At 49.1% G+C, this 57671-nt stretch carries 50 protein-coding genes (1 of these 50 running past the window's edge); 22 read left to right on the top strand and 28 right to left on the bottom strand.

The window, feature by feature from the left end; translation table 11 throughout:
* Positions 1–454 precede the first annotated feature (454 nt).
* Positions 455–1006: an isochorismatase family protein gene (locus H579_RS0102490; RefSeq protein WP_028299355.1), complete on the bottom strand. Its 552-nt coding sequence runs from the start codon at positions 1004–1006 to the stop codon at positions 455–457.
* Positions 1007–1102: 96 nt separating this feature from the next.
* On the opposite strand from H579_RS0102490, the gene H579_RS0102495 reads away from it, so the two are divergent.
* The gene (locus H579_RS0102495) at positions 1103–1957 is read left to right on the top strand and encodes a Tim44 domain-containing protein (protein WP_028299356.1); all 855 of its coding nucleotides are present in this window, start codon (positions 1103–1105) and stop codon (positions 1955–1957) included.
* Between the two features lie 118 nt (positions 1958–2075).
* On the opposite strand, the gene yaaA is transcribed toward H579_RS0102495, so the two are convergent.
* Positions 2076–2864 (bottom strand): peroxide stress protein YaaA, encoded by a 789-nt coding sequence (yaaA, locus tag H579_RS0102500; RefSeq protein ID WP_028299357.1) that lies wholly within the window; start codon positions 2862–2864, stop codon positions 2076–2078.
* A gap of 281 nt (positions 2865–3145) precedes the next feature.
* Between yaaA and amt the strand changes: the two genes are divergently transcribed.
* The gene (gene amt, locus H579_RS23960) at positions 3146–5350 is read left to right on the top strand and encodes an ammonium transporter (protein WP_051227244.1); all 2205 of its coding nucleotides are present in this window, start codon (positions 3146–3148) and stop codon (positions 5348–5350) included.
* 156 nt (positions 5351–5506) lie between these two features.
* Entirely contained in the window at positions 5507–6409 is a 903-nt protein-coding gene (locus H579_RS0102510; protein WP_028299358.1) for a DMT family transporter, read from the top strand.
* A 158-nt stretch (positions 6410–6567) separates the two neighbouring features.
* Here H579_RS0102510 and H579_RS0102515 read toward each other — a convergent pair whose 3' ends face one another.
* Together H579_RS0102515 and H579_RS0102520 are read right to left on the bottom strand one after the other, a co-directional pair.
* On the bottom strand, positions 6568–7011 hold the full coding sequence (locus H579_RS0102515; protein WP_028299359.1) for a DMT family transporter: 444 nt from the start codon (positions 7009–7011) through the stop codon (positions 6568–6570).
* A gap of 91 nt (positions 7012–7102) precedes the next feature.
* The gene (locus H579_RS0102520) at positions 7103–8140 is read right to left on the bottom strand and encodes an NADP(H)-dependent aldo-keto reductase (protein ID WP_028299360.1); all 1038 of its coding nucleotides are present in this window, start codon (positions 8138–8140) and stop codon (positions 7103–7105) included.
* A 462-nt stretch (positions 8141–8602) separates the two neighbouring features.
* On the opposite strand from H579_RS0102520, the gene H579_RS0102525 reads away from it, so the two are divergent.
* From H579_RS0102525 to H579_RS0102540, 3 genes are all read left to right on the top strand, one after another.
* Positions 8603–9001: a tetratricopeptide repeat protein gene (locus H579_RS0102525; RefSeq protein ID WP_157834538.1), complete on the top strand. Its 399-nt coding sequence runs from the start codon at positions 8603–8605 to the stop codon at positions 8999–9001.
* Between the two features lie 132 nt (positions 9002–9133).
* Entirely contained in the window at positions 9134–9613 is a 480-nt protein-coding gene (locus H579_RS0102530; protein WP_036565160.1) for a 3'-5' exonuclease, read from the top strand.
* A 605-nt stretch (positions 9614–10218) separates the two neighbouring features.
* A complete protein-coding gene (locus H579_RS0102540) occupies positions 10219–10569 on the top strand; it encodes a hypothetical protein (protein ID WP_028299363.1) in 351 nt (116 codons plus the stop codon).
* A gap of 82 nt (positions 10570–10651) precedes the next feature.
* On the opposite strand, the gene H579_RS0102545 is transcribed toward H579_RS0102540, so the two are convergent.
* The gene (locus H579_RS0102545; RefSeq protein WP_028299364.1) at positions 10652–11173 is read right to left on the bottom strand and encodes a DUF501 domain-containing protein; all 522 of its coding nucleotides are present in this window, start codon (positions 11171–11173) and stop codon (positions 10652–10654) included.
* A 95-nt stretch (positions 11174–11268) separates the two neighbouring features.
* Between H579_RS0102545 and H579_RS0102550 the strand changes: the two genes are divergently transcribed.
* Positions 11269–11739, top strand: coding sequence for a hypothetical protein (locus H579_RS0102550; RefSeq protein WP_028299365.1), 471 nt, complete (start codon positions 11269–11271; stop codon positions 11737–11739).
* A 100-nt stretch (positions 11740–11839) separates the two neighbouring features.
* Here H579_RS0102550 and ybaK read toward each other — a convergent pair whose 3' ends face one another.
* Genes ybaK through H579_RS0102570 form a run of 4 tightly spaced genes read right to left on the bottom strand, consistent with a single transcriptional unit; the run spans position 11840 to position 14658 of the window.
* A complete protein-coding gene (ybaK, locus tag H579_RS0102555; protein ID WP_028299366.1) occupies positions 11840–12313 on the bottom strand; it encodes a Cys-tRNA(Pro) deacylase in 474 nt (157 codons plus the stop codon).
* Between the two features lie 59 nt (positions 12314–12372).
* A complete protein-coding gene (locus H579_RS0102560) occupies positions 12373–12774 on the bottom strand; it encodes an acyl-CoA thioesterase (protein WP_028299367.1) in 402 nt (133 codons plus the stop codon).
* A 16-nt stretch (positions 12775–12790) separates the two neighbouring features.
* Complete coding sequence (locus H579_RS0102565; RefSeq protein WP_245583197.1) at positions 12791–13627, bottom strand: hypothetical protein; 837 nt, start codon at positions 13625–13627, stop codon at positions 12791–12793.
* 44 nt (positions 13628–13671) lie between these two features.
* Complete coding sequence (locus tag H579_RS0102570) at positions 13672–14658, bottom strand: zinc-dependent alcohol dehydrogenase family protein (protein WP_028299369.1); 987 nt, start codon at positions 14656–14658, stop codon at positions 13672–13674.
* Between the two features lie 466 nt (positions 14659–15124).
* On the opposite strand from H579_RS0102570, the gene H579_RS0102575 reads away from it, so the two are divergent.
* On the top strand, positions 15125–16762 hold the full coding sequence (locus tag H579_RS0102575; RefSeq protein ID WP_028299370.1) for a methyl-accepting chemotaxis protein: 1638 nt from the start codon (positions 15125–15127) through the stop codon (positions 16760–16762).
* A 117-nt stretch (positions 16763–16879) separates the two neighbouring features.
* Here the strand turns inward: H579_RS0102575 and H579_RS0102580 are convergent, their stop codons facing one another.
* On the bottom strand, positions 16880–18061 hold the full coding sequence (locus H579_RS0102580) for an MFS transporter (RefSeq protein WP_028299371.1): 1182 nt from the start codon (positions 18059–18061) through the stop codon (positions 16880–16882).
* 5 nt (positions 18062–18066) lie between these two features.
* Entirely contained in the window at positions 18067–20052 is a 1986-nt protein-coding gene (locus H579_RS0102585; protein WP_028299372.1) for a methyl-accepting chemotaxis protein, read from the bottom strand.
* A gap of 184 nt (positions 20053–20236) precedes the next feature.
* On the opposite strand from H579_RS0102585, the gene trmH reads away from it, so the two are divergent.
* Together trmH and nrtS are read left to right on the top strand one after the other, a co-directional pair.
* A complete protein-coding gene (trmH, locus tag H579_RS0102590) occupies positions 20237–20941 on the top strand; it encodes a tRNA (guanosine(18)-2'-O)-methyltransferase TrmH (protein ID WP_028299373.1) in 705 nt (234 codons plus the stop codon).
* Positions 20942–21096: 155 nt separating this feature from the next.
* Complete coding sequence (gene nrtS / locus H579_RS0102595; protein WP_028299374.1) at positions 21097–22188, top strand: nitrate/nitrite transporter NrtS; 1092 nt, start codon at positions 21097–21099, stop codon at positions 22186–22188.
* Between the two features lie 110 nt (positions 22189–22298).
* Here nrtS and H579_RS0102600 read toward each other — a convergent pair whose 3' ends face one another.
* A complete protein-coding gene (locus H579_RS0102600; RefSeq protein WP_028299375.1) occupies positions 22299–22727 on the bottom strand; it encodes a hypothetical protein in 429 nt (142 codons plus the stop codon).
* Positions 22728–22875: 148 nt separating this feature from the next.
* On the opposite strand from H579_RS0102600, the gene H579_RS0102605 reads away from it, so the two are divergent.
* Positions 22876–24027, top strand: a complete 1152-nt coding sequence (locus tag H579_RS0102605; RefSeq protein WP_028299376.1) for a MalY/PatB family protein — start codon at positions 22876–22878, stop codon at positions 24025–24027.
* A 95-nt stretch (positions 24028–24122) separates the two neighbouring features.
* On the opposite strand, the gene H579_RS0102610 is transcribed toward H579_RS0102605, so the two are convergent.
* The 3 genes from H579_RS0102610 to H579_RS0102620 all read right to left on the bottom strand — a co-directional run bounded on the left by H579_RS0102610 (position 24123) and on the right by H579_RS0102620 (position 27319).
* On the bottom strand, positions 24123–25118 hold the full coding sequence (locus H579_RS0102610; RefSeq protein WP_157834539.1) for a hypothetical protein: 996 nt from the start codon (positions 25116–25118) through the stop codon (positions 24123–24125).
* 7 nt (positions 25119–25125) lie between these two features.
* On the bottom strand, positions 25126–25500 hold the full coding sequence (locus H579_RS0102615) for a hypothetical protein (protein WP_028299378.1): 375 nt from the start codon (positions 25498–25500) through the stop codon (positions 25126–25128).
* 196 nt (positions 25501–25696) lie between these two features.
* Positions 25697–27319 (bottom strand): methyl-accepting chemotaxis protein, encoded by a 1623-nt coding sequence (locus H579_RS0102620; protein ID WP_028299379.1) that lies wholly within the window; start codon positions 27317–27319, stop codon positions 25697–25699.
* Between the two features lie 360 nt (positions 27320–27679).
* Between H579_RS0102620 and H579_RS0102625 the strand changes: the two genes are divergently transcribed.
* Positions 27680–28252 carry a nucleoside deaminase gene (locus H579_RS0102625; RefSeq protein ID WP_211224656.1) on the top strand — a complete coding sequence of 191 codons (573 nt, stop codon included), beginning with the start codon at positions 27680–27682 and terminating at the stop codon, positions 28250–28252.
* A gap of 202 nt (positions 28253–28454) precedes the next feature.
* Here H579_RS0102625 and H579_RS0102630 read toward each other — a convergent pair whose 3' ends face one another.
* Positions 28455–29780 carry a ribonucleotide-diphosphate reductase subunit beta gene (locus H579_RS0102630; RefSeq protein WP_028299381.1) on the bottom strand — a complete coding sequence of 442 codons (1326 nt, stop codon included), beginning with the start codon at positions 29778–29780 and terminating at the stop codon, positions 28455–28457.
* A 283-nt stretch (positions 29781–30063) separates the two neighbouring features.
* Positions 30064–32955 carry a ribonucleoside-diphosphate reductase subunit alpha gene (locus H579_RS0102640; protein WP_051227246.1) on the bottom strand — a complete coding sequence of 964 codons (2892 nt, stop codon included), beginning with the start codon at positions 32953–32955 and terminating at the stop codon, positions 30064–30066.
* A gap of 687 nt (positions 32956–33642) precedes the next feature.
* Here H579_RS0102640 and H579_RS0102645 point away from each other — a divergent pair.
* Positions 33643–34362: a response regulator gene (locus tag H579_RS0102645; RefSeq protein ID WP_028299383.1), complete on the top strand. Its 720-nt coding sequence runs from the start codon at positions 33643–33645 to the stop codon at positions 34360–34362.
* Between the two features lie 193 nt (positions 34363–34555).
* Positions 34556–36175: an ATP-binding protein gene (locus H579_RS0102650; protein ID WP_051227247.1), complete on the top strand. Its 1620-nt coding sequence runs from the start codon at positions 34556–34558 to the stop codon at positions 36173–36175.
* A gap of 276 nt (positions 36176–36451) precedes the next feature.
* Here H579_RS0102650 and H579_RS0102655 read toward each other — a convergent pair whose 3' ends face one another.
* Positions 36452–37375 carry a LysR family transcriptional regulator gene (locus tag H579_RS0102655; RefSeq protein WP_028299385.1) on the bottom strand — a complete coding sequence of 308 codons (924 nt, stop codon included), beginning with the start codon at positions 37373–37375 and terminating at the stop codon, positions 36452–36454.
* A 340-nt stretch (positions 37376–37715) separates the two neighbouring features.
* Here H579_RS0102655 and H579_RS0102660 point away from each other — a divergent pair, with 340 nt between their 5' ends.
* Both H579_RS0102660 and ftnA read left to right on the top strand, forming a co-directional pair.
* A complete protein-coding gene (locus tag H579_RS0102660) occupies positions 37716–38888 on the top strand; it encodes a GGDEF domain-containing protein (RefSeq protein WP_157834540.1) in 1173 nt (390 codons plus the stop codon).
* A 373-nt stretch (positions 38889–39261) separates the two neighbouring features.
* The gene (ftnA, locus tag H579_RS0102665; protein WP_028299387.1) at positions 39262–39801 is read left to right on the top strand and encodes a non-heme ferritin; all 540 of its coding nucleotides are present in this window, start codon (positions 39262–39264) and stop codon (positions 39799–39801) included.
* A gap of 119 nt (positions 39802–39920) precedes the next feature.
* Here the strand turns inward: ftnA and H579_RS0102670 are convergent, their stop codons facing one another.
* From H579_RS0102670 to H579_RS0102680, 3 genes are all read right to left on the bottom strand, one after another.
* On the bottom strand, positions 39921–40913 hold the full coding sequence (locus H579_RS0102670) for a WD40 repeat domain-containing protein (RefSeq protein ID WP_028299388.1): 993 nt from the start codon (positions 40911–40913) through the stop codon (positions 39921–39923).
* Positions 40910–41386, bottom strand: coding sequence for an Rsd/AlgQ family anti-sigma factor (locus H579_RS0102675; RefSeq protein ID WP_028299389.1), 477 nt, complete (start codon positions 41384–41386; stop codon positions 40910–40912). Before H579_RS0102675 ends, H579_RS0102670 begins: the two co-directional genes overlap by 4 nt.
* 83 nt (positions 41387–41469) lie before the next feature.
* Entirely contained in the window at positions 41470–41964 is a 495-nt protein-coding gene (locus H579_RS0102680) for a disulfide bond formation protein B (RefSeq protein ID WP_028299390.1), read from the bottom strand.
* Between the two features lie 263 nt (positions 41965–42227).
* Here H579_RS0102680 and H579_RS23965 point away from each other — a divergent pair, with 263 nt between their 5' ends.
* Complete coding sequence (locus H579_RS23965; protein ID WP_051227248.1) at positions 42228–42629, top strand: flagellar basal body-associated FliL family protein; 402 nt, start codon at positions 42228–42230, stop codon at positions 42627–42629.
* A 259-nt stretch (positions 42630–42888) separates the two neighbouring features.
* Here the strand turns inward: H579_RS23965 and gshA are convergent, their stop codons facing one another.
* From gshA to yrfG, 6 genes are all read right to left on the bottom strand, one after another.
* Complete coding sequence (gene gshA, locus H579_RS0102690; RefSeq protein ID WP_028299391.1) at positions 42889–44481, bottom strand: glutamate--cysteine ligase; 1593 nt, start codon at positions 44479–44481, stop codon at positions 42889–42891.
* Between the two features lie 317 nt (positions 44482–44798).
* Complete coding sequence (locus H579_RS0102695) at positions 44799–47162, bottom strand: Tex family protein (RefSeq protein ID WP_028299392.1); 2364 nt, start codon at positions 47160–47162, stop codon at positions 44799–44801.
* Positions 47163–47719: 557 nt separating this feature from the next.
* Complete coding sequence (locus H579_RS0102700; RefSeq protein ID WP_028299393.1) at positions 47720–49276, bottom strand: phosphoenolpyruvate carboxykinase; 1557 nt, start codon at positions 49274–49276, stop codon at positions 47720–47722.
* A 629-nt stretch (positions 49277–49905) separates the two neighbouring features.
* Entirely contained in the window at positions 49906–50790 is an 885-nt protein-coding gene (gene hslO, locus H579_RS0102705) for an Hsp33 family molecular chaperone HslO (RefSeq protein ID WP_036565163.1), read from the bottom strand.
* 100 nt (positions 50791–50890) lie between these two features.
* Entirely contained in the window at positions 50891–51295 is a 405-nt protein-coding gene (hslR, locus tag H579_RS0102710; RefSeq protein WP_028299395.1) for a ribosome-associated heat shock protein Hsp15, read from the bottom strand.
* An 8-nt stretch (positions 51296–51303) separates the two neighbouring features.
* Positions 51304–51996 (bottom strand): GMP/IMP nucleotidase, encoded by a 693-nt coding sequence (gene yrfG / locus H579_RS0102715; protein WP_051227249.1) that lies wholly within the window; start codon positions 51994–51996, stop codon positions 51304–51306.
* Between the two features lie 779 nt (positions 51997–52775).
* Between yrfG and H579_RS0102720 the strand changes: the two genes are divergently transcribed.
* The 5 genes from H579_RS0102720 (at position 52776) to H579_RS0102740 (ending at position 57613) form a co-directional block, all read left to right on the top strand.
* The gene (locus H579_RS0102720) at positions 52776–53768 is read left to right on the top strand and encodes a TRAP transporter substrate-binding protein (protein WP_028299397.1); all 993 of its coding nucleotides are present in this window, start codon (positions 52776–52778) and stop codon (positions 53766–53768) included.
* 534 nt (positions 53769–54302) lie between these two features.
* A complete protein-coding gene (locus tag H579_RS23970; RefSeq protein ID WP_084623854.1) occupies positions 54303–54962 on the top strand; it encodes a TRAP transporter small permease in 660 nt (219 codons plus the stop codon).
* Positions 54959–56356 (top strand): TRAP transporter large permease, encoded by a 1398-nt coding sequence (locus H579_RS0102730; protein WP_028299398.1) that lies wholly within the window; start codon positions 54959–54961, stop codon positions 56354–56356. Before H579_RS23970 ends, H579_RS0102730 begins: the two co-directional genes overlap by 4 nt.
* A gap of 263 nt (positions 56357–56619) precedes the next feature.
* A complete protein-coding gene (locus H579_RS0102735) occupies positions 56620–56853 on the top strand; it encodes a type II toxin-antitoxin system Phd/YefM family antitoxin (protein ID WP_028299399.1) in 234 nt (77 codons plus the stop codon).
* Positions 56854–56935: 82 nt separating this feature from the next.
* Complete coding sequence (locus H579_RS0102740) at positions 56936–57613, top strand: YtfJ family protein (RefSeq protein ID WP_084623856.1); 678 nt, start codon at positions 56936–56938, stop codon at positions 57611–57613.
* Positions 57614–57659: 46 nt separating this feature from the next.
* Here the strand turns inward: H579_RS0102740 and H579_RS0102745 are convergent, their stop codons facing one another.
* Positions 57660–57671 carry the end of a dienelactone hydrolase family protein gene (locus H579_RS0102745; protein ID WP_245583198.1) on the bottom strand. The gene runs 762 nt beyond the window's last position, so 12 of the gene's 774 nt are visible here — the last part of the coding sequence; its start codon lies beyond the right edge, outside the window; its stop codon occupies positions 57660–57662.

The raw sequence follows: 57671 nt of genomic DNA on the forward strand, positions 1-57671 counted from the left end.
GAAGTGAAACTGCTCAGCGCCGATGGTAGTGTGGGGTCTCCCCATGTGAGAGTAGGACATCGTCAAGCGCCTATTTAGTCTTTTTAGAAAAGACAGCAAACCCCGATCAGCAATGATCGGGGTTTTTTCGTGTGGGCGAAAGAAAAGTCTGTAAGAAAAGCAAAACAACAACGTAGCTTGCAGAACCCCCCTGATTCCATCTGCCATCTATCGCCGCAGCGCACAGAAGTGAAACGGCTCAGCGCCGATGGTAGTGTGGGGTCTTCCCATGTGAGAGTAGGGCATCGTCAAGCGCTTGTTTAGTCTTTTTAGAAAAGACAGCAAACCCTGATCAGCAATGATCGGGGTTTTTTCGTGTGAGCGAAAGAAAAGTGGTGGAAGAGGATAGGAAAGCAGAAATGGCTGAATCGATTCTATTAGAGGGCGTTATGGAGAATTATTCAGCCAGTGATAATTAATTGTCTCTTAGATAGTTTTTGCTGATATGGCGGAACTGGTCCGTATTGGCTTTCTTAAGCCACTCGTACGCAACCATCTCCTTACTAACTAATTGAATACCATTCTGCTGTAGGCGCACCAGTGCAGTTTCGTAATCGGATTGCTTACGGGAGCGGATGGCATCGGTGACCACAAAGACATCAAAACCTTGCTCTGCCAGACCTATAGCAGACTGTAGTAAGCAGATATGGCTTTCTGCTCCCACCAGAATGAGCTGCTCCTGATCCGCTTTATTAATTTCCATTAAACAGTGAGGCTCTTCGGCTGTGGAGAAGTGCTCTTTATGCAATACTGTAGCCTTATCTAAGAGGGGCAAAAGTTGCTCAGAGGTGTGGCCGAGCCCCTTAGGGTATTGTTCTGTGACAAAAATTGGGACTTCGAGTTGATTGGCAATTTCGATCAGCCATTGGCTATTAGCAACCATTGTTTCAGCATCATGAAGGGCCGGGAGCAACTTTTCCTGGATATCGATGACTAATAAAGCAGAGTTGTCGGGACTGATCAGCATAAAAACTCCTTTTGTTTTTGATATATCAGTTGAAAGCGTTTACTACGCCCCCATAATTCTGAGCATAACAAAACAACGAAACGTACAGGTAACTTTATGCAGCGAGTCTTTGTCTGGTTTTTTGCTTTCTTTCTGGTAGTCGGTACTGGAATTGAGCAAGCCGAAGCAAAACGTTTAGGTAGTGGTAAGTCTTCTGGGACTTTCTCCAGAAGTGCAACCAGTCCCACTGCCACTAATACATCGACACTGAGCCAACCGGGGAAAACTCAAGCGGCTGGCACTGCCAGTACCGGCAGTAAAATGAAAGGCCTGTTAGGTCCACTGGCAGGTCTGGCTGCAGGTGGTCTGTTGGCTGCAATGCTGTTTGGTGAAGGGTTTGAAGGTTTCCAGATTATGGACTTCTTACTGATTGCCTTGGTGGTATTTATTATCTTTAAGCTGATTGCCCGTAAGAAACAGCAGGCGATGCCTGCAGCTGCACCGGGTGGTTATCAGAAGCAGGCTCATGGTCAGGAGCAGCAAGGTGGTTTTGATACTAACTTGATGGGCGGTAGTCTGGGCGGTGGTACTCCGGCAGCACAAGCACCTGATTGGTTTGATGCGGATAGCTTTGTAGAGCGGGGTAAAGGTCACTTTGTTCATCTGCAAAAATGTTGGGATAACAACGATCTTGAAGAACTCCAGGAATTTGTTACGCCAGAGATGTACAACATTCTATCTGAAGAGCGCCGTGCTCTGGATGAAGAGCCAAACACTGAAGTGGTTAAACTGGATGCACGTCTGGGTGGTATCAGTCAGCAGGGCTCTCTGGTGGAAGCGAGCATAGTTTTCTCTGGCCAGACCAAAGAGAATAGCTCTCTGCCAACGGAATTCAGCGAAACCTGGCACATGGTACGTGATATGCGTGAGCAGAACGCAAACTGGTACCTGCAGGGTATTCAGCAGAACTGATCGTTTGGAACGTTTGTTCTATAGCTGAATGAATACTGCTAAGTAGTACTAGGCAAAGGGCCATCATTTTGATGGCCCTTTGCTGTTTATCTCTTGTTACTTCTGAGAAGTTAGAATCTTACTCATCGTGATCTCGTAGGAAACACCACTGATCCCCTTTACTTTGTTCTTCACTGAAGTAATGGCCCTCCAGATCAAAACCTTTGAGCTGTTCCGGATCAGTCAGCTGATGCTGGATAATATAAGCAGTCATCAAACCGCGGGCCTTCTTGGCGTAGAAGCTGATCATCTTGTATTGGCCATTTTTCCAGTCTTTAAAGACTGGTGTGATGATACGGGCATTCAGCTCTTTAGCCTTAACTGCTTTAAAGTATTCATTGGAGGCCAGATTTACTAGAACGGCTTCTCCATGCTCTTTCTCTTCCTGGGCAAACTCTTGATTTAGTGCTTCAGTTAGCTGGTTGCCCCAGAACTGATAAAGATCTTTACCTTTGCTATTGGCAAACTTGGTACCCATCTCCAGGCGGTACGGCTGGATTAGATCCAGCGGGCGCAGCAGACCATACAAACCTGACAGGATTCTTAGGTGGTCCTGGGCAAAGTCAAAGTCCTGCTCTGAGAAGCTTTCAGCATCCAGACCGGTATAAACATCACCTTTAAACGCCAATAGTGCCTGCTTGGCATTATCCGGTTGGAAAGGCAGTGACCAGGAACCAAAACGAGCAACATTTAACGCAGCCAGTTTATCACTCAACTTCATCAAGGTTGCGACCTCAGCCTGAGAGAGTTCTTTAAGTTCATTGATCAGTTGCTGGCTGTGATCCAGATAGTCCGGCTGACTGAAAACCTCTGTTTTGGCCGGGGTTTCAAAGTCCAGTGTTTTTGCAGGTGATATAACGATTTTCATGGCGGCTTCCAGACGGAAAATGGCTTAAAAACTAATCATAACAGCATCTTATAACTGATTAAAATGGTAGGTTTTGCGCTGCATCATAATAGTGCCTCAAAATAGTGCGAGCCCTATTTTGGTGCGTGGCTTTTGATTTTATCTCTGTGTTTTCAGCAATAGTTTAGTTTTTCTATCCTTAAATGACTCAATGTACAGAGGAAATGCCTGTTTTTAGTAGGCACAGCTCTTGCTCTAAGAAGAGTATAACGATTATTAATAAAAGCAATGGGGTGTGTTCTATGGATGCGGCAAACGTACAGAGTAATCTGGACCTGGTCTGGATTATGGTCTGTGCCGCATTGGTGATGTTTATGCAGGCTGGATTTACTGCATTGGAGTCAGGACTGACACAAGCCAAAAACAGCATCAATGTGGCGATTAAAAATATTACCGACTTTATAATCTCGGTATTGATCTTCTGGGCGGTGGGTTACGCGCTGATGTTTGGCGAGAGTTCAGGCGGTTTCTTTGGTACCAGTGGCTTTGGCCTGTCGGGTATGACTGAAGCCAGTGATTTTGCCTCCTTTGCCTTTCAGGCAACCTTCGCCGGTACAGCTGCGACGATTGTTTCCGGGGCCGTGGCGGAGCGAACCAAGTTTCTCGCTTATGTGGTGATCGCCGTTTTTACCATCTGTGTGATCTACCCAGTATCTGGTCACTGGATCTGGAACAGTGACGGCCGGCTGGCCCAGAAAGGTATGATCGACTTTGCAGGTTCTACCGTGGTGCACTCCTTAGGCGCCTGGGTTGGCTTGGCCGGTGCGATTGTAGTCGGTCCTCGTCTGGGGGTTTTTGGCAAAGAAGGCAAGGTCAATAAAATTCAGGGTCACAGTCTGGTTCTGGCCGTGGTTGGTGTGCTGATCCTATGGTTTGGCTGGTTTGGTTTTAATGGTGGAAGTACTCTGAGCGGTGATGCCAGTATCGCCAAGATTATTGCCAATACCATGCTAGCTGCCGGTGCCAGTGGCTTAAGTTGTTTCTTCATCTCTATGGCGTTGCACGAGCGTCGTGAAGTTAATGTTGAGAAACTGCTTAATGGTGTTGTCGGTGGTTTGGTCGCAATCACGGCAGGGTGTGCTGTTGTTGAACCCGTAGGCGCGGTGGTGATTGGCTTGATTGCAGGTACAGTGCTCTACGCTGCGGAGTGGATTATTCTGAATGTCCTGCGTGTTGATGATCCAGTGAATGTGGTCGCGGCCCATGGTATTTGCGGTGCGCTGGGTACCATTTTATTGGTGTTCTTTGCTTCGGAATCAGCACTGGTAAACGGTAGTGTGATGGATCAGTTGTTGGTTCAGCTGACAGGTGTGGCTGCGGTCTTTGTCTGGGGCTTTGGTCTGGGTTATCTGGCCTTCTCTCTGATGAAAGCCTTTGGCGCGCTGCGTGTACCGCCTGAGGATGAGGAGCGTGGGCTTAATGTGAGTGAACACGGTGCCAGCTCCTCTCTGCTGGATATGCAGGAAGCGATGCAGATGATTATGGAAGATGGAGACCTGACCCGCCGGGTAAAAGTGGAGCGCGGCAGTGAATATGAGCGTATCGCTGCTATCTTTAATCTCTTTCTCAGCAGCTATGAAAAAGCCATCGGTGATATTAAGTTAGCATCCGGTGAGCTGAGCCGTTATGCCCAGGCGATGTCCGTGGCCAGCCATGAGCTGGAAAGTGGTGTCATCAATCAGAAGGCCCAAAGCTTACAAATTACGGCAGCAATTACTCAGTTATCTGCGGCAGTTAAACAACTGGCCGCCAGTGTACGGGAAACCTCGGAGCAAACTCAGGAAGCCACACTGCAATCATCCAATGGCCATGAGCTGGTGAAAAACAGTATACGTGATATTCATGCTCTGGCAGAGCGTATCTCTGCGGTCTATGACGTGACAGAACAGGTGGAAAGCGAAACTGCAGCGATTACCGGTATTCTGGAAACTATCGAAGGGGTTTCCGAGCAGACCAATCTATTAGCGTTGAATGCGGCGATTGAAGCCGCTCGTGCCGGTGAAGCTGGTCGGGGGTTTGCAGTGGTTGCTGATGAAGTGCGTGCGTTATCGCAACAGACGCAAGGCTATACCCGAACTATTCAGGAAACCATCACCCAATTGCAGAATAGAGTGCAAGATGCCGTGACCTTGGTACGCAGTGGTCATCAGTTAGCCGATAGTAGTGTCACGACGGTGAGTAGCTCAGGTGATGCCTTTGCTGCGATTAATACCATGGTGCATGCCATCAATCATAGTAGTGTAGAGATTGCGACCGTAGCGGAACAGCAGTCACAGATCGCTAATGAGGTGGACCAGAATATTCGTCAGATCGATCAGGTCGTACAGCAAACCGCTGATGAGGTCCATGCACTGAATGGTTTGGGCCAGAGTATCGAATCTTTGGCCAACGAACTCAATGCGTCGGTATCGGGTTACTCCGTAGGTGCCTCAGGACTAACGCATTAACGCGAATCTAAGGCAGCAAAATATACGTGGGGGCTTTGGCATTGCCCGTAATGGGCTCTTACTGAAGGTGAAACGTTATGTGTTATTAATTTTGTTACGTGAGTGACAGTGTTGAAATGCGTTACTATCCCTCGATGATTTTTTCGAGGGATAGTTATGTTGCAACGGGTACTCAATATCTCACCCTATGCTTTATTGGTGTTTACCACCTTGTTTTGGGCTGGTAATTTTGTTATGGGACGGGCAGTGCATCTGGATGTTCCGCCGATCGGGCTTAGTTTTTGGCGCTGGATGACCGCTCTGCTATTTATTTCTCCGTTTGCGCTTCCTCAGCTTAAGCAGAGTTGGCCTGTGATACGCCAACACTGGTTTATTCTGCTGGTACTCTCTGTATTCAGTGTGGCTTGTTTTAACACCATGGTTTATCTGGGGCTGCAAAGTGCGCCTGCCAGTAGCAGTATTTTGCTACAGTCTGCCTGTCCGGTGATTATTCTCTTTTTGTCCTGGCTTTTCTTCCGGGAAAAAGTCTCATTGGTTCAGGCCCTGGGCATGCTGATTTCCCTGAGTGGTGTGGTGGTGGTTGTGACAGAAGGCCAGCCTGCTAATGTACTGGGACTGGATTTTCTTAATGAAGGTACCGCCTGGATCTTGTTAGCGGTACTGTGTTGGGCGATCTATTCCGCCTTGCTGAGATTAAAACCGAAAGAGCTGGGAGGGTTCGCGTTCTTCTCATTAACGGTGCTGGTGGGCGTTATTGTGCTGCTGCCGTTTTATATTAATGAGACACTGAGTGGACGACCTATGCCGATTACCACCACCTCAGTGATGAGCGTGCTTTATGTTAGTATTTTTGCTTCTATTCTCGCTTATCTATTTTGGAATAAAGCGGTCGCTGAGCTGGGTGCGAACCGCAGTGGTCAGTTCATTCATCTGATACCAGTGTTTGGTATTACATTGGCGGTGGTCTTTCTGGGGGAGACATTAAAGCTGTTCCATCTGGCGGGTTTTGTCATGATCCTGGGGGGCATCTGGTTGGCGACTGTTCTGGGTCGACGTTAGGGCGATACTAAACATAGTGAGAGCAGAGGTTGGCTGAGCTACCATAGAGTCTAAAATAAAAAAGCGAACGCCAGTTGATCTGGTGTTCGCTTTTTTTGTTGGTTTTCCACTGAGATTAAGAGGTTTTGGATAAACCGAATCGTCTTGATAAAACGCATTTAGTTAAAGCGAATTAACAGGACTCCGGCAAATAGCATAACGATGCCCAATACCCGCCAAAGATTAATGCTGTGTTGTGGAAACGTTGCCCAGCCAAAGTGATCCAAAATCACTGACATGGTCAGCTGGCCTGCAACAAAAAGGGCCATCATAGTTGCGGCACCCAAACGAGGTGCTAAGAAAGCGGATGTTGCCACAAAAATAGCACCCATTATACCACCGGCCCAGGCCCACCACGGGGCCTGCTTCAGGCCTGCCATTACCGGCCACTCCTGACGGGTCAATAATGCCACAACAAAGAGAGAGATTGTCCCGACCACAAAGGAGATAAAGGAGGCCCAAATGGTCCCCTCACTGCTTTGGGCCAGCGTACTGTTTACGCCTGATTGCATTGGCATCAGGGCGCCGGCCAGAAGGGCTATTAAAATCCAAAGGGTTAACACCGATTAATATCATCCTATTGATTGTATGAGTTTAAGTCTTTAGGCTTCGATACGATTGCGTTTCACCATATACAGAGCTTTTTGCACTGATCTAAGGGCACGGATTAGGCATCTGTTGATGGATGGCTTCAATACCGGCTATGACCTCATCAGATAGCGTCAGCTCGATACTGGCAATATTGCTGGCTAACTGCTCCATTGTTGTAGCACCAATAATATTACTGGCCATAAAGCTGCGTTCGTTAACAAAAGCCAGTGCCATCTGTGCCGGGTCCAGCTGATGTTCTCTGGCCAGGTCCACATAAGCTTGAGTCGCGATATCTGCCTTTTCACTGGTGTAACGCTGGAAGCGCTTATACAGTGTCAGGCGGGCATGCTCAGGCCAGGCACCGCCCAGATATTTACCGCTTAAGACACCAAAACCCAGGGGGGAATAAGCCAATAGAGGAATGTTCTCTCGGTGAGCGATCTCAGCCAAACCGATCTCAAAGGTACGGTTTAGCAGGCTGTAAGGATTTTGAATACTCACCATACGTGGCAGATTGTGAGCTTCGGCCAACTGTAGGTATTTCATCACGCCCCAAGGGGTTTCATTGGATACGCCCACATGACGGATCTTCCCTGCTTTCACCTGCTCATTCAGTGCTTCCAGGGTTTCCAGCAGCGGCGTGGCCACTTCCTCTTTATTATGACTATAGCTGAGTTGGCCGAAGTAGTTGGTGTGACGATCCGGCCAGTGTAGCTGATACAGGTCGATATAGTCAGTTTGCAGCCGCTTAAGGCTGGCATCGACGGCTTGCTGTATATGCTCACGGTTTAAGCGTGGGCCGCCACGCAGATAACCCAGCCAATCACCGGGACCTGCGACCTTTGTCGCCAGAATCACCTTATCCCGGTTGTTACGACTCTTAAACCAGCTACCGATATGACACTCTGTTGTGCCCTGGGTATCACCCTGTGGTGGCACAGGGTACATTTCAGCAGTATCAATAAAGTTGATGCCCTGATCCAGTGCATAGTCCAGCTGCTGGTGCGCTTGCTGTTCTGTATTTTGTTCGCCCCAGGTCATGGTTCCCAGGCACAGCTTGCTGATATTGAGATCGGTATTGGCCAGTGTTTGATAGCGCATAATCGCCCTCATTTGATTCAGTTAGTAAAGTCGATGAGCCATAAGACTGACATCTTCAGTCAAAGCCAAGGGGGCAGCTAAAAAAGTTGTTGCCGTTCTTTTGGCCTGACAGCCATCAACAAAGTCTATTGGAACTTACTGTTTATTTACCTATCGAAGATGTCACATATTTGAGTGCCGACTGATATAAGGTGTAACACATTATTGCCATATGTAGGGGTTATCTTTCGATTTGTAGCAAGAATCCATTTATTGAGTCTTGTCAGTCATTAGTAGGGTGATAGAATGCCCGGCTCGAAACAAGGCGTCGCCTTACATTTTAAATAATCCTATGACTAATGGTTTTTCATGATGTCTGAACAGCCCCGACTTGTGACTCGGTTTAAGTTTTATCTAGCTGAGAAACTGTTTCACTCCTCCGTGCTAAAAGGTTCTAAGCTGCGACATCAGTGGGTGATGTCTATGTTTAAGCAGGCTGCCAATGAAGGTCATCTGAAAGCCCTGTCCATTTACGGTCATCTGCTCTACTTTCGTGGTGCATCACCGGTAGATAAGGGGCAGGGAGCAAACTACTTGCTGGATGCGGCTAAGCAGGGGGATGCCAAGGCTCAGTATCAGATTGGATGTATCTATGAGCAAGGCTATGGTCATCTGCAGAAAAACTTTGAGAATGCAGTACGCTGGTTTGTACGGGCGGCGGAACAAGGGCATCCTCTGGCCTGTCGTAAGATGATTACTGCTTGTGAAAATGGTGATCTGGGTTTAGCGAAAAACCCTGAGCAGGTACAATATTGGCAGCAGAAAATTCATCGCACTTTAAAAGAAGCATCTGGAATCAATCTTACTCAATCTGTGACCTGATTCCCGGCATATAAATTGCTTTTCATTATACTTAAACACGTTGCACATCGGACGTAGAGCGGTTGTCCATGTGGTTTTGGCACCGCAATCCGGGACGAAATAATTTTGACAACAAAAAATAAGCAGATTGAAATGCCATTTATTATAGATGTTGAAGCCTCTGGGTTTGGCCGTGGTAGCTACCCTATTGAGGTGGGGTTTGCTCGCCCCGATGGTAGCGTACACTCTTGCCTGATCAAGCCTGAGCCTGATTGGGAGCACTGGGACGATAGTGCCGAAGAAGTGCATGGCATTCCCAGAAAAACGCTGTTCGAGCAGGGTTGTACTGTGCGTGAAGTAGCGCAGATGTTGAACGAAGAATTGGAAGGTAAGGTGGTGTATACCGATAGCTGGGGCTTTGATAGCACTTGGCTATCGTTACTGTTTTACCATGCTGGGCTGCGGCAATTGTTTCGGTTGGAAACACTGAGTAAGTTACTTTCTGAAAAACAAATCGCTATCTGGGCGAAAGTTAAACAGCAGGTCACACTGGACTTGAATATTGACCGCCATAGAGCGGGGCCTGACGCCAGGATGCTGCAGCGCACATTTGAACTGACAGCCTCTGCGTAAGTTTGGTCAGACATTTTATCTGCTGAATTAGAAACGGGCTTAGGCCCGTTTTTTTGTTGCTGTAAAAAGTCGTGGTTAACTCACAAAGGGTCTAAGTGATGAGGTTTGTGGCCATTGAGCTCTTTTCCCACTCAACTGGATATGATGCGACTATATTGGTCGTTGTCTGTCTGCGGAGAAAGCGGTTTTTAAAGCAGATGAGAAGAAAGCTGGAGTAGGCCAAAAGTAAAACTCAGGCATAAAAAAGGCCTGTAGATACAGGCCCGGGCAGTAGATCTTATAGATTACTGACCATCTTTCATGATGTTTTCGCGGATGAAACGAATACCGAAAGCACAGATAGCAATACAACCTACAACCACGGCCAGACCAGCAACTACAGCAGCATCAACGTACATAAGCTTGAAAACCTCATCAAGAATTTTAATCGGTTGGGAAATTTAAAGCTTTTGGCGACAGAAAGCATCCCTACCAAGGAGTTAAATTTAGATCGTTTTGGCATAAGGGGAAAACGGAATTTCTATTTTGTCTTTTGCCAACACTTGCGCATAATAGCCCTGTTATATTATTTGTCGCTGCGGATAGAATGGTTAAGAGACTGTAACATGCAGAAAAAACAGCCAAAAAAGCCGGTGAGTGTTCACTGGAAAGTGCGTATTACCCGGGCGCATCATAAACCTTATATTGCCAGAACCTTAAGTATTTCCCATAAACAGCTGCATCTGGAAAGTGAGTTCAATCTTAAGGCTGAAGAGAAAGTTAAAGTAGAGATTTCTGCTCTGTTTAATGGTGAAAAGAAAGTTCTTGTGGTGTTGGGTAAGGTTACCAGTTCCATCCTGCTATCATCAGGAAGTTCTTATGGCCTGAATATCTATATTGACCGGATCTCAGCTGAGCACCAGCTATTTATTGATAACTATATAAGTGCCCGTGAAAAGATGGCGATAAATCATTGATTTATCTCTATCTTTAGAGATAAACAGGCAGTGATAAACTGCCTGTTTGGGCTTGCATAATCAGTGTAGGGTTGAGGTTTACCTAGGGAATCAGGTCGGCAATACCAAACTCTTCATCCATCCATTGACCTACCACATTAAAGCCCGCTAGGTGGTGAGCATATTGAGTGTGCAGACAGCGCACTGTATCCCAGTTGGCAATACCACCGATGCCCTTTTGTTTCAGAATCTCTATAAAACCGGCTTGCTCGGCAAAGATTCTTTCCTCATCGCTCAGATAGTGCAAACGCTGGTCGACATAATCCTGGTGACTGGCGTGATAGGCTTTCAGAAACTCTTTATCTTCCTTCAGACGCTCCTCTAGCTGTTTAATCACACCTGAAGCTTCGATATGGCTAATCTCTTTTTTTAATAGCTCAGAGGTCATCCAGTACAGGGTAGGGAAAGGCTTTTTATCCACAATGGAGTACATGCGTACGACCAGAGGTATGCCCTGACTATCAGTCGCTGATACCGCCTGCATCGCTTTTGGAGCCCGGCCTATCTGGGCTTCAATACGTGCAATCAGTTCCGGCGTCAGGGGAAGATCGGTTTTTTGGTACATCGATAATTTATCCGCTCAGTCTCTGCTGCGTTTAAAGACAGCTTTCCAGTATAATAGCTGACAATTTTGACCCAGATAGAATAGGAAAGCGAATAATGAAGACATTGTTGCGTGTTTGTGCCCTGGCGGCCGCATGTATCACTTCTGGCACTGCTTCTGCTGCTGCAACGGACTATGCCATCGGAACTGATCTGATTCGCTGGGTTGATCCAACCCAGGAAAACGGCATGGCTAATATCTCTTTTCAGAAAGCGATGGGCCGTGAAGATGCCTTTTATATGGACTTTGCCATGAAGGATGACCGCTATCTGATCGGTATGGATTATAAGGTTTATAACCAGCGTTATTACTACGGTACCTTTATGCAAATGGGGTTGCTGGTAATGATTGAAAACGGCGGTGATAGCAAGTTTGGTCTTGAGGGGGCTATCGGCTATGAATACTCGCCGTTTCAGGATTGGGTGTTATCCGGTGCCGTTCAGATGACTTACGGTCCAAGCCATCCTGTGCGCGACAGTGATGCGCCTTGGTTTACGCCTCGTCTGCAGCTGATGTATACCTTCTAAAGAATATTGCATCCAGTGAGTTGCTGGTATTTGAACACCACAAAAACCTGCCTTGGTGCAGGTTTTTGTATTTTTACTGGCAGAGAGGGGGAAATAAATTCTAATCTACACGACCAATCGGCGCCCATTTACCCTGTGTCAGCTTTAACAGATCTTCAGGCTTAAGGCTTATTTCTAAACCCCGTTTCCCTGCGCTGACATGCATGTTTTCCAGGTTTTGAGCACTGCTATCGATAAAGGTGGGTAAGCGCTTTTTCTGGCCTAGAGGGCTAATGCCCCCCACGACGTAACCGGTGGTTTTTTCTGCTTTGAGCGGATCCGCCATCTCCATTTTTTTACAACCGCTGGCTTTAGCCAGGGCTTTCAGATCCAGTGTACCGGCAACCGGCACGACTGCGACGACTAACTTACCATCATTACTTTGTGCCAGTAGGGTTTTAAAGACTTCCGTTTGAGGTACGCCCAGAGCATTAGCCGCTTCTTCACCGTAAGAGGCACTATTAGGATCGTGTTGATACTCCTTTATTTCAAAGAAGATACCGGCTTTTTTAGCCTGACGAATACCGGGTGTCATGATTATTCCTTATGCTTCGCTTGCGGATACTTGTTCTAATCGTGCTTTCAGAATGTGGTTTAGGGTGAGCTTTCTGGCGCATGCTGGGCCAATTGCATACGAATGGCATCTGGCAGCGGCTCCGACTGTTTTTCTGCAAAGTTAAAATGCACCATCACGGCTTGTCCTTTGGCGGCAAGCTTATCCTGCTGCCAGGCTTCCTGATAGACAGTAAAAGAGGCACTGCCGATACGACTGACATAGGTGTGGATGGTAACGTCATGGCCATAAAACAGTTCTCCGACATATTCCACTTCGATCTTCGCCAGAATCAGGCGCCACTTCTTTGGGTCCAGATCCGGGGTGAAGATTTTGAACAGCTCGTTACGGGCTTCCAGAAACCAGATCGGCAGCTTGGTGTTGTTGATATGGCCCAGCGCATCGGTATCACTAAAGCCTGGGCTAATCGTGTGTTTATACATACCGCATTATTCCTTTTTAAGCCGGTGAGCGGGCAATCAGCCAATGACGCAGTTTATCCACATAAGGTGGTGCAATCAGCAGGTAGACTGTTGCCAGCGCAAAGGCTAACAGCGTGCCCCATAACAGGCCCAATGAAACATAAAAGCAAGCTACGCTGGTGGCGTAAACCATTAACGAGCCTAAGCCTGTGGGGTAGTGTTTGATAATAGTATGGGCTTTTGCTGCACCATAACTGCGATGCATCAGTACCAGAAAGGGAAACATGGAGATTGGAAAAGCGGCCAATACTCCCGCTGTGGCCGCGGGCACCACATGGGCTGCCCCTGTAATCACTAACACTATGCCTGCGGCGACCAGGGCCCGAAACATCAAGACAGAGAATGACATCTTCACTCGTTGCCCAACCTGAGTTTCCGGGATGTGGCGATAACCCCAGATACAAGCCAGAATCGCCAGTGCAGGCAAACAGGCCGCGGTAATCAGAGTCAGACTAAACTGCTGGATCACCAAGCCGGAGAGTAAAAACAAGCCGATTCCCGCCAGGCTGGCCTTAATCACTGCGCGCCAACCCGCTTGGCTTTCCTGAGCGCTATCTTTGCCCATATCTGAATTGGGTTTATGCTGAACCGCACTATGTCGGGCTAGCTCACGGCTACCGAACAGATAACCCGTAGTTAACATCAATGTACTGGCAAAACCCGCCAGAGTATACACCGCGCCTTCGGCTGCAAATTCAGGGCTGATCTCATAGCCGATAAAAAACAGTGCAATAGCTGTACCGAGAGGGTAACCAGACAGTAAGCCCGCAATGCGCGGGCTGACCTGTTCAGCGATTAAAGATAGTGCGATCACGGTAGCTACCGAGACTAGTACCTTTATTAGGATCAGAGTAATCATTAGCGCAGCAGTACCACTTTACCCAGAGCCTGCCCGGATTCTACTTTGCTGTGAGCCTGTGCTACTTCTTGGAAGGAGTACAGGGTTTCGTCCAGCAGCGGGCGCACATAACCATCGGAGGTCAGGCTGGTCATCGCTTCCAGAGCTTCGCCATGGGTGTCAAAGTCCTGTCCATAGAGCAGTGGTGTAGCGATAAAGACGACATGCAGAGTGAGATTTTTACCGTGCAGTGGTGATAGATCATGGGTGGAACGTGCTGCAATTGTCACGACCGTACCACTGACCCGGGCTGCCTGAAATGACAGGTCCATATTGTCGGTACCGACCGTATCAAAGACCACATCAAAGCCTTGGCCATCGGTGCAACGCTGAACGTACTTTTCAACACTTTCTTGCTTGTAGTTGATGGTTTCATCGGCTCCCAGTTGGCGGGCAATCTCTGCCTTTTCCTCACTGGAAACGGTAGTGTACACCTTGGCTCCTGCCCATTTGGCAATCTGTATCGCAATATGACCGACACCACCGGTACCCGCATGGATCAGTACTTTATCTTTTGGCTGAATCTGAGCGCGATCAATCAACGCACGCCAGGCGGTAATAAACACCACAGGTAGGGCGGCCGCTTCACCAAAGGCCAGATTATCCGGCTTTTTTGTCAACAAGCGAGCATCAGCCAGCATATAGTCAGCTAATGCACCCTGATAGTTCTTTAAACCACCGGCAAAACCAAACACTTCATCACCCACGGACAGGCTTTCAACACCTTCACCTACCTCGGTAACAATACCGGACACATCACCATGCAGAATGGCCGGAAACGGTGGATTGGCTTGAACCAGGCCCGCTCGGATCTTAGTGTCCAGAGGGTTTACGCTGGTAGCAGCCACTTTGATGATGACATGGCCGGGCCGGATCTCAGGGGCGGGTAGCTCTTGTTCCACAAACTGTTCAGCAGGGCCGTATTCTTGGATAACCATGGCTTTCATAGTGTTGTCCTCAGAGTGATAAAATCCCGGGATGATAAAGGGGAATGGTGAAAAGATACCAGAACTGAGGCATTGTTACCCGTTAAGTCCGAGCTTTCAATGCAGTGCCTGTATTTGGTTTTAGATGAGATATCGGTCAGAGCTTTTGGTGTCTTTTGAGCCTGTTATTAATGACTTTTTATGATCTGGCTCGCTTGTTTTTACACATTGCACCTCTTAGTCTAAAAGACAGCATGAGTCGCAGGAGGTTTTATAAGCGCTATTTTTGTTACATTTTTACAACGTAATTGTCGACAAACCATATTGAACTACTTTAGTAGGCGCTATTTAATACGCCTCTAATCCCCCCACTAGAAGGCCGGATATTAATCCGACATGTCAGGATGACATTACAAAGAGCCGCTAAAGAAAAACTATAGTCAGCGGTGATCTATTCATTGCGAGAGATTTAACCCCGAGGTGTCCAATGGAGATGTTATTCCGCCGTTTCCCTATTCAGCATCGAATATGGTTTATCCAGCTTTTAGCTTTGCTGGGTATGGCCTTGATGTTATTTATCGTGCTCAAGCAAGAGCGTGCCAGTTTTACCGAGCTTAAGAAAACAGAGCTGCAACATTTGACCGAGTCCGTTATCAGCCAGCTGGAATCCATGCAGAAACAGGTAGATGCCGGTGCACTGACGTTGGTACAGGCGCAATCCCAGGCCAAAGAGCTGGTACGTGCGATGCGTTTTAATGGTACTGACTATTACTGGATTCAGGACTTCAAAGGCCAAATGTTGATGCACCCGATCAAGGCTTCGCTGGAAGGCAAAGATATGACCGGAATTAAGGATGTAAAGGATAAGCTGTTTTTTGCCAGTATGACTCGTCAGGTGCGGGATAAAGGAGAAGGCAGCGAACGTTACTACTGGAGTCGTCCGGGTAGTGAAAAGCCTGTACCCAAGTTGTCTTATCTAAAAGCGTTTCAGCCCTGGGGTTGGGCGGTCGGTACGGGCGTTTATATCGACGATATTGAAAACCTGTTCTGGAAGCAGGCCATTTCTGTCCTGATTTCGGCCAGTGTACTGATGGGGATTCTATTTACTATTGGTTATCTGTTGGCGAGGAGTATTACCCGTCCGTTGGTTACAACGGTAAACACCCTGAAAGATATCAGTGAAGGTGAAGGAGATTTGACAGTACGTCTGCGTGTGCGTGGTAATGATGAGATCACAGGTCTAACCCGTTACTTCAACGCATTTGCGGAAAAAGTACATGATGTAGTCAGTCAGGTGAACACGGCTTCAGCAACACTCTCGGCATCCGCTGAAGAGCTGTCACGGATTACGGATGAAGGCAGTCGCAGCATTGCTCAGCAAACGAAAGAAACCGATCAGGTTGCGACAGCCATTAACGAGATGTCTGCGACGGTCCATGAGGTGGCACAGAATGCTGGTGAGGCGGCTTCCGGGGCTTCAAAGGCTGATACAGAAGCCAAGCAGGGTAAGGTGCAGGTGAGTAATGCCATTGAAGCGATTAATACTCTGGCTGATCAGGTGCAGAATTCTGCTCAGGTAATTAAATCCCTGCGTGATGACAGCGAAAATATCGGCACGGTATTAGATGTGATTCGTGGTGTGGCCGAGCAAACCAATCTGCTGGCATTGAATGCAGCGATTGAAGCCGCTCGCGCCGGTGAGCAGGGCCGTGGTTTTGCGGTCGTAGCGGATGAAGTACGAACTCTGGCGCAACGGACTCAGGAAAGTACCGATGAGATCCAGGCGATGATCGAGCAGTTACAAAGTGCAGCTCAAAAAGCAGTGAGTGCCATGGATCTGAGTTTGCAATCCACTGAGAAAACCGTAGTCACAGCCACGGAAGCCGGTGGATCACTGGATAGCATCCTGCAAGCGGTGGAGTCCATTCGGGATATGAACGATATGATCGCCAGCGCGGCAGAGGAGCAGTCTTTAGTCGCTGAAGAGATCAATCGCAATATCGTCAATATCGTCGATCAGTCTCAGGTGTCTGCGGAGTCCATCCAGCAGGTGAATCTGGCCAGTGATGAGGTCGCCAGCCAGGCGGACGGTCTACATAACTTGGTACGTCAGTTTAAGATTTAAGTGCTTCTTTAGAGCGGTCTCTTTAATCTGAGAAAAGCCATTATTGAAGAGCGTTCTGCGCAGTGAGGCTTGTGTCGGTTATCGACGCAAGCCTCACGCTGAATCTAACTTCCGGCCTTAGTCCTTATTACGCAGGGCGATCACGCCACTGATCAATACCAGCGTTGTTACCATACCCGCCACCCCCGGCCACTGAGCGTGATCCCAGAAATAACCGCCTACGGCACCTAATACACTGGAGCCGACATAATAGAACAGTAGGTATAATGCTGAGGCTTGGGCTTTGTAGTGCTCTGCATTTTGCCCACAGGCACTACTGACGATGGAATGTGCGGCAAAAAAACCAAAGGTATATAGCCCCAATGCCATGATAATGGTGATCGGGTGCTCAAATAGACTGAGTACACTGCCGCATAGCATCAGTGTGATCGCCAGTAACAGTACCGGTCGAGTCCCATAACGATCCGCTTTGGCTCCCAACCAGGTTGAGCTGAAAATCCCCAACAGATACAAACTGAACAACATGCCCAGGTGACTTTCACTTAACTGATAGGGCGCTTGCTGCAGGCGAAAACCGATATGGTTATACAGGGTGACCAGCCCGCCCATCAGTAAGAAACCGTGCATAAAACGGCCCAGTTGAGGCGGCTGTTTCAGGTGGTAAGTGAAACCCTGAATCATCTCCCGGCGGGAAAAGTGGCGGGGTGAAAAATGTTGGGAAACAGGTAGCGACCAGGCAAAAAACAGGGCGCATAACAGGCTGATGCCTGACAGAGTCTGCAGGGCAGTGGGCCAGTCATAGTGCTCTGTCAGATAGCCACTGATAATCCGGCCCATCATACCGCCAATGGCGGTGCCGCTGACATAAAGCCCCATTGCCAACCCCCGGCAGCGGCTGTCGAACTCCTCATTAACATAGGTCATTGCGATAGAGGCCAGTCCTGCCAGGGTTAAACCCTGTAAACCCCGTAACAGCAGTAGCAGGATAAAGTGTTGGCTAAAACTTACAGCAAAGCCCAAGAGCGTGGTCAGCGCCAGTGAAGTCAGCATAATGGACTTACGCCCCAGTCGATCCGATAGCGCCGGGGTGAACAGCAGGCCTAAGGCCAGTGCTGCTGTTGAGACCGATAAGCTTAAACTGGCGACCGCCGGAGACAGTTGAAACTGCTCGGCAAACAGGGGCAGCAACCCCTGAGTGCTGTACAGATTGGCGAAGGTGACAAAGGCCCCGGCGGTCAGCGCCAGACTGGCGCGCCAGAAAACTCGACTGTCTCTTTGAATATGACTCTGATTGGACATGAGATTTACTCGGTACGGAATTGACGGGCCATCTGTTGCAGTTCCTGGCTGAGCTGGTTAAGCATCAGGCAGGCTTGGGCACTTTCGCCTGTGGCCTGAGCCCCCTCGTTCAGTGTCTGTTGTAATGCGCGGCTTTGTTGCTGCAACGCGGTCACTTCCTGTTGTTGATTGGCGGACTGTTCCGCAATGGCCTGAATCTGCTGCCGGGTTTGCTGTGCGCTGGCCAGAATTTGTTGTAAAACCTGACGGGTTGCTTCCGCCTGTTGCTGGGTTTGGCCCGAATGCTGCTGTAAGCGGGTCATCTGCTGGCAGGTGTGCTGCATCTGTTGACTGACCTGTCCTATAATGCTGACAATCTGTTCTGTCATCTGGTGTGTACGGCCTGAAAGATGACGCACCTCATCAGCCACAACCGCAAAACCACGACCATGCTCTCCGGCCCGCGCCGCTTCAATGGCAGCATTCAGTGCCAGCAGACTGGTTTGATCGGCGATACCCTGAATATCGTCAGTGATATCACTGATCCTTGCCGTTTGCCGATTCAGACTGTCTACCTGTTCTGAACACTGCTCCAGTTGGTCAGACAGATGTTGCAGGGATTGATTAGTCTGCTCAATCTGAGCCTGCCCTGATATGGCATCCTGTTCGGCTTCTACGCTGGCGTGATTGGCCTGACGGGCATTGTGTTCGATTTGGTCAATCTGTTCCACCAGTTGGTGAATCGCCTGATCGATGGTGTGGACGCTTTGCTGCTGCAGCCTAGCATTCGCAACACTCTGTTCGCTATGGCTGGCCAACTGATTGCTGGCGCTGGCCAAATGATCGGTAACACCGGTCAGGCGGCGCATCATCTGCTGTAACTGAGCAATAAAGGCATTAAAAGCCTGTGCAATCTGACTCAGCTCCCTTCCGCCCTGTTCCGGCAGGCGCGCAGTGAGATCACCATCACCGGAAGCGATATCCGTTAAACGCTGATGTAACTGCAGTAGCACTTTGCGGATATTGTGGCTGATAAAAAAGGCCAGCAGCAGACCCAGTACACCGGCGATTGCGCTGGTGCCCATCAGTCCCATCCGGGTTTGCTGAGTTAACGTCTGTACCGTATGGGTTGTGTCGTCCAGCAGCTGCACAATCCCTTGATTGAGCTGCAGTGCAGCCTGAGCGATCTCCTCGCTGGTCTGGTCCAGTTGCTGCTGTGCTTGATTGCGCCGTTCTGTCAGGGTGATCGCTTCATGGGTGATCTGTTCCAGGCTGTGTAGTGACGCTTGCAGTTGTTCGATGCGTCGAGCCAGTTTGTTGTCTGGTGTCGATCCGGTTTCCTGTGCGGCGGATCTCAGCTGTGACAGATAATGCTGAGTTTCGCCCTGATAAAACTCGGCTTCGGCCAGCTGATCGTTGTGGCGATTACTGAGATAGTGGTGCAGATAGATACGGGCCTGCTGGAATGCGGCTTGTAGCTGGTTAGCCGGAATAAGTAAGCTTGCCTGATCGACGGATACGGCTCGGTCTACCAGTTTTTTCAGGGCGCGATCCGTACCTCGGGAAGCCGATTCAAGATTTTCACGCAGGTTCTGCTGATGGTTCATCAAATCCACTAAGCGATCACTGAACAGGGTGGAGTAGCTTAGATTGAGTTGGCGAATCTGTGCTAAAACCGCTTGTTGCTGATCGTTCGACAGATCAGGTTTTAGTTGAGCCAGATTATTCTCAAAGGCTTTTTCACGATCAGCAAACTGCTGCAGTAACAGTGGCTGCGGATTCTGTTGGTAGTTCAGTACCAGAATGCGTTGACCGGCCAGATACTGGCTGACAGCCTGGGCTTGTGCTGTTACCGGTGCGATTCGGGTCGTCACCTGGCTGACATCATTATTAATGCGCTGCAGCGAAAACAGGGCGATCACACTGACCAATACCAATAACAGTAAAATACTGATTGGAGAAATCAGAACCCGGCTGGTAATCGACAGCGGGTTCAGGCTTGGGATTGTCATAGGACTCTCGTCAAGTTTAAGGTTTGACTAAAGTCGTAGAGAAAGAGAAGAAGACCACCTATATTACTCGGATAAAGAATCAGGTCTGTAATATTTTGTAACTGATTGCTGCTGGCATTGCCCGCTGGCCTTTAGTACTCTCTGCCCCGATTTTTGCCTACTAGCCTATTCTGGGAGCTTTGCTTTGTCGCCGGAACGTTTTGCCAAAATTAAAGAAGTACTGAATCGACGTCAGCCTGATCTGACCGTGATCACCGATAACGTCCACAAATCCCGTAATCTGTCGGCGATTGTGCGCACCTGTGATGCGGTGGGTATTTCCCATGTACATTCGGCTGATCCCGATGATGGTTTTGGCACGCATCATGGCACTGCAAAAGGCAGCCATCGCTGGGTCAAGGTGAGTATCTATGAGGGCGTTGAAAAACCGATTAGCCTGCTGCAGTCCCAAGGCTTTAAAGTCTATGCGGCGACACTCAGTGACCGTGCGGTGGATTACCGCACTCTGGACTACACTCAGCCCAGTGCAATCCTGTTAGGGGCAGAGAAATGGGGTGTCAGTGAGACTGCCGTTGATATGGCCGATGAGCATATTATCGTCCCCATGATGGGGATGGTGGAGTCCTATAATGTCTCCGTTGCCGGTGCGATCATTCTGGCAGAGGCACAGCGGCAACGGGATCTGGCCGGTCTATACAATGAATCCCGTATGGACCCGGAGCTGTATGAGAAAACCCTGTTTGAATGGGCGCAACCCCAGATCGCTCAGTTCTGCAAAGACCGCCGTCTGGCTTATCCTGAGTTAACTGAAGACGGTGATATCGTCAATCCATCCGAATGGTACCGGATGGTACGGGAAGAGAAAGCCCGTAAAGGAAAATGGGGTTAATGGGAGGAAGCTATCTTGAGTGAATCTTGTACAGGCCGTTATCGAAGGGATAAGTGAGCATCGGCTATAAATTCTGTACAAAAAGCCCTAACTCTTTGCTCAGGCTTCTGCTATTTTGAGGGCTTCTTACCGACAGCCGAAAAAAGGAAAGCACAATGGCTATGGCAGAAGCCCCGAGCTTGTTTGATGCCAGGATCGTTGCAAAATCGATCAAAATTGCCCTGATTGTGGGCACTCTTCTTAACCTGATTAACCAAGGTAATGCCCTGTGGGGGGCTGCCAGCTTCCAGGTTGTTCCTGCATTACTGACCTATCTGGTACCTTTCTGCGTCTCTTTGTTCAGTGCTTACAGTAGCCTGAAACACGCTTATGAATGTCAGCTTGAGCAACAGCAGAACCGTGCCAGTCAGAGTCAGCCGCTGGAGCAGATTGGTTCAGCGGTCAGTCGTCTGGAAATATCGGCCAAAGAAGTTTGTGGTAATGCTATGCGGGTCAATGAGCGCTCCCGTGCGCGGGTGTCATTTGCAGCGGAAGCTGTAGACCTGTCCAAATCCGTGTCCAGCGATTCCAGTCAGGTCGGTGGTGAAGTGGAAACCGCATCTGAACAGATCAAAGCGCTGAACACACAAATGTCAGAACTGGATCGTCAGAACCGTTCCTTTACCCAGGAGTTTGAGCAGGCCTCAAATTGGGCGCGGGAGCTGCTGACAGATACGCAAAAATTTACCAGTGAGTTTGAAAAGGTCGAGAATATCGCCTCGACTATCACCGGCATCGCCGAGCAAACCAACCTGCTGGCTCTGAATGCGTCTATCGAAGCAGCCCGTGCCGGTGAAGCGGGTCGTGGTTTTGCCGTAGTGGCGGATGAGGTTAAGAGTCTGGCTAATAAATCCGGTGAATATGCGGGTGAAATCAATAGCCTGATGGCAGTATTGAGCAAAACCAGCCAAATACTGTCTGATAAGGTACTGCGTTTCTCGGAATCTATGGATGAACTGTTGGAACAGCGCAGTGACGACAGTATCAAGCAGATCGAAAGCTCAATTTACTCCCTGCAGAATACCATGGTCTCGGTTTCTCAACTGGCTAACAGCCAGATCAGCCAGATGCAAACGGTAGTGGATAAAGTAGAGCAGATGGCTTCTGATGCTCAGGCCGCTGTCGATGGCTCTGCCACCAATATGAATCTGAGCCAGCAGATTGCCGGTGAGCTGGAGCAATTAAGAGGTTTAACGCTGTCTCGTTGAAGTAGATCGCTTAGCCTGTGCTTGAGTCCTGTTTTTGTTGATTAAAGCGGCCTGCCAACTCTATGTTTCCTGAGTGGCAGGCCGTTCTGGTTTTTGGCTGCTTTATCAGTTTAATGGCTCTGGACCAGGGGGATCTCACCGTTATCTGTCTTGTTGTTTAATAGCTGTTCCATGGCTTGCTCTGCCTGAGCGTGATCAAAGCGTTGGGGTAACAGGTCCAGCTGTTCGGCCGCGCTTTTCTGTTTGTGGATCTGCTGCCAGTTCGTCAGCCATTGCTGCCAGCTTTGTTCATTTTCCGGGCCAGTGTAGTGTGGCATCTGGCTAAGCAGATGGGTGGCGGCGAGTTCAAAGCCGTTGGTCCAGTCGCTGTTCAGTACGGTTTCCAGGTCACTGACGCTGAGTACATCGTGGGCATCGCGGGCCAGCCAGCCTTTCAGGCCTGCGGTATCGGCCAGGATACGAATTAATAGTGGCTCATCTCCCTGGGCCAGTGCAAACCATTGCTTGATTGCGTAAAGATGGGATGGGATTTGCGTCATGTTTAGCCACCGTTTGCCTGGTTAACTTGTTTGGCTGTTGCTCGAGCAACGTATTTTGAACTGTTGCTCGGTCAGCGCTTGTGTCATTCAATCAGGCTGGCAGTATAGCAATTGTTGAGCAAAAACCTAGGGTATAAAAGGAGTGTTTATGTCTCAGTCAGTGGATTTTGATCGGGTATTAAATCGTCAGCAGAGTGACAGTATGAAGTGGCGGCGTTATCAGGGACAGGATGTGATTCCCATGTGGGTGGCGGATATGGACTTTGCCGCGCCTGATGCGGTGGTAGAGGCGCTGCAGCAACGGGTAGCTGAAGGTGTTTATGGTTATGGCGTAGTGCCAGAGGGGCTGCCTGAGGCACTGTGTGCCTGGTATCACCGTCGTTATAACTGGCAGATCGATCCTCAATGGCTGGTCTGGCTACCTGGCTTGGTGAGTGGTCTTCATGCGGTGGCGAAGGTGTTTGGTGAGCCGGGTGGCGGAGTGATGACGCATTCGCCGGTGTATCCGCCGTTTCTGAAGGTGGCAGAGCGCAGTGAGCAACAGCTGATCGCAGTGCCTATGCTGGAAGAGAGTGGTGACGGCCAGTGGCAGCTGGATCTTGCAGCAATGGCACAGCAGATTACGCCGGAAACACGTCTTTTTATGTTCTGTAACCCTCATAATCCTACCGGTCGGGTGTTCCGTCGTGAGGAGTTGGAGCAGGTGGCAGCGTTCTGTCTGAAGCATGATCTGTTGATCTGTTCCGATGAGATTCATTGTGATCTGGTGCTGGAGCCGGGGTTATCTCATATTCCTATGGCCAGTGTCAGTGAGGCAATTGCTCAGCGTAGTATTACGCTGTTAGCCCCAAGTAAGACTTTTAATATTGCAGGTCTGGCCTGTTCGGTGGCGGTGATTCCCGATGCTAAATTACGACGCCAGTTTAATCAGCAGATGATGGGCTTGATGCCCCATGTGAATATTCTGGGTTATGTGGCAGCACAGGCCGCTTATGGAAGTGGAGAGCCCTGGTTAGAGGGGTTACTGGATTACCTCAGGGAGAATCGCCGGTTGTTAAGTGAATGGCTGGTACAACATCCCAAGCTGAAGATGTCGCTGCCGGAGGCAACCTTTTTGGGCTGGATCGATTTCAGGGCGTATGACCAGAGTTATCCGGCACGCTGGTTGCTGAAAGAAGCGGGTGTGGCGTTATCAGAAGGGGCTGATTTTGGTTTGCCCGGTTTTGCCCGCATTAATTTTGGCTGTCCGAAAGCGCAATTAGAACAGGCATTAGCACGTCTTGATCAAGTACTGTTATAAAACAGGCTGACATGAGTTGTGCTTGATCCGTTGCGCACGCTCCACAATTAAACATCTTGTCTGTATTTAATTGTGGCTTATTGAGCGGTAGTTGATTATTCGTAACGAGGACCAAATTTGGCTTCAAACTGTACAGTGATACTGAAGTCTCTTTGGTAATCGTTATCGCTTTTATGGCGACTTGCGGGGGTGACGGAGAAAAATAACCAATTATCATGAACCCTGCGTCTTAATGAGGCAGACAGTTCCAGTGTATCCAGCGTTGAGTCGGCTTCACTGTCAGAGAACACGCGAAAGTTATAGCTGGCGCGCAGATCCGGGGAAAGATGTTTAATTAACTTCCAGCCATGACTGTAGTAATCGGTGTCATTATCGAAGTAGCGGGTGATACGTGTACTGCTTTGCAGAGTCGTATTACTATCCAGCTGTGTCTGGGCATGAACATTGATGCCTAAACCCAAGCCATTTTCCGGGCCCCAAATAATGGTAGGCTCCGGTTGCAGTTGCCAGCTTTTATAATGGTAACTGCGGCTAAAACGCAGATAGCTGATAAACTCTATATCCATGCCATCAGCGGTAAAGCCTGTATCCAGAATATTCTGCCACTGTGTTCCTGGAATATCTTTAATCAGGCGTAGGAACAGGCCCGCATCACCACTTTCAATGCTGCGGCGAGTAGGGTCGTTATCCGGGGTGTTGCTGACGGAGGTGCCTTCAACATCACCAATGTTGTCTTCCCGTTGTGCTCGTATATACAGCTCTAATCGTTCCGCTGTAGAAGGAAGATCTGCCCGGAAGGAAACACTGTTAAACAGGCTGCTGGCATCAATGTCATCAAAAAAGATACCGGTACGAAAAATCAGGCTACTGCGGTTGGAGCGAGCGGTATCCGGAGTGCCAAACAGGGAATCTAAACCTGTGCCTATAGCTGTTGCGGTATTACCTAGCAGGTCCCTGCTTTGTGCAACACCAGAAGATAAAGCCGAGACCTCTGATGAGGGCGTATTGCCTGTTGTGGCCAATACCTGTGTGGTTATTGTTAAGCAGGCGAGCAGACACGCCGTGAGTAACCAGGGGCTTGTGGAGGGCATGTTGCTGTTAGCGATTCCCTTTTTTCTGTTGTGTGGTCCGAATTGCGCCATTAGCCGATTGTGCTCTTACCTTGTTGACCAGATGGAAGCCTTTTTTCTTTAAATTACCCTCTAACCAGTCCATCGCATTCATACCTGCCCATAGGGGCAAAAGCACCGCCACGGCGAGAAAGGCCAATGAGAGAATCTGCAAATTCATCTGTATGCCGGCCACTATCCCAGCAATACAAGAACCCCAGCCGATAAAAAGCAGTGTACTCGGCCCCCAGAGATTATTGCCTAAAGCCCATAGCAGAGAAAAAGCAGCTGCAGTCCAGTTAAAACCTGAGGGTAGAGCGGCAAACCCTTTGGTAGGATGTTTGTAAACGCGGTAAACCTGCATAACCGTTCTCTATACTCGAAAAGTCCTTATCATACCTGAGTTTAGGTTTGGCTTTAATGGCGTAACAGTGAGAATTATGGTTAAAAAGTGTGATAAATCAATGTTTATCTGATGTGGGTATAAAGAAGCATGGAGCCTGGCTGTCGTTTGCTCAGGCTCCTGTGAGTAGAATGGATGGTTGCAGAGCGTTGATTTATCAGCTTAAACGGAATGTGCTCAGGCGCTCACGCAGGTTATCAGCCATGCCTGCTACCTGTTGGCTGCTATGGGTGATGGTTTCAGCACGGGCCAAGACATCATGGGATATATCGCGAATGCCCATCAGGTTGTTGTTGATTTCATTGGCAACACTGCCTTGCTGCTCTGCAGCCGATGCGATCTGAGTGCTCATATCACTGACACGACCAATATGGGCGACAATGCTGCCCAGGTCTGAGCCTGCCTGGCTGATCAGGGATACGCTTTGATGCGCTTGTTCTTCGCTTTTGCCCATACTGCTGTTAGCGGCTTCGGAGCGCAGTTGCAGCTGTTCAATAATGTTCTCAATCTCTCCGGTTGAGCCCTGGGTACGGCTGGCCAGGTTACGAACCTCATCGGCAACCACAGCAAAGCCTCGACCGGCTTCACCGGCACGGGCGGCTTCAATCGCTGCGTTCAGAGCCAGCAGATTGGTTTGTTCGGAGATCTCACGAATCACGCTGACCACATTGCCAATCTGGTTGGTTTGTTCACTCAGTTGCCCCATCACATTACTGGCTTCGGCGACATTGCTGGCCAGGTTTTTAATGGCTGTGACAGTTTGGTTAACTTCATGCTGGCTTTGGCTGACCTCACCATTGGCACTTTGAGTGATCTCAGCGGTTTCGATAGCATTGCGGGCGACCTCCTGAATGGTACAGGACATCTCTTCCATGGCAGAGGCCAGCTTATCCACTTCATGGAACTGACGATCCATTCCGGCGCGGGTCTCTTCGGTGTTGTGGCTCATTTCTGTAGTGTGGGTGCGCAGTTGATCCGCAGCCAGTCCTACATCGGTCAAGATGGTTTTTAGCGATGTGGTCATGGCATCGATTTCCCGGGCCAGCTGACCGATCTCATCTTTACGTTGGAAGCCCACGGTATGGGTCAGATCGCCCGCTGCAATAGAGCGTACCGTGCTGAGCATCTGGTTCAGAGGTTGAGTGATATTGCGTACCATCACCCAGCTGCCCCAGATACCGGCCAGTAGAGGCAGTAGCTGGTAAAGAACGGACTCCGTTAGTGCAGCCCAGAAAATTTCAGCTACATCACTCAGGTATACGCCGCTGCCCACAACCCAGCCCCAGGGTTTAAAGCCTTTAACAAAGGAGACCTTATCTTTAGGTGCTTTGAACTGGGGCCCCTTATAGGTGTATTCAACAAAGCCTTCGCCTTGGTTTTTAACCGTGGTCACCATGGCCTGCCAATGGTATTGACCCGATGCATCCTGAGTGTTGGTCATATCCTTACCGATAAGCTTTTGCTTGATCGGGTGCATGACCAGCTTGTGGTTCATATCATTAATCCAGAAATAACCGTTTTTACCGTAGCGTAGGCTGGCAATGGCCGCTTTTGCCTGCTCCTGGGCTTTGGCTTCACCGATTTCCGGAATCTGCTTATAGTAATGATCCAGCAGGCTGGAAGCGGATTGCACCTGTTCCTGAACCTGGGCTTTGCGTGAGCTGAGTAGTTCATCGTACAGGCGGTAAAGGGAGTTGAGTTCGATCAGCATCAGTGTTGTCAGCAGCAGTCCGATCAGCAGCGCCAGTTTTCGTGCAACCGGCCAATGGCGTATGTCCATTTATTCCAGTCCTAAGTTAACAGTCATTTGGTTAGTGTGAGGTGTTACTATTTATTTTAATTATGTAAATAGATTGTAACTTAGCTGGTGTATAGGAACAATTAGACTAGGGTTATTGCTCAGATGATATTTTTATATGCAGTGCCCAAATAATTAATAAAAATCTTAATACAGTCCAATAGCTGGTTGTTTCACCTGTTTTTTTATCGGTTTGTCTGTAGTGCTTTGGTATTGTATCTGTGTTTTTAGTGCTTGGTAGTTGACTGGATTGGTAGGTTTTATCGTCTTACTGTGAGCCGTTAATATTGTTTGTGCTTACACTGAAAGATGGACTGAAAAGCGTTTATAGGGAGAAATGAAGTGGAAGTCGCAAGATTACAGCAGCTGGATGAATACCTGAGTCAGGGACCTGCAAGCCATTGCCGTGATGATATTTGGGCGCGACTATGCTGTCAGCAAGCGCTACTCGCGTTGGAGTCGGGAAGCTATGGCGTGGGTGCTGTAATTGTTGACCGTAGTAATGAACTGGTTTGCGTCGCCCATAACAGTGTATTTAGTCCCGGTTATCAATCAGGTAAGCATGCGGAGATGGAGGTTTTGAATATCCTGGAGCAGGATTTTTCCCATCTTAAACGCCATGACCTAACCCTCTATGTCAGTCTGGAACCCTGCCTGATGTGTACCGGTCGTATTCTATTGTCCGGTATCGGACAGGTGCGTTATCTGGCGAAGGATAAGGCTGGAGGGTTTGCTACCCATATGCACCTGCTACCGCCTGCGTGGAAAAACCTGGCTTCTCAATTAATAGTGGAACATGCCAAGGTGGATCGGTTCTGGTCAGATCTTGCGTTGACAATGGTTGAGGAGCAATCGGATCAGATGCGGAAAAAGGTGGTTTCGGCTTGGCAAGCATCAGTGGATGAACGACTTTAAGATTGGCTGACTTCTTATATGGAGTAGGTGATTGATAGGGCAAGAGTTAATAGAGCAGGCTGGAGACAGAAGAGAACTCTGCCCCGGCTGCTGATCACAGCCGAAACAGAGGGTGGGAACCAGAATTCCACATTTTTCAGATAATGGGTATAACCTTCTATCCAGAGGGTTATCCTTATCTGCAGGTGCTTTTACCAGGAGATTAATCCCAGCTGAGTGCACCGCCAACCTGATACTCGGTCACACGAGTTTCAAAGAAGTTCTTCTCTTTACGCAGATCGATAATTTCCGACATCCATGGGAATGGGTTGGTCGCGCCCGGGAACTGTTCTTTCAGGCCCAGCTGTTGCAGACGACGGTTACAGATAAAGTGCAGGTACTCTTCCATAATTCCGGCATTCATACCCAGAACACCGCGCGGCATGGTATCGCGTGCGTATTCAATCTCCAGCTCTGTGCCTTCCAGAATCATCTGGGTCACTTCATCCTGGAACTCTGATGTCCACAGGTGCGGATTCTCGATCTTGATCTGATTGATCACATCGACACCGAAGTTCAGGTGCATAGATTCGTCACGCAGGATGTACTGGAACTGCTCTGCCACACCGGTCATCTTGTTACGACGACCCATAGACAGAATCTGACTAAAGCCGCAGTAGAAGAAGATGCCTTCAGTCACACAGTAGAAAGCGATCAGATTACGCAGCAGTTCCTGGTCGGTCTCTGGTGTACCGGTTTGGAAGCTCGGATTAGACAGGGAGTGAGTGTGGCTCAGACTCCAGCTGGCTTTCTTCGCGATGGATGGTACTTCACGGTACATGTTGAAGACTTCGCCTTCATCCATACCCAGAGATTCCACGCAGTACTGGTAAGCGTGCGTATGAATCGCTTCTTCAAATGCCTGACGCAGAAGGTACTGGCGACACTCTGGATTGGTGATCAGACGGTAAACCGCCAGTACCAGATTGTTCGCAACCAGAGAGTCTGCAGTGGAGAAGTAACCCAGAGAGCGCATCACGATCATACGCTCATCTTCAGTCAGACCGTCCCGGCTTTTCCACAGGGCGATATCCGCATTCATGTTGACTTCCTGCGGCATCCAGTGGTTTGCAGTACCATCCAGATATTTCTGCCACGCCCAGTCGTACTTAAACGGCACCAGCTGGTTCAGGTCAGCACGACAGTTGATCATACGCTTGTCGTCCACTTCGATACGGGCAGCACCCATTTCCAAGTCTTCCAAGCCAGGCGCGACATCAATATTTTGTACCGCGTGACGGGCACGCTCCTGAGCGTTCATATCCGCCGGTTGGCTGATTTGATCAGGTGCTACAGGTGCTGGAGCTTGAACCGGGGACGGTGCGGCAGCTGGTGTCGGCTTAACAGACGTTGAAGCCTGAGCTGTTGGAGCTGCTTGTGGCGCTGTTTGTGATGGTGCTTGCGGAGCAACTTTTGGCTGCGCTGCATATTGTGGTTTTGGTTCAGCGACTACGGTATCGTCGGAATCAAATTCGTCCCAGCTAAGCATGATGATTACCCTCTAAAAATCTGGTATCTGAATATATATACAGTATAGCGCGACTCTCATTGCATCGGCTTGCCACAGGGCTTTAAATCACCTGATCCGATAAATATGTATGGAATAACAAGATGTTAAAAACACTGTGGCAAACCGTTCAGTGATTGCGGCTGTTCAAAATTATTTGTGGTCTTGCAGGCATCCGTGCCAGGGCTGAGCTGTTTTAGACAGCTCAGCATTGTCCAGAAGTTAAGTTATCCACACCCTGATGGGCGCTTAAAGATCGCCTAACCTACTGACAGGCTTCACAATCCGGGTTGTCGATGGAGCAGGCCAGTGGCACAGCGGCGGCTTCGCCATCCAGCTCAAACTCATCTTTAGCCGCTGTCACAGTGGAGACTGCAGGTGCTTCTGCAACCGGTGCTGGCGCAGGAGCTGCAGGGGCAACACCAGAAGACACGGCGTTGTGAGTACCACGGCTTACGGTGGATTTCTCAACGGTAGATGCACCCATGGCACGCAGGTAGTACGTGGTTTTCAGACCGCACAACCAAGCCATACGGTAGGTGATATCCAGTTTCTTACCATTCACGCCCGAGATGTACAGGTTCAGGGACTGGGCCTGATCGATCCATTTCTGACGGCGGCTGGCGGACTCCACCAACCAACGAGGCTCAACCTCAAATGCGTTGGAGTACAGGGCTTTCAGATCTTCCGGGATTCGCTCAATCGGTTGTACGGAGCCATCATAGTATTTCAGGTCGTTAACCATCACCTCATCCCATAGACCGCGTTCTTTCAGGTCACGTACCATGTATGGGTTTACTACGGTGAATTCGCCGGACAGGTTCGATTTCACGTACAGGTTCTGGTAAGTCGGCTCGATAGACTGAGATACACCACAAATATTGGAGATGGTCGCCGTCGGTGCAATCGCCATTACGTTGGAGTTACGCATACCCTGGGTTTGCACCTGATCACGCAGTTCGTCCCAGTTCAGGGTGCTGCTCAGGTCAACCTTGATGAATTTCTCACCACGGGCTTCGATCAGGTTATTCATGGAATCCAGTGGCAGTACGCCCTGGCTCCACAGAGAACCGTCGAAAGTCTCGTAACGACCACGCTCACGGGCCAGATCGCTGGATGCCTTGATGGCGTAGTAGCTGATCGCTTCCATCGACTGGTCTGCAAATGCAACGGCCTGTTCGGAGGCGTACGGTGTCTTAGCCTTGTACAGTGCATCCTGGAAGCCCATGATGCCCAGACCCACAGGGCGGTGCTTCATGTTTGATTTACGCGCCTGAGGTACGGCGTAATAGTTGATATCGATCACGTTATCCAGCATACGGACTGCAGTAGTTACCGTTGCGCGGATTTTGTCGATATCCAGTTCACCGTTCTCGGTCACGTGCTGCGCCAGGTTAACAGAACCCAGGTTACATACTGCGATCTCGTCAGCGCTGGTGTTCAGCGTAATTTCAGTACACAGGTTAGAGGAGTGCACCACGCCCACATGCTGTTGTGGCGAGCGCAGGTTACAAGGATCTTTAAAAGTGATCCAAGGGTGGCCTGTTTCGAACAGCATGGAGAGCATCTTGCGCCACAGATCTTTTGCCTTAATGCGCTTGAACAGACGAATCTCGCCCAGATCCGCTTTACGCTCGTACTCTTCGTAGCGGGTTTCAAAGGCGCGGCCATACAGGTCGTGCAGGTCCGGTGTGTCTGAAGGAGAGAACAGGGTCCACTCTTTATCTTCGAAGACACGCTTCATCAGCAGGTCCGGTACCCAGTTCGCGGTATTCATATCGTGAGTACGACGACGGTCATCACCGGTGTTCTTACGCAGATCCAGGAACTCTTCCACGTCCAGGTGCCAGCTTTCCAGGTACGCACATACCGCACCCTTGCGCTTACCACCCTGGTTAACCGCAACGGCAGTATCGTTCACTACTTTCAGGAACGGCACAACACCTTGTGATTTGCCGTTGGTGCCCTTGATGTAGGAGCCCAGTGCGCGTACAGGTGTCCAGTCATTGCCCAGGCCACCGGCCCACTTGGACAGCAGAGCATTATCTTTAATTGCGCCGTAGATACCTTCCAGGTCATCCGGTACGTGTGTCAGGTAGCAGGATGACAGCTGCGGACGACGGGTACCCGAGTTAAACAGGGTCGGCGTCGATGACATGTAGTCGAAGCTGGACAGCAGATTGTAGAACTCAATAGCGCGCTCGGTGCGTTGCTCTTCGTTCAGAGACAGGCCCATAGCGACACGCATAAACATCACCTGAGGCAGTTCGTAGCGCACTTCGTCACAATGCAGGAAGTAGCGGTCGTACAGAGTCTGCAGACCCAGGTAGGTGAAGTTATTGTCGTTCTCTGGTTTGATCGCCGCACCCAGGGCCTCCAGATCAAACTCCACCAGTTCCGGCGACAGTTGTTCCAGCTCAATACCTTTAGCGATATAAGCAGTAAAAGCCTTGGGGTACAGATCAGCCATTTCGTGCTGAGTGGCTTCCGGCGCGACTTTCAGAAAGCTCAGAGCTTCACGACGCAGGTTGTCCAGCAGCAGGCGGGCTGTCACATAAGTGTAGTTAGGCTCTTTTTCAACCAGGGTGCGGGCGGCCATCATAAGGGCAGTAGAAACGCCATCGGCAGGTACGCCGTCATATAGGTTCTTCAGTGCATCTTCGATGATTGCGCGCTTATCCACTTCTTCCAGGTTGGAGCAGGCCTCTGATACCAGCGTTTCAATACGACCGAGATCCAGTGGCAGCTTCAGGCCATCCGGGTTAGTCACATTGATAGTCGGGTGTGGTTTATTGATGCCTTTTTCCTTTGCAGCGCGCAGGCGTGCATGTTCTTCACGGTACAGTACGTAAGCTCGGGCAACCTTATGTTCACCGGAACGCATCAGTATCAGTTCAATCTGGTCCTGAATATCTTCAATATGTACTACACCACCGGCAGGCATACGTCTCTGGAAGGTATCAACGATCATTTGAGTAAAGCTGTCTACCTGATCGTGAATGCGACTGGATGCCTGAGCATTGTCACCTTCCACTGCGATAAAGGCTTTACTCATTGCAACGGAGATTTTGCTTGGATCAAACGCGACCAGATCACCAGTGCGCTTCATCACTTGTAGCGCACTCAAAGCCGCGTTCTGAGTTGTATCCTGTGCCATAGCTATTAATGCCTGCCTGATAGATTATTTGGTTGCTAAAACTGTTAAAAAAACAGTCATGCCCGACACCTCCCCAAGCCAGAAAATAAATGACTTGAGGCAGTGATGTCTGAGGCGTAAAACTTGCGTCAGTTTGATGGAGAATGGATGAGAATCCAGAGAAACTGACTATTTCAAAAGCATGTATTGAATTGTAGTTCGATTTATGCCTAAACCCAATATATGGGGTGTAGCTGGATCGAGGGCACAAGATAATGTTGTTTCTTGCTTGTTGCAAGTGGATAACTTGTGAATAAATTGTGTTTATTCAGGGTGTAAAAACCTACTAACCTTGGAAGGGTAAGCGCAGAGGGATTGCGGAAAATTCAAGTCTGAAAGCAGAAAATTTTTTCAGCTTGAAGGAGAGGATAATGAAAGTTTTTGTTGATCTTACGCAGGCTATCCCGTACATAGCACGTATTGTTTTAAATGTAACCTGATGTATGATTAAGGTTATAAAAAGATACGGCAGTGCAAATAAACCAGTATTAAAAATGTTGGTTTCGGTGTCGATCATGAAATAGATGAACACGCTTAGTTGTCCGGCCTTGTTTATGGACTCAGGTTAAGCAGAAACTGTCAAAGACCGGCTCAGAGAAAGCATATATTGGCTGGAGGCTGGTCACCAAGATTACTAGAGAGCATTCCGTGGATACACAAGAAACTTCCCGCATTCTAATAGTAGAAGATGATGAGCGCCTTGCTAACCTGACTCAGGAATACCTGGAAGGTAATGGTTTTGAGGTGGGTGTTGAAGGTGACGGTAATCGCGCGGTAGAGCGTATTCTGAATGAAAAGCCTGATCTGGTAATCTTGGATGTGATGTTGCCTGGTGAAGATGGGTTAGGTGTCTGTCGCCGCGTACGTCCTGAATATTCTGGCCCTATTTTGATGCTCACCGCCCGTACAGATGATATGGACCAGGTTGTTGGTCTGGAGATGGGAGCTGATGATTATGTTTCCAAGCCAGTACGGCCTCGTGTGCTTCTGGCACGTGTCCGTGCTCTGTTGCGTCGTATCAGCGGTGGTGATGAGCCGATAGAAATATCGGATGACAATGAGAGTCGTCTGCAGTTTGGTGACCTGGTGATCGATAACGCCATGCGTGAAGCCTGGTTAAAAGATGAAGGCATTGATCTGACCAGTGCAGAGTTTGATCTGCTGTGGCTGTTGGCTTCTAATGCAGGTCGCGTACTGACCCGTGAAGAGATTTTCACGGCATTACGCGGTAATGAATATGATGGTCAGGATCGCTCTATTGATGTTCGGGTATCCCGCATCCGTCCTAAGGTAGGCGATGACCCTATGCATCCGCGTCGTATCAAAACCGTGCGTAGTAAAGGTTATCTCTTTGTCAAAGAAGTTTAAGTACCTGGTGCTTATAATATTGAGTGTGAACAGATAAGTGTGAATAAGGCAGGCGACAAGTCTGCCTTTTCTTTTTCAGGGTTTTCTTTGCTTTTTGGCTCTCTTGTGTAACCCTCTTCTTATCAACTTATAGCTTCGCATAAGTGCCTGGCTTATCAACCTCCCGTTAAGGTGTATTGGACGAGCCCTGACCGTGAAATTGGCAAATACCTTTCGTGTAAACAGTATTTTTATCCGTGTCTATCTGCATATGCTATTGGCGATGCTGTTGGTGGTGATATTGGCGATCTCTGCAGTCTCTCTAATCAACCATGTACGCCTGGAGCAGTACCGTGAGGAACTCGCCTCTGGAACCTTTTATCTATTGGCCAAAGGCTGGCAACAGCAACCCGTAGAGCAAAGGGCTGAGTGGTTATCCGGGGTTGCCCACCTGCTGGATCTTGAGTTATCTCTGGTGCATGTGGAGGATACTGACTTGGATCTTTGGCAGCGTCGGCGCCTGGCAGAGCACAGAGTGTTGATGGTGGAAGATAATGAACAGAGCCTGTGGGCTTATCGTACCCTGTCCCAAAGTGATGATTTGCTTGTGAAGGCGGAGATTCCCCGCTTATCAGAGCAGCATGCCAGGGCTTCTGTGCAGCTATTAAAGCAGACTTTGGATGATACTCAGCTGACCCTGCCTCAGTTGGTTGCGGATAGTCAGCAGCACTTTTTTTATCCCTTGAGCCAGGTGTCTTTGACTGAGGTGAAGTTGGGGCGCCTGGAGCGTCAACAGTTGGCGGCAGGTGAGACTATTTTATCTTTCTCAGATGCCGGGCGTTCGGTGACAGCCTATGCTCAGCTCTCTGGCAATCAGTTACTGAGGGTGGGGCCGGTGGCTCTATTTAACCCTTATCCTATTGTAATGATGGCAGGTATCGCCCTGGTTGCGCTGATGTTGTCGGCCTGTGGCGTTTATCTATCCGTAAGGGTGTTGGAGCAGCGTCTGCAAAAGGTTGAGCAAGCGGCTAGTCGAATTGCCGCTGGGCATCTCAGCACCCGGGTACGTGTTGAAGGAGATGACTTTGTTGCCCAGTTAGCCAAAGCCTTTAACTCCATGACCAAACAGGTGCAAGAGTTGCTGAGAACCCAGCAAGAGATGATTCATGCTGTGTCTCACGAATTGCGGACTCCAGTCGCACGTATCCGTTTTGGTATGCAGATAATCGAGGATGTGGTGGAGGATGATTTTACCCAGAAGCAACTGAAAGGTATCGATAGCGATATTCAGGAGCTGGATGAACTGGTTGATGAAATTCTGACCTACGCCCGTTTGGGCCAGGAAAGCCTGACGCTGGATTATGAGCATGTTCAGGTTATGCCTTTAGTTCAGGATGTGGTCAACGGTCTTAAGGTACTGAAGCCTGACCTGGCGTTAGAAGCTGTGCATATAAACCCGGATCAGGGCGATGATGCTGAAATTGAGGTGCGTTATTTTCAGCGAGCGGTACAAAATCTGGTCAGTAATGCCTGTCGTTATGCGCAGACCACTGTACGGGTAAGCTGTTATATGGAAGCGGATAGCGTGCGTATTGATGTGGAGGATGATGGGCCTGGGATTCCTGAGGTTGACTGGGAGCGGGTGTTTACCCCTTTTTCTCGACTGGATGATAGCCGTACTCGTGAAACAGGAGGGTATGGTTTGGGCTTGTCGATTGTGCGTCGTATCACTTACTGGCATCAGGGCAGTGCTATGGTCGATCGTAGTGAGATGCTGGGGGGAGCCCGTTTTAGTTTGATTTTCCCGCGCTTACGTACAGGCTTGTCGGCCTGAACTGCTTAAAAATGCTGTAAGCCAGAGAAATTTGATACAGATTAAGGGTTGCATATGATTTTTTTGATGAATATCAACAAAGATCATGGGGGCATTCAGTAGTATCTCTCTTGCAGTAAATTGGAACGCAGGTTGATTTGTAGCTGAGACTTGATGTTCTATCCTTTATCTCTCCTTGTTGAGAAGGGGCCGTGCAGTGGGCCCCTTTTTTTCGCCCCAGATTTCTCTGCTTGCTAGCCTCATATCCGCTTGTTTATTTGCTATGTTCCTTATTTATTATTCATTATGTACTGGTTGGATGCCATTTAAAGTGCGGAAAGAAACATCTTTGGCGGTGCGTAGAAAGTCTTTCATATAAGCGGCATCGGTGCTCTCTTTACGGATAGCTGCGTAGAGCGTGCTCCACAGACCTTGTTCGCCCAACCGCACTGCACGCACATAATCCCGTTCCAGGTACTCCGTTAATGCCCAGTTAGGCAGTGCGCAGACACCTCGGCCACTGGCTACAAGCTGCATCATCATAATGGTTAGTTCTGCAGTACGGGTTTCTTTGGGTTCGACACCAGCAGGTATCAGGAAGTGAGAGAACACATCCAGCATTTCACGATCAACCGGATAGACAATCAGGGTTTCATCGGCCAGATCCTGCTCCTGAATAAAGCCTTTTTGCGCAAATTCATGTTGCTTCGCTACGGCCAGCAGCCCTTCGTAACGAAATAGTGGAATATATTCTATGCTACTGATCGGTTGAGGGTCTGGGGTAATGACTAAGTCCAATTCGCCTCGGGCCAGGGCCGGTAGAGGGGCAAAACTGAACCCCGAAGCAAAATCCATCTCTACCTCCGGCCAGTTATTGCGAAAGCTATCAATGGTTGGCATCAGCCACTGGAAACAGCTGTGGCATTCAATAGCCATGTGCAGACGGCCTACTTCACCTCCGGCCATACGATCCAGATCGCGTTGAGCAGAACGCAACAAGGGGGATATATCATCGGCCAGTTGTAACAAGCGCATGCCAGCGCTGGTGAACTGTAGCGGTTTGCTCTTACGAATAAATAGGGTGCAGCCGAGTCGTTCTTCAAGATCTTTCAACTGATGAGACAGGGCTGACTGGGTCAGGTGGATACGCTCCGCAGCCTCAACCAGGCTACCGGTGTCTCTTAGTGCCATCAGTGTTTTTAGGTGTCTGATCTCTACCATGGGACTCTCAGTGAATTTGTCTCAAGATTTATTATAGATTAATTTAGTTTGATTCATTATATATTGCCAATAGCAAACCCTGTTGTTTTTAAAACAATATGTTCTAACCATTGTTTTTTTATATCAGTTTCACCGGAGAGCTAAGTTATAGGGTTATTGCGCTCAATCCTAGGCTGGTATGTGCAAAAAGATATAAAAAGGCATTACTAATGTTACATAAAAAATGTGCGAAATCTGTTAGTTTGGTAACTACTGTCATTTTTTGGTAGAACTAGCTTGTGTTGCAGGGAGGCGGCATCGAAATGACGCAGGTGTGGATGAGGGAACTATGATTACGCTGATGCAAAAACTAATTGCTGAACTGAGTCCTGATGAGTCCCATCAAATGCTGCGTATGCGCCGCACCTTGATGGCAACAGGTTCGGGCTTAGTTCTGACCGCCATTGTGATTGTGGCAATGGCTCTAGGCATGGTTGAAATGCCTGTCACTGGGTTTATCTTTCTGTATGGTTTAGTCTGGCTGGTCAACCTGACTTTTCCTTTGATGATCAGTTACGACATCAACCTGCTGTTTAAAGATCCCAGTCTTACTATTCCTCAGCTGATCTGGCACACCCTGAGTAACACCATCTCTATCTATTTAGTCCCTGAGCTGCACAGCGTATTTCTGATGCATTATCTGCTAGTGGTACTGTTTGGTGCCTTTCGCATGCAACGTAAGGGTTTTTTGATTGTTGGTGCTGTCATCATGTCCTGTTACTGCCTGGCAATGACTGCGCTGCATCTGACCGGGCGTTATAGCTTTGATCCTGAAAGGGAGCTGCTGGGCATGGTATTTTTCCTTTTTATGTTGATCGGTGTCAGCATTATAGGTACCGAAATCAGTAGCTTACGCTGGGCGTTGAAACGACGTAACTCCGAGTTGAATACCGTAATGCAGCAGGCCCAGGAACAGGCCATAACCGATGATCTGACAGGGCTCTATAATCGCCGTCATTTAATGGATATTTTACGTCGGCAGCAGGCGTTGGCTGCGCGGGGGGATTATCATTTTAGCCTTTGCTTTGTTGATCTGGATCACTTTAAGCAGATCAATGATAACTATGGTCATAAGACCGGAGATGAAGTGTTACAGACCTTTGCCGATCTGGCGCGTAATAGCGTACGGGAAGTGGACTTTGTGGCACGTTTAGGTGGTGAAGAGTTTGTCCTGGTCTTAGTGAGAACAGAACTGGCTGGAGCTCAGCATGTGGCTGAGCGCCTCAGAATTTCGATGTCGAAAGCCCGCCTGGATGTATTGGGGCCTGATAGTCAGGTCACTGCCAGCATTGGTGTGTCTCAGTATAAAGCAAAAGAGAAGATTGAAGAGACGATGCATCGTGCGGATATTGCGGTATATGCGGCGAAAAACCGCGGTCGTAATCAGGTGGTGACGGAAGATGATTTAACCAGCTTAATTATCTCTTCACTCCACGATGATGCGGATCTCTATACCGAATCAGATGCTCGTTAAGCTGCAGCGTCAGATATATCCCAGCCAAAACTTTAAAAATGCACTTGATAATTGTTATCATATACATGCCCGCGTTAATATAGCGTTTGGCCTGACATTCAATGGCGAATATGAAATCATGATAGGTTGATTGCATGAGTAAAAAACTGAAATCCGGTAGTTTATGCAAATTGGGTAAATGCGATATCAAGGACCATTGGAAAGAGTTGGTAGAGATTACCCAAAAAAGTTGCTTTCTTTGCACTAAATGCGCACGTTCAGCTAACGACAAAAAGCGCTTGTGTAAGCCTGCTGCAATCTAACTTATCCCGCTGTTTTCGCAGTTCGCATGCGCGGCTATAACCACTAGAACTGATACCCCTCTGGAGTTTCCATGTTAAAACAAGCCATGATCGATCGGCTGAATGAGCAGATCAATCTTGAATTCTACTCTTCTAACCTATATTTGCAGATGAGTGCCTGGGCCGAGTATAAAGGCTTTGAGGGCTGTGCGGCTTTCCTGCAGAAGCATGCAGATGAAGAAATGGAGCATATGAAACGTCTGTTCACTTATGTGAATGAAACGGGTGCAATGGCGCGTATGGGGGCTATTGAGAATCCTCCTGCTGAATTTGACTCTATCAAAGACCTGTTTGAAAAAGTATTTGAACATGAGTGCCTGATTACTCAGAAGATCAATGAGTTGGCTCATACCTCTTTTATTGAGCAGGATTACTCAACGTTTAGCTTCCTTCAGTGGTATGTTGCTGAACAGCATGAGGAAGAAAAACTGTTCAAAGGTATCTTGGATAAGATTGAAATTATTGGTGAAGACGGCAAAGGTCTGTTCTTTATTGATAAAGAGATTGGCAAGATGGCAAAGCAGGAAAGTAGTAGCGTGATGGAAGCACCATCTGCTGGAGAGGGGGCTTAATGCTCCTGAAGCCAAAAAAGCCCTGGTTATAAGCCAGGGCTTTTTTGTTGGGCATTGCTTGAGTGGGGTTGCTGCTTATTATCCGAAACCGCGCGGCATAATAAGAGTGTCTTCAGTCTTTATTGATTGCTGAACTCGTAGGCTAAGCCATTACTACCTAAGGCGCGATAGCGGCCATCTCTAGAGAAAGCCAGGTCCAATATGCTCACGCCGGTCGGTTTCCACTTTTCTTTTTTAGTGGCTTCCCAGCCACCCGTTTGCTGTTTGCTACTCAGGTTCCACAGCCTTACTTTACCTGTGCTGGTTCCAGTCAATAATAAGGGCTGTTCTGAATCAAACTTAGCCGCGGTATAAGTGGCCGCAGCAATATCTCCGCTCTTGCTGATGTTCATATTCATGGCGACCTTACCACTGGTCAGATCAATAGCCAGAGCCTCACCTCCTTGAGCTGAGCTAAAGGCAAAGTCACTGCGGGGTGAGATAGCAACCGCACGAATCTGATTATCGTGACTCCATTGCCCCTTAATCTCACCATCCGGAATGCTCCAGATATAAACGCTACCTGTACGGGTGCCAGCGATAGCCAGCGAGTTATCAGCGCTGAGAGAGACGGCGGTAACCTGGTCATCGGTGGTGAAGGTTTTAACGCCTTGTCCCTGAGCGGTACTGATAAGCACGGCTGTACTATTATCCAGGCCCGCTAATAGGTAGCTACCATCTTCAGACAGTTCAAGGCTGCGGATATCGTTTGGCAGTGCCCAGAAGTTAGCCGGTTTGCCCGAAGTTGCATCCCAAAGTGTTAATCGGTCTTGCTCCGCTGTTGCGCCATAGCGGCTGTTGCCGGAAAGAGCGACCTGGTTAAACAGCGAATATTCTTCCGCTTTATGATTCCAGTTATAAACTCGTTCATGCTGAGGCAGTTGCCAGAGGCTACCACCGTGATTGATCGAGGCGACAACCGCCATAGAACCATCGCTGGATAATGCTGCATCATAAGCGCCTTTGGTCGCTAAGGACCAAGTGTTGCTGGGAGGCACTTGATCGCTGCAGGCGGCCAGTGTGAGCGATGCCCCAATGACCGCAGAGAGAACCGTTTTCCTGACGAAACTCATGTGTTAATCAATTCCTGGTGCGCGGTGTGCAGGGTTTCGATAAGTAGATCTTCATGCTGGAAACGATCTGCTAAGTGTTCACCTAAACCGGAAAGATTTTGGCTCAGAGCGTCCAGCTGGTCAGCGTTAAGGGGTATATTATCGTAGGCCTCATTAAAGTCCAGAATGACATCGGTGCTGGTCTGGATCATGGGAATCACACGATTGCCTAATTCGATCGCTCTCTGATCAGAGAAGGCTTCTGCTTCACGATAGAGCTGCTCGAAGATTTCGAAGTGTCCGGCAGAGGTGTAGTCCACCATGATTTCGCACAGCTGTTGAACCTGGCGATTTTCTGGCAATGTCCCTTGTGTGACTTGCTGAACCAGGTCTGTATACATCACTAGCAAAGACTGACGTTCCTGCAGCCATTTATCGACTAGTTCATGTACACCGCTCCAGCGTTCCTGGGCGTTTTTGCAACCTTCCAACATGGTACGACCTCCTGCATAACTGAGGTAGGGAGAGTTAGCTTGTGTCCCCCTAGCATACGGTAGCCCTTAAATATTGTCACCTGTTAATGCGGCTTGCGGCGCAGGCTTATCAGGACAATGGCAGCCAGTCCAAGATAGGCAAATAACGTCCACCAGGGAATGGATAAACCGAGGAAAGTCCAGGACACTTCCGCACATTCGCCGCTGCCACTTAATACCTTGCTGACCACATCGGTATAAGGCAGCACTTCCATCATATAATCCAGGCCGGGACCACAAGAGGGAACTTGATCAGCGGGTAGATTCTGTAACCAGATGTGACGTAGCGCCAACCCTATGCCTGCAAACAGAGACAGTAGTGTTATACCTGAGTAGATTGTGCGCACAGTGCTTGATTGGGGAGCATGCAGGGCCCCTAACAGAAAACCAACACCGGCAACCATAAAAGCGACTCGTTGGAAAATACATAATGGGCAAGGCTCCAGCTCGAAGACATGCTGCATGATCAGTGCGGAGATGATCAATGCTGAGCAGGCCAGAAATCCGGCGAGATTCAGTGTCCGATAGTTCAGGGACATCGGTAATTCCTTAACAAATAAAAGTGAATTGGCGCATATTATATGATGGGGTGCATTGGAAAAAGTCCGTTCTCACCATACAATGCTTGTTGCACGCGCTTGAATAAAAGCATTTCGATATGCTCGGGGCTCTTGTCTGGCATTCTGACAACCCCACTGCTTTGTCGTAAGCTTTTTTGGGCGTGGATGAGTAGGGTAGATAGCTTTTAGGCACACAGGTTCCCTACAAGGTGGAAGGATGACAACAACGCGGAGAATTTTGAGTGATTAAGCTAGTGAAATACAGCCTGATGGCCCTGTTAATCACCCTGACATCAGTCAGTCAGTCCTGGGCAGAAAATTCAACAATTGAGTACTCTGAGATTCAGCCTGCTTTTGTTGTGAATTATGGTGGGCCAGGGCGTTTAAAGTATCTTAAAGTGCAAGTGACGATGGTAACGAGTTCACCTGTCGCAACAGAAACAGCCCAGCATCATATTCCGCTGGTACGCAATGAGCTGGTCACCTTGTTTAGTAGCCAGACTGATGAAGCGGTTTCTTCTCCGGTAGGGCAGGATCAGTTGCGTCAGGAAGCGACCAAGACAGTTAAAGAGCTGTTCCAGAAAGAAGTGGGGCATCCTGTGATTGAAGATCTGCTGTTTCTGAACTTTATCTATCAGAAGTAAGCAGGCACAGTTGGCCGGAAAAATTAGCCGTTATACAAGCCGTTATCAGCGCTGAGCTTAAAGGCCTAACTAGAAAATCCCTGTATTGTTTTAGGCTTAACCCTTTGGCAATACGGGGATTTTTTATTTGGGATAAGTGTCTTGATATCAGAGTAGGTTGGATAAGCGAAGCGCCATCCGACATTGGCTCCGGTATCTGATGATTGTCGGAAGGCGCCTTGCGGCTTTTCCGACCTACAACGACTTATCTAGTTTGGTATTACAGCCCGCTTTTCTGCTTGGCCATATAATCGGCCAGGAACTGATCAAAATCGATATGATCCGCAGCTTCCATATCTTTTTGCTGTTGCAGTGAGCTTTCGCTAAGCTGGCTAAACAGCGCCTGCCGGGCTTTATCGACCGGCTCTGCTTTGAGCTGCTCGGCTTGTTGTTGTGCCTGCTGCAGGGTGAAATGACTGAAACTGCCCTGTGCTTTGACCGCTGCCAGTACCTGTGCCGATGGTGTCAGTTCCGGTTGGTCAATGCACTGACGGAAATGATCCAGCGCCTGCTGGTGCTCTGGTTGCTCCAGGCCTGCATCCAGTAATGCGGCCACTTGATTCAGTTGATCAAACAGCTCATGACTCCAGGCTTCACGGCTAATGTCACCGGCTGGTCGTTGCAGCATCAGGCCCGCTTTACGACCTTCATTTACGATCAGGCTGTGGTTCTCATCCACCATGCGACATTCGTCATCTGGCGTATTCGGGCTATTTTCCAGCAGACAATACAGCAGGAAGGTATCAATAAAGCGTGCCTGCTGTTTGGTGATACCGATACCCTCAAATGGGTTCAGGTCGATACAGCGCACTTCGATATATTCTACACCGCGCTCCATCAGCGCTTGTGACGGACGTTCGCCGGAACGGGCCACACGCTTAGGGCGGATATCACTGTAATACTCGTTTTCGATCTGCAGGATATTGGTGTTTAGCTGACGGTATTCACCATCCACTTTTACGCCCATGGCTTCATAGCGCTCGTGCGGTGTATTGATCGCATGAGTCAGCGTTTTGACATAGTTGCTTAGGGTGTTAAAGCAGATCTTCAGGCTGGCCTGAACATTGTTCTGATAACCCAGACCGCTCATTCTCAGAGAGGTGGCATAAGGCAGGTATAGGCTGTCATCGTCCAGCTCTTCCAGCGGATGCTCTCTGTCTTCGACAAAGCTTTTATCCACAACCGGAGAGGCTCCAAACAGGTACAGCAGCAGCCAGCTATAGCGGCGGAAGTTACGGATTAGGGCAAAATACTGCTCAGAGACAAAGTCCTGTAATGGCAGATCTTTAAGCTCTGGATCATCTTTTTGCAGATGTTGCAGCGCAGGCCATAGTTGTTCTGGCATGGAGAAGTTGTAATGCAGGCCTGCAATGGACTGCATAATGCGACCGTAACGCCAGGACAGACCCTGACGGTAGACTGTCTTCATGGTGCCTGAGTTAGAGCTGCCGTACTGAGCGATAGGAATACTGTCGTTACCGTGTAGCTTACACGGCATACTGGCAGGCCAGATCAGCTCCTGATCCATATTCTGATAGCTGAAACGATGCAGGTCACTCAGAAAGCCCAGAGTATCATCCAGTTTGGTGGACACTGGCGTAATAAACTCCAGTAGGGCTTCAGAGTAGTCCGTAGTGATATAGGGATGGGTCAGGGTTGAACCCAGGGCCTTGGGATGAGGGCTTTGTGCCAGTTCCGCATCCGGGGTGATTCGCAGACCTTCCTTCTCCAGACCTCGCTGGATCTGGGTGAAAAGGCCCTTTTGGGCTAAGGGTTGCAGAAACTGCAAACGATCTTGGATGGTAGCTGACAAGTGAAATCCCCTATATTCGCCACGGGTTGCAGTAAAATTTAAAAGCCTGATCTGGCAATATTGGGGCGACAGAATAGGCTTCAAGGCTTTTCCGCACTTAACAAACTATTTTTGTCAGGTGCTATTTATTCAGTTTAGTGTCTATCGATTAATTAGCCGTAGACGCTGTGTTTCATTTTTACGTATTAACTGCTGATTGTGTCGCAATTAATGCGGTGTCGAATGTGTGAATGCGACCGCTTTTTGTCGCAGATAGATCGCACGACAAAAGTTGGCCGTCACATTCACCGTCTCATTCTCAATACTTCAGGGCTGTGTTATTTGCCCTTTTTCTTTTGCGCCTGAGCCAGCAACATACCCAGTGTACCCATCTGGCCGCCAGCGTCTTTTGAAGAGCCTTGAGGTTTACTCTGATAGCTGCTGCCACCGCCCCCACGGTTTTGACGACGGCCACCTTTACCAGAGCGCCCTGCGTCATCACCAGCGCTGGCACCACGGCCCTGTTGAGCTTCCGGCTCATCCGTCAGGCGCATGGACAGGGCGATACGACGACGCTGCTGATCCACATCCATCACTTTAACTTTGACGATGTCACCGGCTTTTACCACGGTACGCGGGTCTTCGACAAATTTGTCCGATAGTGCAGAGATATGCACCAGGCCATCCTGGTGCACGCCAATATCCACAAAAGCACCGAAGTTGGTCACGTTGGTGACTGCACCTTCCAGAATCATGCCCGGCTTAAGATCGCTGATCTCTTCGACGCCTTCCATAAACTCGGCGGCTTTAAACTCAGGGCGTGGGTCACGGCCCGGTTTATCCAGTTCCTGCAGAATATCGGTTACCGTAGGCAGACCAAAATCGTCATCGGTAAACTGAATCGGGTTTAAACCCTTCAGGAATTGGCTATCACCAATCAGGCTATCCAGGGCGCGATTGCTCTGTTGCGCAATCTTCTCTACTACAGGATACGCTTCCGGGTGCACAGCGGATGCATCCAATGGGTTGCTTCCGTTCATGACCCGTAAGAAACCGGCACACTGCTCAAAGGTTTTAGGGCCTAAACGAGACACATCTTTTAAGGCTTTACGGCTATCAAAGGCACCGTGCAGATCACGGTGATTGATAATATTCTGCGCCAACGTGGCGTTCAGGCCGGATACACGGTTCAGCAAGGCTACGGAAGCGGTGTTTACATCGACACCAACGGCGTTTACACAGTCTTCAACCACGGCATCCAGACTGCGAGCCAGCTGGGTTTGGGATACGTCGTGCTGGTACTGGCCAACACCGATGGACTTAGGATCGATCTTCACCAGTTCTGCCAGTGGGTCCTGCAGGCGGCGGGCGATAGATACCGCACCACGGAAGCTTACATCCAGGTCCGGGAACTCTTTAGCAGCCAGTTCAGAGGCGGAATAAACCGAGGCGCCGGCTTCGCTGACCATGATCTTGGTGACTTGATGGTCCTTGATCAGTTTCAGCAGATCTCCGGCCAGCTTGTCTGTTTCACGAGAAGCTGTGCCATTACCGATACTGATCAGGTCGACATTGTGTTTCTGAACCAGTTTGGCGAGTACTGCCAGGGATTCGTTCCATTGATTGCGTGGTGCGTGCGGGAAGATGGTAGTGTGATCCAGCAGTTTACCGGTGGCATCAACCACGGCGACCTTAACACCGGTACGCAGGCCCGGGTCGAGACCGATAGTGGCACGAGGGCCCGCTGGGGCGGCCAGCAGCAGATCTTTCAGGTTGCTGGCAAAGACCTTAATCGCTTCACCTTCGGCATCTTCGCGCAGACGGCCCATCAGTTCGGTTTCGATATGGGTCAGCAGTTTAACGCGCCAGGTCCAGCGTACCACCTCCTTCAGCCAGGTATCGGCGGCACGGCCCTGATCTTTGATGTTAAAGTGGGCAGCGATCTTCTCTTCGCAGGGGTGAATCTTCAGCTCTTCGCTCTCAGGAATGATAATGCTCAGCTGCAGCATGCCCTCGTTACGGCCACGGAACATCGCCAGAGCACGGTGTGAAGGTGCGCTTTTGACCGCTTCGTTATGCTCAAAGTAGTCGCTGAACTTTTCCCCGGCACTTTCCTGACCCGGTACGACGCGGGATTGCAGTTCGCCCTGATGCCACAGGTAATCTCGCAGCAGAGACAGCAGCTCCGCGTCTTCACTGAAGCGTTCCATCAAAATCTGCTTGGCGCCGTCCAGCGCCGCTTTTTCATCGGCTACGCCCTGATCAGGGTTCAGATAATCTTTCGCGGCGGTTTGTGGATCTTGATTGGGATCGTTAAACAGTAGGTCGGCCAGCGACTCCAGACCGGCTTCACGGGCGATCTGAGCCTTGGTGCGACGCTTCGGTTTATACGGCAGGTAGAGATCTTCCAGGCGGGTCTTGGTATCGGCTGCCAGAATATCTTTCTTCAGCTCGTCCGTTAGTTTGCCTTGCTCTTCAATGCTGTTCAGTACGGTGCTGCGACGTTCTTCCAGTTCTCTCAGGTAGCGCAGGCGCTCTTCCAGATTACGCAGCTGGGTATCATCCAGGCCGCCGGTCACCTCTTTACGGTAACGGGCGATAAAAGGAACAGTGGAGCCTTCATCTAAAAGGGCAACGGCAGCACTGACCTGGGTATTTTTAACATTAAGCTCTTCGGCAATGCGCAGGGCGATCTGTTCCATGAAGCGGGCTCTCTATTAGCAGGTTGTAGTAATACCAATCCTGATAAGTTGTTGTAGGTCGGAAGGGCTATAGGTGTCTTCCGACAATAATCAGTTCTCCAGGTCAGTGTCGGATGGTGCTTTGCTTATCCAACCTACCTAAATATCAAAAAATTTATCAGTAATGGTATAAGTTGTTTCATCATCTTATTTGCCCCGGCGATCTTCAGCGCTATATCAATGGAGCAAAGAAAATTAAGCTGGTAATTTATACAGTAAAAAGAGATATCTCGCAAAACTAACCAGCGCTTCCCCCTGGCAGATCGGTTTGCCGGTCAATTGGGGATCTCGCATTATGGTGCAGTGTTTATTTTTCGCAAGGCCAACGATAGGGGTTGCCTGGTAACAGATTGTTAATAAAAGTGAGATTAAGGCAGGCAAGAGAGCAAGAGGTAAAAACAGGAAGTAGCAAATACAGGTGGAAACAAGAAAGGCGAACAGTCAACTATTCGCCTTTCTTTAGAGCGCTTTGCTAAGCGTATGCTGTGACCAGCATGCGCTTGTTCAGCAAGACGTTATTACAGCTGAGGACCCGCTGCAATAATAGCTTCGTCAACACCTTCAAATTTCTTGAAGTTCTCAACGAATTTAGCGGCCAGCTCTTTAGCCTGTGCATCGTAGGCTTCTGGGTTGGCCCAAGTGCCACGAGGCTGCAACAGGTTAGTATCAACACCTGGAACCTCTGCAGGTACTGCCAGGTTAATACCTTCCAGTTGAACTGTCTGGATATCTTCCAGAGCACCGCTTTGAATCGCAGAGATAATACCGCGAGTCGTTGGGATGCTGAAACGTTCACCTTCACCGTAAGAACCGCCAGTCCAACCCGTGTTAACCAGGTAAACTTTAGAACCGAACTCTTCGATGCGCTTGATCAGCAGGTCAGCATATTCTGCTGCTGGGCGTGGGAAGAAAGGTGCGCCAAAACAGGTAGAGAAAGTGGACTTGATGCCGCCACCGGAACCCATTTCAGTAGAGCCTACCAAAGCAGTGTAGCCAGACAGGAAGTGGTAAGCCGCTGCTTCTTTAGACAGAACGGAAACAGGAGGCAGAACACCGGTCAGGTCACAGGTCAGGAAAACAATCGCTTTTGGCTCACCGGCACGGTTTTCCAGAACACGCTTCTCGATGTGCTCCAGAGGGTACGCTGCACGGGTGTTCTGGGTTTTGCTGACGTCGGTGTAATCCGGCGTCTTGCTGCTATCCAGAACAACGTTCTCCAGAACCGCACCAAACTTGATGGCGTCCCAGATTACTGGCTCATTTTTCTTAGACAGGTCGATACATTTTGCGTAGCAACCGCCTTCGATATTGAATACAACGCCTTTGCCCCAGCCATGCTCGTCGTCACCGATCAGGAAGCGATCAGGGTCGGCAGACAGGGTGGTCTTACCGGTACCAGACAGGCCGAAGAACAGGGTGGTTTCACCGTCTTCGCCCACGTTAGCGGAGCAGTGCATTGGCAGCACGTCTTTCTCTGGCAGTAGGAAGTTCTGTACAGAGAACATGGCTTTTTTCATTTCACCGGCATACTGCATGCCTGCCAGCAGAACCTTGCGCTTCGCAAAGTTGATGATCACTGCACCGTCGGAGTTGGTGCCGTCACGCTCTGGCTCACAGGTGAAATAAGGCGCGTTCAGAATCTGCCACTCACCCTTGGTTTTCGGGTTGAACTGGTCAGGACGAACAAACAGAGTACGGCCAAACAGGTTGTGCCATGCAGTTTCAGTCGTAACACGGATCGGCAGATAGTGCTCAGGATCAGCACCCACATGCAGCTCAGAAACGAAGGTATCTTTTTGACCCAGATACTCTTCTACGCGCTCCCACAGTGCGTCAAATTTAGCAGAATCGAATGGGCGGTTAATCGCACCCCAGTCGATTAGGTCAGCCGTGCTTGGCTCTTCAACAATGAAACGGTCCATTGGAGAGCGGCCAGTACGGCGGCCTGTGGAAACTACAAGAGCTCCATTGCTGGCTAGTTCACCTTCCTGACGTTCTACAGCGCACTGAACCAGTTCAGCTGTACTCAGGTTAGTGAAAGTCATTACAGAGCTATCGTCAATCGATGTCGTCATTTACTTGTGTCCTTCGGCTCCAGCCGATCAACTAGTACCAAACGGGTATAGAAAACCGCTGTGATTTTTAAGCAATCAAGCGAGTCCAGTGAGGTTTTTAGGCGCGTATTATGTCAAAAAAGAGGGGGGTCTGCGAAGCCCTGATAAGCAGAAAATTCTGAAAATCAGTTACAAAACAAAAATCTTGGTGCGGTTGCACAGGTTTGAATAGGTGATTTTAGGATTAAATGCTGTTTTTTCAGTATTTATGTTTGCCTGTAAACTGGATGCTAGTGATTCTTACTAAAGTGAAGATGTAGTGACGCCAATGAAGAAATAGAAAAAAAATTCCTTTTCCATCGGAATAGGGTCAATAACCCAAGGGGGATAGGTAAAAAAGCCATTAAAGATTGACCCGTGTAGCCACACTACATCAAATGCTCATGAATTGCAGCTGCATAGTATGGGAAAGGTGTTTCAGGAAGTTTACACCCTGGCCTTGTATCGGAAAAAATGTTTATGATCGGAAACATTATGTAGGGCATCTTCTTTAGATGGGCGGGGGATTAGAAACAATAGCAATATTAAGGAAGCAAGAAGGCCCGCGATTTGCGAGCCTTCTTTATATACCTATCAACGTATCAATCTGGTCAGTGAATCACAGGTGCAGGCGCACCCGGGTCATTAAACAGATTATCGATATCCGCCGCATTAAAGCGATACAGGGTGTTACAGAACTGACATTGGCTTTCGATGTCGCCACGTTCTGCAATCACCTGGTTCAGTTCTTCCTGACCGACGCTAATCAGCGCATTTTTCACCCGTTCTTCGGAGCAGGTGCAGTTAAACTGCAGCGGGCTACCTTCAAAGATACGCACCTCTTCCTGGTGGTACAGGCGGTGTAGCAGATTTTCAAAATCCAGGCTGTTCAGCTCTTCGTCTTTCAGCGTCTCAGCCAGACTTACTGCCCGTTCCCAGGCATCAATATCCTGTTCGCTGTTTTCTGACGGCAGGGCCTGCAGCATAAAGCCAGCGGCGATACTCTTATCGCCTTCTAGATCTGTACTGAACCATAAGCGACTGGGCAGCTGCTCGGATTGCGCAAAATACTGCTCCAGACAGTGGGCCAGGGTTTCACCTTCCAGGGATACAATGCCTTGATAGCGTTTACCGTTTTTAGGCTCCATGGTGATCACCAGCTGGCCATTACCCATCAGCTGTTGCAGGTTTTCCGGCTCACCGATATCACCTTCCCAGCGAGCAATCGCTCTTAGATCACCGCCTGGGTTAGATTCTGCCATCAGCAGGCTACAGTCGCCTGCACCGCGGGCTTGCAGTGATAGTATGCCATCAATTTTTACCGTCGCGGTTAACAGAGCAACTGCGGCCAGCATCTCGCCCAACTGTTTTTGAATCGGCGCAGGGTAGTCGTGTTTGTTCAGAACTTCCTGGAAGCTGTCGTGCAGGCGGACCACTTCACCGCGAACCGGTGAGTTTTCAATCAGAAAGCGTTGAATAAAGTCGAATTGGCTCATAATGCTGTCTTTTGTATTCGGTTTGGGTTGTTAAAAGTCATGACCGACCTTTAACAACGGGGTTCAGGCGGATAGATGATCCTATCTGTCCAACTGCGGTTTATTCCGCATTGCTGTCGATACGCTTAAAACGATGGATCTGACGGCGGGACTTCTTATCAGGGCGGCGGTCCGGTGCTTCCTGGGCTGCGCGGATCAGTTTGCGTCGTTCCGCTTCTGCTTCGCGCTTCTTAACGCTGTCGTCTGTTTCCTGGTATAGCTTAGTAGCCTCCGGTGCGCCACGACGTTGATCGGATACGTCAGTGATCTTGACCACTTTCTTATCCCAGCCTTGGGGCGCGGTGATCATGGCACCGACTTCGGCCATCTTGCTGCTTTTACAGCGCTCACCGTTATATTCCACTTTACCCCCTTCAATGGCCTTTTTCGCCAGTGCACGGGTTTTAAAAAAACGTGCGGCCCAGAGCCATTTGTCCAGGCGTACTTTTTCAGTCTGTTCTGCCATATCGATGCTTAGCGGGTAATCTGGTTAAAGGTTTTTACACCCGGATAGCGGGTTACCGTACGCTCCGGTGAACGCATATCCGGCTGTAAAATGGTGTACAGATACTGGATGCCATACGCTTGTGCGGAGTCCAATACCTCTTCATTATCGTCAATCAGCAGTGTTGTGGCGGGATTATAAGCCACTTCACTTTGCAATGCCTGCCAGAAGGCGGGGTCCTCTTTGGCGATGCCCAGTTGTGCTGAGCTGACAATATCATCCACATACTGATCCAAGCCTGTGGGTGGCGGTTTTAGTTTCAGGCTGTGTTGATCCGCATTAGTGGCCAGCACGATACGGGCATTGTGCTGCTGCAGGAACTCCAGCAGGTGTTTGGCATCGCTACGGAAGCCGATCAGATGCTGCACTTCTCTTTTCAGCTCAACAATATCCAATTCAAAGCACTTAGCCCAGTAATCCAGGCTGTACCAGTTCAGGGTACCCCGTTGACCATTGATAGCACTGATGACGGTTTCTTTGGCGCTGGCTTCATCCAGCTTATGCAGTTGGGCATAACGCTTGGGCAGATGCTCTAGCCAGAAGTGACTGTCAAAGTGCAGATCCAACAGGGTGCCATCCATATCCAGTAATACGGTTTCGATCTGATCCCAGGCTGGAGGCGGTAGTTCACTCGGTTCCAGGGAGGTGTGAGTCTCTGTCATAAGCACCCTATATATAGAAGCAGTATCAGTGGAGGGATAGAAGTCATCGCCTTGCTTCTATTAAGTATGGGGTATAACAGAGATTTCAAGGTGTGGCAGCTGACTTGATCTATCAATTACTTCGGTGACTTCTTTGATAGTGAAGCGCGGGCTTTAGTGCTGCTTTATCCCTGTGTGCGGATTTTGGAACATTTCTTTAGCTCGCTAATATCATATGGCTTGTTATTCCAATAGCGCAGCCTGTTATCACTGGTGCAAAGCGTGTTCTTGCGAGAGTGATGTTTGCATTTGTGCGTCTTCCCGCACAGATTGTCATTGTATTTTGGTTTTACCACTTTCCAAATTGCTCAGATCTTATCTTTAGTGGCCCATCCATCCATTAAGACTGTTTTTTTATTCGACTTAAGTCGCAATAAATAGCTCATGCCATAGGTGGAATCTCCCTGTTATTTATTGTTGGGGTGCGGGAATCCGCTCTTTTTCTGTTTTTTCTAATGTTGTAGGTGTCAATGCTTTTTATAAAAAAGTACTTTTAAATCAGTTAGTTATTTTTATGTAAACAAAGTTAAAAAAACTGGCATTGATCTTGAAATAGCTAAAGAGTCACAGCCTTTAATAGTCATTTGGGCTGGCCTTTGCATTCTGGCCACCAATCTGGTGGCCGTTTTTTCCACAAGTAGGAAAAGTCAGAAAGCGTTTCGCAAAGCCCTAAAGACCGTTTAAAGGCCGTTAAAAGATTTAAGGCAAACAATCGATAAAAACAATTTGGAGTCGGATCAATGCGTACACTGACCAAAGCCGTAGCACTGGCAACCTGCATGATGGCTGGCGCAGCCTCTACTGCTGCAATCGCAGCCCCTGTAACTATCAAGTTCTCTCACGTAGTCGCTGAGAACACGCCTAAAGGCCAGATGGCTCTGAAATTTAAAGAGTTGGCTGAGCAACGTCTGCCAGGTAAGGTTAATGTTGAGGTTTACCCAAACTCTCAGCTGTTCGGTGATGGTAAAGTACTGGAAGCGATGCTGTTAGGCGATGTACAGATCGCTGCTCCGTCTCTGTCTAAATTTAAGAAATACACCAAGCAGCTGCAGGTTTATGATCTGCCATTCCTGTTCAAAGATATGGATGCCGTTGATCGCTTCCAAAAAGGTCCAACCGGTCAGAAGCTGCTGACCTCGCTGGAAAAGCGTGGTTTGGTTGGTCTGGGTTATATCCACAATGGTATGAAGCAGCTGTCTGCCTCTAAACCACTGCGTGTACCGGCGGATGCGGAAGGTCTGAAGTTCCGTATTATGACCTCTGACGTACTGGTGTCTCAGTTTGAAGCGGTTGATGCGATCCCGCTGAAGAAGCCATTCTCTGAAGTATTTACCCTGCTGCAAACCAAAGCGATTGATGGCGCAGAAAACCCATGGTCCAACCTGTACTCCAAGAAGTTCTTTGAGGTTCAGGATTACGTGACTGAAACCAATCACGGTGTATTGGACTACATGGTAGTAACCTCTGCCCGCTTCTGGAAAGGCCTGCCAGAAGATGTTCGCAGCGAGCTGAAAATCGCAATGGATGAAGCGATCGCTCACGGCAATAAGATCGCTGATCAGAAAGCGATGGGCGACCGTCAGCGTATTATCGATTCCAAGCGTACTACCGTACTGCAGATCTCTGATGCCGAGCGTCAGCAGTGGGTAGATGCTATGAAGCCAGTATGGAAGCAGTTCGAGCGTCAAATCGGTAAAGACGTTATCGAAGCAGCGATCCAGGCGAACAACTAACAACCCAAGCGGCTGCTATAGCAGCAGTCGTGAAGTTGTAAACGCGTCGTAGAGAAGAGAGCACCCTTTCCGTATGGAAGGCCTGAACCCTGAGATACGGAAAGGTGTGTTTTATACCAAACCAGATAAGTTGTTGTAGGTCGGAAAGGCCGCAAGGCGCCTTCCGACAATTATCCGGTATCGGAGTCAGTGTCGGATGGCGTTTCGCTTATCCAACCTACTCTGATATCAAGAAACTTATCGGTAATGGTATTAGACGCGCAAAAAGCGTTTTAGACGCGTTAGCTATGTTTTAGGCGTAAAAAGCAAAACACCCCCTTTATTTTTGACTCATGCCCGGTACTGGAATGGTTTGCGAAGGCAATGCATTCAGCACTGATGGGTCTTGCTGTGCCTGTGAAAACTGCGTTTTTGCACACTGAAAACAGTTGTTATCTCAAGAGCTTGTTGTCGTTTTAAGTCATCTGTCCTGATAGCGCATCACCAGTGCCTGTCTGCAGAACAGCCGATTAACCAAAGATAAGAGTTTTTATCATGGTCCGTTTTATCCACAAACTTGAAGAGAACATTGTTGCTCTCTTACTGGTCGCCATGACCCTGCTGGTATTTCTCGAAGTGGTCATGCGTTTTGGCTTTAACTCCGGTCTGATCTGGATTCAGGAAGCTACCCTGTACACCTCAGCCTGGTTTGTTTTATTTGGCGCGTCTTATGGGGTGCGTATTGGTGCCCATATCGGTGTGGATGTGGTAGTGAAGCTGCTGCCAGAGCCAATGCGCCGTGTGGCGGGTTTAATTGCCATCGCTCTGTGTTTTGTTTACTGCGCCCTGTTCCTGATGGGCTCGTGGGACTACCTGCAGCTGATGCATATGATCGGCATTGAGATGGAAGATCTGCCGATTCCCAAGTGGCTGGCGATGATCATTATGCCGGTGGGTTTTGTGCTGCTGGTGATCCGTTTTGCTGAGTTGGGCTGGGCAATTCTGACCGGTAAACAGGATGGTTTCCATCTGGCAGATGAAGGCAAAGAGAGCATGCATCTGGCTGAAGAGCTGCAGCAAGCGGCAGACACTGCCAAGGCAGAGAAAGATTCTGCTGATCAAGCGGAAGATTCTGATAACGCTAAAGGCTCTGATCAAAACGGTGCTGCAAAAAATAACCAAGATAAATCTGATAACCAGGGAGCAGACAAATGACCATTGCTGTACTTTTCCTGATCCTGTTTGGCTGTATCTTCCTGGGTATGCCAATTGCTGTCGCGCTGGGTTTATCCAGTGTAGGCACGATTCTGATGTTCTCTGATGACTCGCTGGCATCGGTGTCATTAAAACTGTTTGAAGCGCTGTCGCACCATTACACGCTGCTAGCGATTCCGTTCTTTATTCTGTCATCCGCATTTCTGTCTACCGGTGGTGTAGCCAAGCGTTTGATTAACTTTGCCGTTGACAGTATTGGCCACGTAAAAGGTGGTCTGGCGATGGCATCGGTGATGGCGTGTATGTTGTTTGCAGCGGTATCCGGTTCTTCCCCGGCTACAGTAGCGGCCATTGGTACGATTGTAATCGCCGGTATGGTGCGTGCAGGTTACCCGGAAAGCTTTGCTGCAGGTGTGATCGCTAACGCCGGTACCTTGGGTATTCTGATTCCACCTTCTATCGTAATGCTGGTTTATGCCGCTGCAACCGAGGTGTCTGCCGCGCGTATGTTTATGGCGGGTATGATCCCAGGTCTGATGATGGGCGGTATTCTGATGATCGCCATCTATATCGTCGCCCGTATTAAAAACTTCCCATCTCAGCCGTTCCCAGGCTTCCCGGCGCTGCTGCGTTCCGGCGCTATCGCCATGGGCGGTCTGATGCTGATCGTGATTGTACTGGGTTCCATCTACGGTGGTATCGCATCGCCAACGGAAGCTGCTGCAGTAGCTGCTGTTTATGCCTTCCTGGTCGCGGTATTTGGCTATCGTGATATGGGGCCGCTGAAAGATAAGCCTTGGCGCTACGAGGGTGAAAATCTGGGTGCCTGTATTGCCCGTAACTTTGCCCAGATCTCTATTGGCCTGCCGAAGTCTTTCTTTGATGATGAAGTGCGCCGTGTGGTACTGGATGCGGCCAAAGTATCTCTGATGCTGCTGTTTATCATCGCCAACGCCATGCTGTTTGCCCACGTACTGACCACTGAGCGTATTCCGCACACTATCGCGGAAACCATTATCGGCTGGGGCTTGCCAGCCTGGGGCTTCCTGATTGTGGTTAATTTACTGCTGCTGGCTGCAGGTAACTTTATGGAGCCATCTGCAATCCTGTTGATTATGGCACCGATCCTGTTCCCGATTGCTACTCAGCTGGGTATCGATCCGATTCACCTGGGTATCATCATGGTGGTGAATATGGAGATCGGTATGTTGACGCCGCCGGTGGGGCTGAATCTGTTCGTAACGGCGGGTATTACCGGACGCAGTATGGTCTGGGTGATTAAAGCCGCACTGCCATGGTTGGCTCTGCTGCTGGGCTTCCTGATCATCGTTACCTACGTGCCTCAGGTATCTCTGTTCCTGCCGGAGTTTATCGACAGCCTGAATGGTTACTAAACTCTTGGTTTGATGTTCTCAACCCTTGGGTGACCGGGGTAATGGTCACCAGACTCTATCGATCTGACCTCACTTTAGATCATACTTGCGATGCTTTGAGCATTTCTCAGCCCTGCCGTTTGGTGGGGCTTTTTTTGTCCTGTCGGTTTGCCTCGTTGTTTTGCCGCACCATTATCAATTCAACTGTCTTTCCTGATTGCCTGTTACCTAAGTGACTCGTACAGTATGAGCTGATTGAAATTGTATAGAGCGGTGGACCAACAATGGATTCTATAAGCTACGCGGAGTTTCAAAAGAACCTGGCGGATACTCTGGATAAGGTAAACGACGAGCATAAGCCGGTAATAGTCACCCGTGAGAAGGGCGAACCGGTTGTGGTACTCAGTCAGGAGGATTTTCGCGCCTACGAAGAGATGGCGTACCAGATGGTAAAACTAAAAAATGAAGAGTGTCTGAAATGTGCGCTGGCGGAGCTAGATAAACAAACGACTGTTTGAAATTTGTCTGATTTGGTTTTACTCTGACTATTCAGCTTTGCCTATCGCAACACGGCTAATAACAACAAAACCGGAGGCACCTATGGCTCGCTTTGTTTCTCAATCACTTGCTCTTCCTTTGTCCTATTTTTCAAAAACAGTTTTACCTACAGAGCGCTTATCAACGGCGTTTTTATCAACAACGGTCATATCAAAAGCTCTTTTATCAACAGCGCTGTGTGCATCTATTGCACTGTTCTCATCTCAGGCTTCTGCTCAGATCAGTGTGGATCAACCGCTGCCTAAAGTGAGCATTGAGAAAGACGGTGAGCTGATGCTGAAAGACAGTAAAGTCCAGTATCAGAGTTGGAATAGTGATCAACTAACGGGCAAGGTTTATCTGATTCAACATATGGCGGGACGTAGCTCAGCCAAAGAGATTAACGATCCTTTGATTGAGCGCATCAAGATGGCAGGCTTTGATCGGGAGAAATACAGTACTGTCACTGTTGTTAACACCGATGATGCGATCTGGGGTACGTCTGGTTTCGTGAGTAGCAAGCTGGAAGGCAATAAAGAGAAGTACCCCTGGTCGATTATGGTACTCGATAAAGAAGGTGTTGCCCGCGATATCTGGCAACTGGAGAAAAAAAGTTCTGCGATTATCGTGCTGGATCAGAACCAGCAAGTACGCTGGTTTAAAGATGGCAAACTCAGTGAGCAGGAACAGCGACAAGTGATGCAGTTGCTGGAGCAACTGCAGGCCAATCACCTGCAGTGACTCTGTCTGTGTCTTTATCAGTTTGCCATCTCGATTATTTTAAAGGTTAGAGTTGAGT

It is taken from the genome of Oceanospirillum beijerinckii DSM 7166, assembly GCF_000422425.1.
Classification (GTDB): Bacteria; Pseudomonadota; Gammaproteobacteria; order Pseudomonadales; family Halomonadaceae; genus Oceanospirillum; species Oceanospirillum beijerinckii.

Coding starts and splice junctions, on each gene's coding strand:
- H579_RS0102490 (WP_028299355.1), bottom strand. CDS start 1,006: ATGCTGATCAGTCCCGACAACTCTGCTTTATTAGTCATCGATATCCAG.
- H579_RS0102495 (WP_028299356.1), top strand. CDS start 1,103: ATGCAGCGAGTCTTTGTCTGGTTTTTTGCTTTCTTTCTGGTAGTCGGT.
- yaaA (WP_028299357.1), bottom strand. CDS start 2,864: ATGAAAATCGTTATATCACCTGCAAAAACACTGGACTTTGAAACCCCG.
- amt (WP_051227244.1), top strand. CDS start 3,146: ATGGATGCGGCAAACGTACAGAGTAATCTGGACCTGGTCTGGATTATG.
- H579_RS0102510 (WP_028299358.1), top strand. CDS start 5,507: ATGTTGCAACGGGTACTCAATATCTCACCCTATGCTTTATTGGTGTTT.
- H579_RS0102520 (WP_028299360.1), bottom strand. CDS start 8,140: ATGCGCTATCAAACACTGGCCAATACCGATCTCAATATCAGCAAGCTG.
- H579_RS0102525 (WP_157834538.1), top strand. CDS start 8,603: ATGTTTAAGCAGGCTGCCAATGAAGGTCATCTGAAAGCCCTGTCCATT.
- H579_RS0102530 (WP_036565160.1), top strand. CDS start 9,134: ATGCCATTTATTATAGATGTTGAAGCCTCTGGGTTTGGCCGTGGTAGC.
- H579_RS0102540 (WP_028299363.1), top strand. CDS start 10,219: ATGCAGAAAAAACAGCCAAAAAAGCCGGTGAGTGTTCACTGGAAAGTG.
- H579_RS0102545 (WP_028299364.1), bottom strand. CDS start 11,173: ATGTACCAAAAAACCGATCTTCCCCTGACGCCGGAACTGATTGCACGT.
- H579_RS0102550 (WP_028299365.1), top strand. CDS start 11,269: ATGAAGACATTGTTGCGTGTTTGTGCCCTGGCGGCCGCATGTATCACT.
- ybaK (WP_028299366.1), bottom strand. CDS start 12,313: ATGACACCCGGTATTCGTCAGGCTAAAAAAGCCGGTATCTTCTTTGAA.
- H579_RS0102560 (WP_028299367.1), bottom strand. CDS start 12,774: ATGTATAAACACACGATTAGCCCAGGCTTTAGTGATACCGATGCGCTG.
- H579_RS0102570 (WP_028299369.1), bottom strand. CDS start 14,658: ATGAAAGCCATGGTTATCCAAGAATACGGCCCTGCTGAACAGTTTGTG.
- H579_RS0102575 (WP_028299370.1), top strand. CDS start 15,125: ATGGAGATGTTATTCCGCCGTTTCCCTATTCAGCATCGAATATGGTTT.
- H579_RS0102580 (WP_028299371.1), bottom strand. CDS start 18,061: ATGTCCAATCAGAGTCATATTCAAAGAGACAGTCGAGTTTTCTGGCGC.
- H579_RS0102585 (WP_028299372.1), bottom strand. CDS start 20,052: ATGACAATCCCAAGCCTGAACCCGCTGTCGATTACCAGCCGGGTTCTG.
- nrtS (WP_028299374.1), top strand. CDS start 21,097: ATGGCTATGGCAGAAGCCCCGAGCTTGTTTGATGCCAGGATCGTTGCA.
- H579_RS0102600 (WP_028299375.1), bottom strand. CDS start 22,727: ATGACGCAAATCCCATCCCATCTTTACGCAATCAAGCAATGGTTTGCA.
- H579_RS0102605 (WP_028299376.1), top strand. CDS start 22,876: ATGTCTCAGTCAGTGGATTTTGATCGGGTATTAAATCGTCAGCAGAGT.
- H579_RS0102610 (WP_157834539.1), bottom strand. CDS start 25,118: ATGCCCTCCACAAGCCCCTGGTTACTCACGGCGTGTCTGCTCGCCTGC.
- H579_RS0102615 (WP_028299378.1), bottom strand. CDS start 25,500: ATGCAGGTTTACCGCGTTTACAAACATCCTACCAAAGGGTTTGCCGCT.
- H579_RS0102620 (WP_028299379.1), bottom strand. CDS start 27,319: ATGGACATACGCCATTGGCCGGTTGCACGAAAACTGGCGCTGCTGATC.
- H579_RS0102630 (WP_028299381.1), bottom strand. CDS start 29,780: ATGCTTAGCTGGGACGAATTTGATTCCGACGATACCGTAGTCGCTGAA.
- H579_RS0102640 (WP_051227246.1), bottom strand. CDS start 32,955: ATGGCACAGGATACAACTCAGAACGCGGCTTTGAGTGCGCTACAAGTG.
- H579_RS0102655 (WP_028299385.1), bottom strand. CDS start 37,375: ATGGTAGAGATCAGACACCTAAAAACACTGATGGCACTAAGAGACACC.
- H579_RS0102660 (WP_157834540.1), top strand. CDS start 37,716: ATGCAAAAACTAATTGCTGAACTGAGTCCTGATGAGTCCCATCAAATG.
- ftnA (WP_028299387.1), top strand. CDS start 39,262: ATGTTAAAACAAGCCATGATCGATCGGCTGAATGAGCAGATCAATCTT.
- H579_RS0102670 (WP_028299388.1), bottom strand. CDS start 40,913: ATGAGTTTCGTCAGGAAAACGGTTCTCTCTGCGGTCATTGGGGCATCG.
- H579_RS0102675 (WP_028299389.1), bottom strand. CDS start 41,386: ATGTTGGAAGGTTGCAAAAACGCCCAGGAACGCTGGAGCGGTGTACAT.
- H579_RS0102680 (WP_028299390.1), bottom strand. CDS start 41,964: ATGTCCCTGAACTATCGGACACTGAATCTCGCCGGATTTCTGGCCTGC.
- H579_RS0102695 (WP_028299392.1), bottom strand. CDS start 47,162: ATGGAACAGATCGCCCTGCGCATTGCCGAAGAGCTTAATGTTAAAAAT.
- H579_RS0102700 (WP_028299393.1), bottom strand. CDS start 49,276: ATGACGACATCGATTGACGATAGCTCTGTAATGACTTTCACTAACCTG.
- hslO (WP_036565163.1), bottom strand. CDS start 50,790: ATGAGCCAATTCGACTTTATTCAACGCTTTCTGATTGAAAACTCACCG.
- hslR (WP_028299395.1), bottom strand. CDS start 51,295: ATGGCAGAACAGACTGAAAAAGTACGCCTGGACAAATGGCTCTGGGCC.
- yrfG (WP_051227249.1), bottom strand. CDS start 51,996: ATGACAGAGACTCACACCTCCCTGGAACCGAGTGAACTACCGCCTCCA.
- H579_RS0102720 (WP_028299397.1), top strand. CDS start 52,776: ATGCGTACACTGACCAAAGCCGTAGCACTGGCAACCTGCATGATGGCT.
- H579_RS23970 (WP_084623854.1), top strand. CDS start 54,303: ATGGTCCGTTTTATCCACAAACTTGAAGAGAACATTGTTGCTCTCTTA.
- H579_RS0102730 (WP_028299398.1), top strand. CDS start 54,959: ATGACCATTGCTGTACTTTTCCTGATCCTGTTTGGCTGTATCTTCCTG.
- H579_RS0102735 (WP_028299399.1), top strand. CDS start 56,620: ATGGATTCTATAAGCTACGCGGAGTTTCAAAAGAACCTGGCGGATACT.
- H579_RS0102740 (WP_084623856.1), top strand. CDS start 56,936: ATGGCTCGCTTTGTTTCTCAATCACTTGCTCTTCCTTTGTCCTATTTT.